The organism is Brachyspira hampsonii 30446 (genome assembly GCF_000316195.1).
GTDB lineage: Bacteria > Spirochaetota > Brachyspiria > Brachyspirales > Brachyspiraceae > Brachyspira > Brachyspira hampsonii_C.
In genome coordinates, this window is the sequence record NZ_JH994111.1 from 115,344 (window position 1) to 173,014 (window position 57,671).

Here is a 57,671-nt window from a genome sequence, read left to right on the forward strand (position 1 = left end):
GCAGTAGTAAAACCCACTAAAACTTTTTCATTTTCTATTTCTATTTCTTTAGCTAAAGTAACCCAACTATAACAATATGAAATTTCCTTATTTGGATATCTTAATATTCTTTCTCCTTTAATATTAGGATTATTAGTTCCATCATAATAGTACAATTTAAAGTCTTTAAAGTTTGCATTGTCTTTCAATAATTGATAAAACATTGTATGCACTTTAGTTGTCAATGGTATATCCCAATGAGTACTATTTCTATACTGATAATATAAATAATAACCGCTATATAGATGTTTTTTTACTTCACCTGAATATGAATATTCTTTATTGTATAAAGTTACATCATTGTCATTTGCATCTTTAGCATTTTTTATTAACAAATATTTCCAATGGCTATCATCTTTATAATTATCTATTATATTCTTGCATTTATCCGATATAGTTTTATTTACTTTATCATTAAATATAGTATTTATAAACTCTTTTAATTTATTTGGATATTTTATCAATAATTTTTTATTATCATTATCTTTATCTTTATTATTTCTAAATATAGATATTGTTGTAGAACGATAAGGTCTAAAATTTTCTATTTCATTTTTATCAATAAATACTAATATAGCCCTATGTATTAAATAATTTCCATTTTCATTATTAAAGCCATTTTTAGTAAAAATATAATTTACTACATTAACTATATTTTCATTACTTATATTGTCTAATAAGAAATCAATATTACCTTGTAAAAATACATTATTCTCACAGGCGTAAATTATTTTTCTAATCTTTTCATCACAGCTTTTTAATATATCTAATTTATTTTGTTCTGATTCAACTATTATTTTCAATATCTCTTGATGATTATCATTATAAGGTTTTAATAATATTTTTCCATTTTCTATAAATGATTTTATAAAACTAATTTGGAATTTTAGTTCATCATCATTGCCAATATGTTCATAGTAAATAAATATAAAATTCCTTATAAATCTCAATATATCTTTATAATCTTTGATTTTTTTAATTATTGAATCTATATTTTCATTTTCTTTATAATTTTCTTCTTTATATATTTTATTTAAAATAATAAAAAAACTAAACAGTAATATTTTATATTTCAAATCATAATTATTTATTTTAAGCAAAATAATATAGTCATCTTTTTTATCAAAAATGTTTATATTTTCTTCAAAAGTAGATATTTTATTATTATAAATATTTCCATCATATATACAAAATATTTCATTAAATAATTCAATGGTTTTACTAGTGGTTAATTTATAAAATATATCCAATATATTAACTATAAATTTTATATTACATTCTAACATACAGTTTTTACTATCATCAATATATTTTGTGTCTGTTTTTATTACAAATAAATTAAAGAAATCTTTTAGATATGATCCTATTTTTTCATTTTTTTTCTTTATATATTCACATTGTTCTGCATATAACATTCTAAATACAAAATCAAAAAAGTTTTTAAAAATACTGTCTATATCATTTTTCTCACTATCTTTTGAAAATTCCCAGAAAAAATCAGACCAAGTTGTATCTATTTTTTCTTTAAATTCTGCTAAAAGATTAACATCTATTTTTCCATCTAAAAAACTTTCAAGCTTTGATTTAAATATTTCAAAATCTGTTAATTGCTTTCCCCTTGAGTTCATTTTTATATATAAATCATCAGGATCCCCTTCTATATATTCACAATAAAATTGTATGCCATTTAATTTGCTGCTTTTAATATTTTTGTTATTTTTAACTCTTTTATGAATATCATCTATTACTTTAAGCATTCCTTTAACAGTTGTATCTTTTTCCCAAAAGTTTAAAAACTTAATATTATCTTTTAATTTGTCTGATAACTTTTCATTTGTTTCTAAATTAATTTCATTTCTTTTTATACTTAATAAAAATGATATAAAGTCCTTTGATGAATTTCTAGTTTCATAAGTAAACTTTTTTAATCGTTCTCTTTCAAAGTTGAAATACCAATAAAATAAAAATAAAGTTGTCAATCTTTGCTGCCCATCTAATAAATAAAAAATGCCGTTATCTTTTACTCCATATATATAGTCTAATATTAATTCTCCTTTATCATTTGATAAAAAATCAACAATAACATCTAAAAAATCATCTCTTATTTTTTCTGCTTCATTAGTATTTCTTCCCTGAGCATAACCTCTTTGTATAATAGGCACAACGACATTATTTTCGTATTTATTTAATAATGATATAAAATTTTCTTTATTATCACTCATAATATTCTCCTTATTTATTTTTTTCATACAGATAATCACTTATTGAATTGATGATATTATCCAAATAATCTTTTTTGTCATTTTTTGTCCATAATAGTATATCCCTAGGATCTTTTGTATAATATTTTAAAAATAGATTCTTTGTAGATATAGGAATATATTTTTTATTATTTTTAATTAAATCTTTAATTTTTTTTAGTTTCATAGGAAAAATAGAGTTACTCAATGTAGTATTATTATTTACATCTATTAATGCCAAATTAGAAATATTATTTTCATCATATAAATAATTATTTTCTTCTGATGTTATAAAGTCCCCACTATTTTCTAATGATTTTTCATAAATAAAAAATAATGCATCTAATATATAATTAAATTTATCTTCTATTTTGAAATTATTAAAAGCTTCATCTAAATTTTTATATTCATCTTTTATTAATTCTTTATTTTGAAGTATATATTGTTTATTTTCTTCTATAAATTTTTCTTTTTCTTTATCAGATAATTTTTGTGATTTTCTTGCATGTATATGCTCCAAAGATGGCTTTATTTTTTTGTATTCGTCAAATGGAAATCTTATATTTTCTTTCAAGCTTTCTATTATATTGAATAATAATAATATTTTTATTATTTGAATATTATTATTATCATATTTCAATTCTAATATATTTTTTTCTAACTGTTCATGATTATTAGCATTAATACTTTTTTTTATATCTTCTTTTATTTTATTATTAAAGTTTTCTTTAGTGTTTAGTTATTTATCTTTCACAACATATGATAATATAGTTTTTAACTCTTTTGAACGAGAGGCTATTAAATAACCGATATCATTATATAAATTATCATCTTCATACCATTCTTTTAAAATATAAAAATATTTTGAAAGCTCTTTCCAATTTTCAGTTAAATTTTTTTTATCTTTAAACTTTTTATAAAAATGTTCAAATATTTCATATTTTGTTTTTACAGTATTATTATTTTCTTTTTCTATACCATATATTAACTCAAATAAAAAATCCATTCTAATGTCAGCATTATCATTATTAGAAATAAAATACCAGAATTTATCGTTTTCTAATTCTATTTCCATATTTTCCCATTGATTGGCAATATTTATTTGTTTTAATTCTTCTACTTTTTTGCTGCTGTCATTATCATCTTTAAAATTTGATTTATGTAAGAATATAGCCTTTATCAATTCACTATCAGTAAGTGGTATTTTTCCTGCATTAAGCCTTTGAAAAACTTCATTTTCGTCATCGCTTCCTATATTATACCATATTATATTTACATTATTTAATAATTTTTCCTTAAAGTCTTCTTTCTCTATTTGATTATTTTCATTTTTATTAAACCAAATATCTATATATTTATAAGCTTCAAAAATATAATAATAGTCTATGTTTTGTTTATAATCATTTTCTGGTGTATTTATATCAATATCATCTAAAAATTCTTTATTTTGTTTTGTTTCGTATTTTAAAGTAAATAGTTTATTATTTTCATTATTATTTAAATATTTTAATATCAAATAAATTGTGGTTAATCTCTGCTGCCCATCTACTAAATTATATTGTTCTTTATTATCATCTTTTTTTACATATTTTACAGCTATAGGGTTAAGACAATACTTCTCATCTCCTTTTTTATTTTCTATAAATTCTTTTATATCTTCCAATAAAGCCTGAACTTCGCCATTTTCACCTCTCCATCTATACCCCCTTTGATAGCTAGGTATAACGAAATTATATTCTATATTATTATATACTATTAACTCGTTTATGCTTCGCATTTCTACAGATTTATTATTTTGCTTAGTTGATTCTGCCATATAATAGTCCTTAAAAATAAATATACACTGTATAGTATAACATATTTTAATGACAAAAACTGTCTTAAAAAAATCAAAAAATAAAAATTTAAAAAATATTTTATTATCATATTGACAAAAATATAATTTAGTATTATAGTACCAATATACTAAATTAGTAATAACAGGAATAAAAAATGATTCCAATATCAGAAGCCTCAGCTATAGCTCTGCACTCTGCAGTATATATATCTATTAAAGAGTTTGCATCTCTTAAAGATATAGCAGAAAGATTTGATGTTTCGCCTAATCATTTATCGAAAGTTCTTCAAGCACTTGTAAAGGTGGGGTATCTTACTTCATCAAAAGGACCTGCAGGCGGATTTAAAATTGCTGAGGGTAAAGAAAATGCTTCTTTTTTGGATATATACGAAACTATAGAGGGTAAAAATTGGCAGAGAAGCTGTTTGTTTCATTCTAAATGCGGTAAATATTGTTCAAGCTGCATAATGGGTGATTTAGTTAATGATATAAACAGAAAGTTCAAAAACTATATGGAAAGCCATACAATCAAAGATCATTATTTATTAGATGATGATTTCAAGATAAATAAAACAGATGATAAAAAATCAAAACAAAAAAAATAAATGGAGGATTAAATGGACAATAAAATGTTTTGTTATCAATGTCAGGAAACAATGAATAATACAGGCTGTGTTACTTCTGGAGTATGCGGTAAAAAACCAGATTTAGCCTATTTAGAAGACTTACTAGTTCATGTAACTAAAGGACTTTCTAATATAACAACTGCTATAAGAAAAGAAGGCGGAAAAGTAGATAAAAAAGTTAATCATGATGTAACATTCAATTTATTTACTACTATAACAAATGCGAACTTTGATAAAGAAGTTTTTTATAAGAGAATAGAATACACAGCAAAACTTTGCAATGAATTAGCAAATCAGGTAAAAGACAAATCACTTATACTTGAAGAATCTCTATGGACACCTAAAAGCAAAGAGGATATGGACGCTAAATCAAAAACAGTAGGCGTATTGGAAGAGAAGAACGAAGATATAAGAAGCCTTAAAGAAACTGTTATATACGGAGTTAAGGGATTAAGTGCTTATATAAGACATGCTAATATGCTTGATTATGAGAATGAAGAGGTTGATGCTTTTATACAGAGAGCTTTAAATGATACATTAAGAGATGATATAAATGCCGATGAACTTTTAGCTTTGGTACTTGAAACAGGTAAAAACGGTGTTGATGGAATGGCACTTCTTGATAAGGCTAACACTTCTACTTACGGTAACCCAGAAATTACAAAAGTTAATATAGGTGTAGGAAAAAATCCTGGAATATTAGTATCTGGTCATGATTTAAAAGATATAGAAATATTGTTAAAACAAACAGAAGGCACAGGAGTAGATGTATATACTCATTCTGAAATGCTTCCTGCTCACTACTACCCAGAATTAAAAAAATATAAACATTTTGTAGGAAATTACGGCGGAGCTTGGTGGGATCAAAGAAAAGATTTTGAAAGTTTCAACGGACCTATACTAATGACTACAAACTGTATAGTAACTCCTTTACCAAGTTATAAAGACAGAGTATATACAACAGGGGCAGCAGGTTTTGAGGGCTTAAAACATATAGAAAGCCATACAGATAAAGAAAGCGATAAAGATTTTACTCCTATAATAGAGCATGCAAAAAAATGTCAGCCTCCTAAAGAAATAGAAAGCGGTTTTATAGTTGGAGGATTTGCCCATAATCAGGTATTATCACTTAAAGATAAAATTGCTGAAGCTGTAAAATCAGGTGCTATAAAAAGATTTATTGTAATGGGCGGATGCGACGGAAGACATAAAGAGAGAGAATACTATACTGAATTTGCTCAAAAACTTCCTAAAGATACTGTAATATTAACTGCAGGCTGTGCTAAATACAGATACAATAAATTAGATTTAGGCGATATTAACGGCATACCTAGAGTATTGGATGCAGGACAATGTAATGACTCTTATTCATTAGCTGTTATTGCTTTGGGACTTAAAGATTTATTCGGTTTAGATGATATTAATGACTTGCCTATAGTTTATAATATAGCTTGGTATGAACAGAAAGCTGTTATAGTTTTACTTTCTCTTCTATATTTAGGCGTAAAAAATATTCATCTTGGACCTACGGTTCCTGGATTCTTATCACCTAATGTAGTTAATATATTAGTTTCAAAATTCGGAATCTCTGGAATAGGAAATGTTGATGAAGATTTGAAAAAATTCAACTTGATAGCATAATACTCCAAATATGAAAAAGAGCTTAACTTTTATAAGTTAGGCTCTTTTTTTATACATAGCTAAATAATCATACTTTTAAAGTATTAATTAATTTACTTTAAAACATATATGATTTTTATTTATTTTTCTTTATATTAAATCAATAAATAAATATAAAAAACAAAGTTATCAATCTATAAAATAATCAAAAAATAATTAAAATACAAATTCTTACAAACTTAAAAATTTTTAAAATAAACATATTATTGTTGACATTCATAGCATTATTATATACTATATTATCATATACAATAGTGTCATCAAATATTCTTTAGGAGTTTATTATTATATTAAATCTAATTCAAATATAACTATAGAAATATATAAAAAATAATTCTTTTTAATAATTCTCTAATAACTAAAATTAATTTTCTATTAAAAAATTATTAATAGGTCTTAAAGATAAATAAAATAAATAGGATATAATATGAAATTAATCAGCAAAAAAATAGTATCAGTTATTTTTATAGGTTTTGCAATAATTGTAACCGGTATTTTAATTTATAATAATAAAACGCTTATTAATAAAAGTTTTGATACAAATCTAAGACCAAAATACCATTTTACACCAAAGTCAAATTGGCTCAATGACCCCAACGGATTATGCTATTATAACGGCTCATTTCATTTATATTATCAGTATAATCCTTTTGCTCCTTGCTGGGGTGCTATACATTGGGGACATGCCACAAGTAAGGATATGTTAAATTGGAAGTATGAAGATATAGCATTAAAATATGATAATGAATATGATAAGGACGGATGTTTTTCTGGAAGTGCAATAGAAAAAGATGGTAAGCTTCATATATTCTATACAGGAGTTCAATATCATAAAATAAAATACAATGAATATAATATACCTATTCAGGAAGACCCTAACGGATTTACTCCTTCTCAAATACATGCTTTTTCAGAAGACGGAGGATATTCATTTAAAAAAATACTCCCGCCTTCAATAATGCCAATAAAAGATAATCAAATGAGAGATCCTAAAGTTTTTAAAACTAAAGAAGGTTTTTACAGAATGGTGCTGGGAGATACTGAAGATTATAAAAAAGGAAGTATTGTATTTTATAAAAGTGAGGATCTTAATAAATGGGAATTTGAAGGAAAATGGACTAGTGATAAATTCGGCTGGGGCTGGGAATGTCCTGATTTTTTTGATTTAAATAATAATGATGTTTTAATATTTTCTCCTATGGGAGCTGGAACTAAAGAATATCCTAATATTGCTATGTATTTAACCGGTCAAATGGATTTTAGTAATTTTAATTTTAATATAGAAAGTAAAGGATTATTAGATGAATCTTTTGAAATGTATGCTCCGCAGACTTTTAATTATTATGATGAAAAAAAACAAAGAGAGAGAAGAATTATGATAGGCTGGATAAGAATGTCAAAGCCTTTTGATAATAATAATAATTTCTGCGGAATGATGACTATACCTAGAGAATGCTTTATAGAAAATGGAATATTCAAAACTTATCCTATAGAAGAATTTAACAGCAAAAGAAAAGGAAGATTAAAAGATTTAAAAAATACTAAAAATCTTTATGATATTGAGTTTAAAATAAAAGATAATTTTAATATGACATTATTTGCTGACAGCAGTAAAAAAGGACTTTATTTAAATTATGATAAAAATAACAGCTTATTAACCATAGACAGAAAAGATGTGAAATTTGAGGGAATATCAGGGGCTGAAAAAATAGAGATAAAAATAGATTTATCATCTGATATTAGAATAATAGCTGATGTATCCGTTATTGAAATATTTATTAATAAAGGAGAAAAATCATGTTCATTTACTGTTTATCCTTTGGGTGAAAATATTTTTATTGAAAATGATAAAGATATGAATATATACAATATATACTAAAATGATTTTTTGAATTTAAAACATTTGAAGAAATTGTTATAGAAAATAGACTTGTTTCAAAACTAAATTTATAAATTTTTAATTTAATATTTTTTTAATTATAGTTGGGGCTTTGCCCCAAACCCCACTTCTTTTGTGACGCTGTCCGCCTTCGGTGTGGCACAAAGAAGCAAAAAGACTGCATATTTATATACTAAAATACTAAATTATGCAACATGTAAAACATCATGTTTATAATTTTAAAATTAAATAATTTTTATAATTAATCTTGTCAAGTAGTTTTGAAACAAGTCTAATACTAATATATTAAAAACAAAATATAGTTATTTAGCCATATACTAAAACATTTTAAATAATTATCTGTTTTCGGCTCTAAATCTAGCTGGGTCTGTAAATGGACGCCTGCCTTGAAACTTTGATAAATAAACTATATTGCTTGCTATATTTATAAAGCCGTTATCTCCGTATTTCATTATAGTTTCTTTTGCCTGCTTATCTTTCATCATATAATATGCCAAAGGTACTTCATCTATAAATAAATGACATAATATTCGTCCGAAAACATCATAAGAAGATACAAGCATACTTACATTTGAAGCATCATTGATTTTCTTTTCAATATATGCTTTAACATTGCTTCCATAATTCTGCTTTAATTCTGGAGCATCAACTCCTATAAATCTATAATAATTATCTTTATATCTTATAGTATCTCCGTCTGATACTTTTATAAAATCCTTATCTAAAGAAACTAAATACTTTGGATTAATATTATTAGTATCTATTTCTCTAAAGTCTTTATTTGTTATAGATAAAAAGATCTTTGTATTATTACTGTCTCTTAGAGTTAAATATTCTTCGCTATTTATATCATTAATATTCAAAACCACATGTATATAATGAATTTTAAAAAATCTAAGTTTATCAATTAACTTATCATCACTAGCATAAACAATAATATTATTTTTAAAAAATAAACTATAAAAAATTAGTTTAAACTTACCAATAAATTTTATACTTGGAAAATATTTGCTTATATATTTTTTATCTTCATCACTTTCAGCATATAACACATAAACTCTATCTCTGTTTTTTATATAATCATAAATAATAGAAGTTTTATTGTTTTCTATCATGCTCATTATTGATTTTAAGTCTATAATTAAATCTTTGCTTTCTTTAATACGAGAAGTTTTTATTATAAATATTAAAACAAATATTATTATTACAGTATAAATAAAAGTCTTTATAATTTTTTCACTTTTTTTATTAGAAGTTCGCATTTAGCTTTTATATCCTCAGAAGATACTATCTCAGTAAGCATGCATAAACTCATAGCTTTATGTTCTATAAGCATATCCATATTATTTAATTTTATACCGCCTATACATACGAAAGGAATATTCAGATTATTGACTACATAATCAAGATAATCAATACCTGTAGCTTCATTAGCATCAGGTTTTGTATTAGTTGAAAAAATAGGACCTATCCCTATATAATCAGCAGAAGTATTAACTGACTCTTCAGCCTGTTTTTGATTAGTAGTAGAAAGTCCTATAATCTTATCAAATCCTACAATTTTTCTCACAACTTCAATAGGCATGTCTTTTTGACCTATATGTACTCCGTCAGCATCAACTGCAATAGCCAAATCAGCATAATCATCTATTATAAATAAAGCATCGTATTCTTTTGTAAGCTCTCTAATTTTTAAGCATTCCTCATATTTTTCACGCATATATTTATTAGGATTATCTTTTTCTCTATACTGTATAATTTTTATTCCGGCTTCTAGCATAGATTTGACAACTTCTATATTATTTCTGCCGTTAGAAAAATCTTCTGCCGTTACGCAGTATATACTGTCTTTAAAATATCTATCTTTTAATATTTCTCTTCTTTTTTTAATATCAGTTAAATTTTTAATATCTTTCATAAAATGATTCCTAAAATTTATTTATTGCATTTTAGTATAACTTTATATTTTTTTCAAATTAAAAAATTATACGCACGCAGAGTAAAATAATAAATATTAATAAATTAACATTCATATTTTTTTAATAAACAACAATAAATTAACCGTGCGTTAAATAAAATTCTAAACCTAATAAAAACTTGGGCGGGTGCTAAAAAATCTAATTTAAGCAGCAGAATAAATAAAAACTAAAATATGAAAGTAAAATAACAAGGAATAAAGGGCGGTAAGTGAAAATTAAATTTTTTGCTTTATTTTTGTTCCCACCCTCTAGGTTTTCTAAACTCACTGTCATTTTTTATATTGTTTTTCTTTTTAGTCCATCTGTTATTTTAACTGCCCACCCAAGATTTTTTTAAATTTAGTGCATATTCACCGCACGCAGAACAAAACTAAAAATATAAATTATTTTGAAATTCAAATTTTATTATATTGAAAATTTTGCTAACCGTGCGTTGAAGAAATTCTAATATAATAAAAAATAGAAATTAATATTTATTTTTATATCAACTTTTTCCGGACTTCGTCAAAGTTTCAAAAAATGCAAAAGATTTAGCTTCGTTGTTTGGAATATGTATTAGCTATAAAATAATGCTTGTATTTTAGGTAAAAAATGCAGTTCTTTTGGTTCTTTTATACCAATAAAAGAACTGGGGGTGTGGGGGCTAGTCCCCACAAATAATAAAAATTAAGAAAATAATTTTTAACAAAATATAGTTGTTTAGGTATATATAAAAACAAGCAGTTTTCACGACAGTTTTTGTCATAGCATTACTTTATAATATTAATAAATAGTTAAATAAAGAGTTAATAGGAACTAGTGATTATGTATAAAACTATAAAAGAAAAAATTAAAGAAGCAAAAGAAATATTATCAAATGAAGCAGAAAATAAAGAAGCATTAAAAACATTATACACATCATATATGCAAATTGAAGATTATAAAAAATCAAAAATATATTTAGAGAAATATTTAAAGCTAGAAAAAAACGATTATAATGCTTGGAAAATATTAGGTAATTACTTAAATAATGCTAATAATTTTAAAGAAGCTAAAAAAGCATATTTAAAGGCTCTTGAAATTAATGATAAAGATATAAGAGTATTTGCTAATTTAGCAAGAACTTATATTGAATTAGATGATAGAGATAATGCCTATAAAACTATACAAAAAGCTATTGAATTAAAAAGCAGTGATGAAAAAATGATAATAGAAATATCAAATATTCTATGTTTGATAAATAAATATGATGAAGCTATTAATCTGCTTGAAAATTTTTATCAAAACTGTTATTCAAAATCTTTAACTGAACAATTAGCATATATTTATGAAAGAGTAGATAGTTATGATAATGCTGTAGAGCTATATAAATTATTAAATGATGAAGAATCACTTTTAAATATATATCTATATTCAACAAATCAATTCAAAGAAGCAGCAAAAATTTGCAGAAAAAATATATATATGGATTATTACGATTACGGATATAAATTAGCTGATATATATTTATTTCTAGGATACAGTAAAAAAGCAATAAAAATACTGAATTTGTCAAAATATAATGATAAACATTTTTATATGCTAGCTTATATGGAAAGATTAGCTAAAATTTATGAGGCTGCTAAAAAATATTCCAAAGCAGCATATATGAGAGAAAAAATGGCTAATATAGACAAAAAAGAAGAAATAAACTGGGCTTATTTATCAAAATACAGATTTTTATCTAATGATTATGACAGAGCAATAGAAGCAGCAAAAGAAGCATTAAAAATAGATAAAGACTATAGAGTTCCTTTATATTATCTTGCTGCAAGTTATAAAAAACAGGGAAAAGATAAAAAGGCTTATAAAATATACAATAAATTAATAAGTAATTTTGAAAACAGAGCGGAAATATTAAAAAACTTTTATTATAAAAATATGTATAAGTACTGTGAAACAGAAGAAGAAAAAGAAGATTTTCATAATACAGATTGGAAATATGAAAGAGTTAGTAAAGAAGAATTATTATACACATTATTAAGCTATAAAGATTTAGAAGAATATCAAAAAATAAAAGAAGTTTTTAATGATTACATATACAGAGAAAAAGATAATAATAAAAAAGATATACATTTTTTTGAAAGTAAAAATATAAAAACATACATGAATGAATTTCATTATAATGATGGTTATATAACTTCTATTGAAATAGGAGAAATATTTGAAGAATTAGAAATGTATGAAGAAGCTTTATTTATATATTTTGATGTTCTAAATAAATATTCTTATGATGAAAAAATAGGCATTTATCATAGACTTTACAGCTGTTATAAAAAATTAAATAAAGATGATTTGGCAAAAGAAATATTGCACATAGCAAAAGACATAGGAATTAATACAAATAATTTTGATGAGTAATAAAGTTATAAATTAATTTTTTAGAAAAAATAGGAGAATAAAATGCTAGATAATAAAAAAAATTACACAATAGAAGAAATAAAAGAATTAATAAATAAAAAAATAAATAATGAAAAACTTGAAGATGATGATGTACTTTACAATAAAGAAGCTCAAGAAATATTAAAGAAGCATTTAAAAAATGATCCTAATAATAAAGAATTATTATTTTTATTAGCTTTGGTACAGTATGATGATTCATATATTGATGATGAATATAAAAAAGTAATAGCAACATTGAAAAAACTTTTAAATCTTAATTATAAAAAAGATAAAGTTTTATACTATTTAGCAGCATCATATTATTATGACAGTGATTATGATAATAAAAAAATACAAAAAAAAATTATTGAATTATTAGAAAATGCTATTGAATTAAATAATAAAGATTCTGAATATTGGTATTTACTTGGAAAAGTACATTTCTTTGTTATAAAAGATTATGATAAAGCTATAGAGTTTCATAAAAAAGCAGCTGAAATAAATTATACAGAAACAATTTGTAACAATAAAGAATATTATTATTATACATTGGGGAAAATAAATTTATATTTAGGAAAAAGCCAAGAGGCTATAGAAAATTTTAAAAAAGCTATAAAAGATTCGATAGATTATTTTAATGATTTCTATGAAGTGTCTAATTATTGGCATTATTTAGGATTAAGCTATGAAAAAAACGGACAGTATGATGAAGCTTTGAAAAGTTATACAATGGCATTAAATATAAATGTAAGAAGCAAGTTAGATGATAATTTTTATAATTGTTTAAAGGCATTAAAATCATTGTATGATTTATATAAAAAACTCGGTAAAAATGATGATGCTTTGTACGCCTTGAAAGAAAGTATAGAAAAAGATATGTCAGCACCATTTATGATTATACCCAATGATGATAAGGATTTTAAAGGAAGCGAAACTTATAATGATATAATTGAGGCATATAATTATATTATTTGGGATTATCGTAAGTCAGCTGCAGCATGCAGAGAAATGCTCGCAGATTTTTATAAAAGATATGGAGAATATGATAAAGCTATAGAATTATATAATCAAATATCTATAGAAAATTATAAAAATATAGCTGAAACATATATAGAAGCTAAAAATTATAAAAATGCAATAGATACATATAAAATGATTATAAAAATGCATCCTGATAATGAATTGAATTATTATATTGATATTGCCAATACTTTTGAAAATGCAGAAAATTATAATGGGGCTATTGATTATTACAATAAAGCTATAGAAATTGACAGCGGAAATTCAGACTATTATGTTAATAATGCTGAAATTTATAAAAAATTAGAAAACTATGAAGAGGCTATTAATTATTATAATAAAGCTATAGAAATTGACAGTGGAAATTCAGACTACTATGTTAATAATGCTGAAATTTATGAAAAATTAGAAAACTATGAAGAAGCTATTAATTATTATAATAAAGCTATAGAAATTTTAAATAAACCATGCAAATATCATGAAAAATTAGCAGAATGTTATGAAAAGCTTGGAAAATACAATAATGCTATAGAAGCATATAAAGAATATTTTAAAATAGCTGATGATGAACTATTCATATATATAAGAGGCAGTAAACTTGATACATTAAAAAATATTGCTTATCTATATAATAAACTTAATGATATAGAAAATAGAAATTTATATTATGAAAAAGCCATAAAAAAATGCAGAGAACTTATAAAAGAATATAGGAAAAACAAAAAAGAATATTTAAAAGAAATAGCAGATATTTATATAAAAATAGGAAATAAAGAAAAAGCATTTGAAATATATAATGACTTAATAAAAAAGTATAATAAAGAAATATCAAGAAATAAAAATGATTATGAGCTTTTGGAAATACAGGCAGATTTATATTTGAAAATTGATGATAAAGAAAGTGCATTAGAAACATACAATAAAGCTATAGAAGTATGCCTTAAAAATATAAAAAGTTTTGAAAATAAAAAAATATTGATTTCAGATAATGATTATAAAAATAAAAGAGATTCTTATATGGAAAGTTTATCATATTTAGCATTTTTCTATCAAAAAATTTCAAAACCAGATAAAAGCATACATATTTATGAAGAGCTTATAAAAATATATAAGGAAAATATGCCAGATAAAGAAGATAATATAATTTATTTAGAATCCATTGCAGAGCTTTATATAAAATTAAATCAAAAAGATAATGCTTTAAAAACATATAAAAGGATTTTAGAAATAGATAAAGATAATAATGAAGCAAAAGAAAACATAAAAGATATAGAATCAGGAAAAGAGGTAGAAACAGCATACATTTTTGAATTATGGAATAGGAAGTATAAACAATAGGAGAAAATATAAATAGTATTTAAATAATAAAAGCCTAATATGTTTTACCATACTAGGCTTTATTATTAAGTTGGTTGTTAATCAATTTATTTCTTTTTATTCTTTTTTGCTTCTTTTGTATTCACTTCAAGTGCAGTATTGTTATCCTTTTTGGTATAAATATATATAAGCATTATAAGAGCTATTATAAACATCACTATAGAATAAATTGCTCCTGCAGTAATTGGTCCCAAAGTCCATTCTGTAATATCGCGTGCGAACTGTTCTATTAAAGTTCTAAAAAGTCCGTAAAGCAAAATCCATACCCAAAGCCTTGTACCAGGTCTTATTTTTTTATTTTTCTCGCTTAAATAAGCTATTAAAAAAGAAACGAATGCAAGAACCAAACCTTCAAGAAAAGCCTCGTATAACTGAGAAGGGTGTCTAGGCTCAGTATAAGGTCTTATAGCTGGAAACATTGCAGCCCATCTCTCATAACCGCCTACTGCATCATATAAAGGAAATTTCATACCTAAAAAAGAATCTGTAACTCGTCCGTAAAGCTCAGCATTCATGAAGTTACCAATCCTTCCGAAAAATAAACAGAAACTAGAAGGGAGTGTGGCATTATCTGCTATGGTATAGAAATCATATTTATATTTTTTGCTAAATATGAATTCAGCAATAAACATACCTATAAGTCCTCCATGAAATGACATTCCTGCAAAACCTGTAAAACTAAATCCGTTATCAAGATTAATACCTATTATTTCCCAAGGAGTTAAAAAGCTCTGAGGAGAATAAAAAAGAAAATAACCTATTCTAGCTCCAACTATAGCACCAACAGCAGCATAAAATACCATGTCATATATACCGCCGTTTTTTTCATTAAGATTTAATTTTATCCACCCTCTTTTTTGAACAAAATACAATATTATGCATGATACTAAAATACCTACTATATACATAAGCCCATACCATCTTACTGCACCTAGTATTGGTATATTAGGAGGAAACACATAAGGTGTGAAAAATTCTGGATAAGTCATATATTTTCCTTAAAAATTTATTAATTATTTTTATAACAAAATAAGATTTTTAATATAAGATAATACATTGAAATTATTAATCTATCAAGTGTTTATATATCAGATAATTTTAATATAGACAATGATCTTTTAGCCTCTAATGATAAAATATCCTCATCATCTTCATTTATAAAAGTGTTCAGTATATCTCTGCTTCTTTCTAAATTAAATGCTGATAAACAAGTTAAGCATTTCCATATAAGAAGTTTATCGTCTTTATATTTGTTTATCAGGTTAATTATATACTTAAGATTTTTTTCACTCTGAAGACTTTTGTTATGAAATACAATATACCCAAAAGCATCTATTGCCTCATAAATTTTACTTAAATCATCGCTTGTTAAAATTTCTATTAATACAGGAAAAATTTCATCATTCATCTTTGCTAAAGTTCTTGCTATTATATCTCTAGGCAAAGGATATGACTTTTTTGATGATACTTTTTTTGGTAATTTTTTATATTGATTATTTCCTATGATTCCAAGATACTCTTTCATTTTTTTGGCAGTATCAATGTCGCCGCATTGCAGAGTTTCACATATTGCTGTCTTAGTATAAAGGCTTTTTTCTTTAGATAATTGCAATAATAATTTATTTTGTACATTATCTTCATATATATAATATTTCAAATTCATAGAAGCAGATGTTCTTATTACAGCATTATCACTATTCAGACAATCGATGATATCTTCTAAAGATTTATATTTAATAGCATCGACATCTTCTTCTAATGCCATTCCTCTATTTGCTAATTTATCTAAATCATATTTTAAATTATGTTTCATATATTAATAATATTATTTTTTTTCATATTATGCAACAATTATTCTTTATTATTGCTAATAAAAATTGTTCGCTAAAAATGTATAGCAAATGACGCTGTCCGCCTTTGGCGAATTTGCTATACGCTCACAATTTTTATATTTGGCTTTCTAGTATTTTAAAAATTATTATTTTTTAATAAATAAGTGATTTTATATCATTATACCATCTATTCATATAGCTTTTTAACTCTTCATAGCTTATCATAGATTTTTCAAATTTTTCAACATGCCAAGGTGATATTATGTCAGCAATATTTTTAACATCATTATTTAAATTATTTTTATCTATATTTTCTTTATTAATATTTTTTATAAATTCATCTATTTTTTTTAATAGTTTTTCTTTGTCTATATTTTCTTTTAAATATTTATTAATTTCTATATTTTTATTATTAGAATTTGAATCGCTATGATTATATATTTTTACATTTTTTATGAATGCTGATTGAATAGTCAAAGTAAAAATATCTGTCATTTCAGAAATCTCTTGTATTATAGCTTCAAAATGATTTTTATAACTTAAAAGTGCTGAAGATGTATTTCTATAAACATTATCATAGCATTTTATTTTTTGATTATCATTAAGCCTTTTATATTTAGCAGATTCAAAAGTTTTTAATTTACTGCTTTTGATATAATCATAATCAGATGCATTTGAATATTTAGAATGTGTCTTATCATCAATATGGCAAAAATCGCATCCTGCAAGCAATATATATTTAGGATTAAGCATATATGCTATTCTTAAAGCAGGCATTATAACGCTGCCTTCCATATAAAAATATATATTATTATTGTTATCATCGTTTATAGGATATAGTATCTTTTCAAAACTTTCATCATGTGAAAAATAGAATATTCTTTTATTTTCTATATGAGTAAGAGGAAAAGGATATGCCGTATGAGTAGTGAATATATTTATATTTTGATTTTCTTTTTTAAGAAGTTCTTTTAAATGTATTGAAGAATAAAAACCTCCGTCTGTTGATATAACAGCATCAGGTTTTATATTATTTTTTATTAAACTATTAAAAGCATGTGATAATACTAGTACAAAATGAGTTTTTGATAGTTCTTTAATATTTTCTATATAGTCATCGGCAGAAGCTCCGGCAGATACTAATAAAATAGGTATTTCTTTTTTTAAGATATTGCAGAATGTCTTTATAGAATATCCTTCATTGAAATGCATATTATAGAGTATATTTCTAGTCCATATAGGAGCAAAATAATAATTAGAAGTTAATGACATTAATTTTTCTTTGATAGAGTTTGCAAGTGACATATTGACATTATCATAATATTCTCTGGTTTCATTGTCTATATTTGAAGCTCTTACATGTCTTATATAAACTATTTTTTTTGAATCATTATCATTCATATAAAAATTAAAAAATGCCAATATAGTTTCTAAATCTTCATTTAGAATGAGTATTATGTTTTTTAATATATTTTCATTTGAAAGTTTTAAATTTGACAAAATGAGTTTAACTATTTCTATGTCTTTTTCTATTATGATTGCTTTATTATTTTCATTTAAAGATAAAAAATATTCTATGTGGAAGAATGAAGCTATAGATAAAAATATTCCTATATGTTCATTATTGTTTGTTATAAATTGTGATATTAATCTTTTAGCTTCTTCCATAGGATTATATAGAGAAGTTAAAGGCTTATTATTATATATAACAGCGAATAAATTGTTTTTTGCCTGTTTTAATTGATATTTATTATTTTGCAGATTATATTCTATTAATTTATTTACAGCTCTGAAATTATATTTATTTTTATTTAAAAGCTCTATATTTTTATTGAATATAGTATTATTCATTTTGTTTCTCTATCAGTTGTTTCTCTATCAGATTATTTTTAGAATATGCCGTACTTCTCTATAAGTTCGTATGTAGCATCTTCATCATTTTTAATTTTATTGTATATAATGAGTTCAGGTCTGTATTCAAAATGTATTGTATCATAATTATGCCATTTACCACCCCATATAAATCCGTACTTTTCAAAAACTTTAACAACTTCTTTAGGAGGATGCCATCTTTTATTATAAGGCACAGCATACCATGCTTTATTATTAACCCTAGTCCAAGCCCAATATATTTGCTTGCCGTTATTTTTCTTAGGCAAAGTATCAAAAGCAACCCCATAACTATGATAGCTTCTGCTTGCACTTTTTGAAATTATTTTCCAAACATATCCGCTCACTATTTTTAAAGAATCAAGGAAATTGGCTACTTCCTGATTAGTCTGTGCTATAAGTTTTACTTCTACGCTTACATTTGAAAGCGGCTCATATACATAGTCATGAACTCTTACTTTATAGCCTAATATACTTTTTGTGCTTATATGTTTTACCATACTTCTTTCACTAGTTCCGTCATAAAGAGTATCTAAGAATTTATTATTGATATATTTAGTATTATTTACCCTTCTTTTGTAGTATTCCTGAAGCTCTTTAGTTCTTTCAGGAGTTTCCTTCTGTACTTCAGGCATTCCGTCTACAGTATAAGAGTAGAAACCGAAAGGTATATAATTATCCTGATTTGTAATATCTTCATCAGTTAGAAGTTTTCCATTAGCCCAATTGAACCATATTCCGTCTAAATAAAATCCTAATTCTCTATTTTTTATAATAGGAGGCGATATTCTATTTGAATATGCTAAATGCAGTGCTATGGTTTCTATTGCTCCGGGTCTTATTATTATATCTTTTCTAATTCTCTTTTTCTCATTTTCAAGCTGAATTTGTTTAATATCAGAACTAGACATTATATCTTTTGTATTATTTATATATATTATCCCTACAGCTGATATAGAGGATACAATTATTGTTATAAGTGCTATTGTAAATACTTTATATTTAGATCCGGCTTTTATTATGAAACTTATTAGGGCCAGTACTATTAATATGGTTGCTATTACTAAAACATATTGTAAAATGGTCATATTTTTTATATTACTCTGTAAAAAATTATTTGTTTACATAATATTAACATATATTAATATTAAATTCAAATTTATTATCGTTAAAAAAAATATATTTAGTAGGAAGTTTTATTAAAAAGAGTTATTTGCGATGGGTAAAAAATTGGGCGATGACGGGTTCGAACCGCCGACCTAGTGCTTGTAAGGCACCCGCTCTCCCAGCTGAGCTAATCGCCCTTTCTTTTGAAATGTTATATTATATTAGCATATCATTAAAAAAAAGTCAAGTATTTTATAAAATTAAAACATATTAAATTTGTATTTTTGCTATTTTGTATGTTTGTATGTAAAACTTTATTAAATATATATTGCTAAAATAATAAAAAATGTTATTATAGTATAATGTAAATATTATAAAAAATAAGTAGAATTTTATTAAAATGAATATAGAATTTTTGCTTTCAGCATCATTTGATAATAGAAGGGTTATTCCTAACCAAGACAGATTATTTAAAGCAATAGTTTCTTCTTTAAATGAAGTTAATATTAATCCTCTTGTAATGATTTCAGAGTTTTCTATAATAGAAGACGGAAATACTCTCATATACTCATTTCACCCATCTGCTGATCCTATATATTTTGAGTTTAAAGCAGGCACTTTGTTTATAACCATTAGCACAGGTTCTTTCGGAGCGGGATATCATAAATTCATAGTTGGAGTATTGGACAGAATAGCAAGAAGACTCGATATAGAGTTTAAAGAAGATTCAGTTCATAAAGATCCAAGCGGTTATTTTAAAAGCAGGAATTTTGAATCTTTAAAGAGATTTTTTGTTAATTCTTTAGCCGATTATGCCAAAATGCTCATAACGCATCATGATAATGGATTTAGTAATTTCATGATATCTATGCCTTATAATTATCCTATAATAGAAAAAGAGTATTTTGCCTTATCCGCTTTGGGATATTGGGGCAAAAATTGGTTTACTGATTTTATAGATGCTGATGAAGAAGACAGATTAATTTTAGCATCTGATTTCTTCCTCTGGGATACTGAAGATATAAATGCTAAATTTTGGTTTAAAAGTTTTCTTAGTATGATTTGGCTTTATTTCCCATTTAGAGAGGCTATTGATAATAAAGAAAAAACTATGTATAAAAAAATTATGTATGCTTTTCAGGAAGCATATAAAAAAGATTCTTCATTAAAATATCCTTGGGACATACTTATTGACATTGCTCATTATTTAGATGATGAGAATTTGGTAAGATTTATAGAAAGCAAAAAAACAGTTAATCAGCAGCAGGCTTTTCAGATAGGATTCAGACTAGAAAAGGCTCGTTTTCCTATAGCGGCGGGCTTTACTATCATTCTTCCTATGCGTATGAATGTATTTAAAAATGATAAATCTTTAATAGAATTCAAAGATATTAATGTATATATAGCTATGCAGGTTTATTCTTTTGCAAATGAAGAGATAGATGTGATAATGGAATATGTATTAAAACAGATAGACATTGCCGGAGAAGATAAAGGAGAAAAACTCGATATTAAATCTCAAAGCGGTAAAATAGAAAGTATAGTATATGAAAAAGAATTAGAAGATAATGATCATATCATTACAGTGGCTTGTGCAGCTAAGAAGTTGGCTTTGCTTGCTTGGTTTACTTATTCTGATGCTGAATATAGAGATATCTGTTTAGAAGCTATAAAGTCAATAGATACAGAAAATTAACATAATATTTTTAAAAATTATGTAAAGTAATCATAATAACTGCCGATAAATTATCACATAGCTGATTAATAAGATTGATTGGCTTTAACTTAAAGGTGGTATTTATGTTTAACTTATACGAAGAGCTTACAAAAATTGAAATACTTTTATCAAAAGAAATAGAAGTATATAAAATAATATTAGAAGATGAAGAAAAAAAAGTTAATTCTATAATCAATACAAGATTACAGGATATACATTTGTACTGTGATCATCAGAATGAAAAAATGACAGAAGCTAATGAGCTTAGAAAAATGAGAGAAAATATAATAGATTTAATAGTATTAAATAAATTCCCTCATTTATCAGAAACAGCTACATTATCTGATATTATTAGAAGAATACCATTGAATAAAACAGCTAAAATATCAGCACTTCGTCTTGAATTAGTTACTCTAATGGCTAGATTAAAACATCTTAATAAATTGGCCCCTAAACTTTTTGATGAAGCTTTAGATTTATTTGCAAATATGAAAGAAGTTCTAAATGAAAGCAAAAAAGTAGGCTATAATAATAAAGGCAAAGAGCATGTTGTTAATAGAAAATTATCAGTATTAGTAAACAAGCAAGTTTAATATAGAATATTTATATCTTAATTAAGCGTATGGCATAGTTTTATGTTATACGTTTTTTTTATATATTTTATTTTCAAATTGTAAAAATTATAGAAACATAATATTGCAAAATTATAAAAACGATATATAGTATTACTCAAAAAAATAATATAAAAATTTAAACGGGAAAAAATTATGAAAAAAGTTAATTTATCTGGAAGACATTTTATTAATTTGGAAGATTTTACAAGCGAAGAATTATCAGCATTGATTGATTATACCTTCGAGTTAAAATCAAAAGTTAGGAATAGAGAAGAAATAGATATAATGAAAAATAGGACTATGGTGATGTATTTTTCAAAACCTAGTTTGAGGACTCGTTTAAGTTTTGAAATAGGGATGAAAAAATTAGGCGGAGATGCTTTTGTATTAAAACAAGATGAGATTATATTAGGACAGAGAGAAAGTATAGAAGATAGTTCTAATGTTATTTCAAGATACTGCGATTTGATTATGATTAGAACTTTTGCTCATAGCGATGTTGAGGATTTTGCTAAATATTCAAAGGTTCCTGTTATAAATGCTTTGACAGATCTTTCGCATCCTTGTCAGGTTATGGCAGATTTATTTACTATGAAAGAGCATTTCGGTAAATTGAAAGGTTTAACATTATCATATATAGGCGACGGAAATAATGTATGCAATAGTCTTTTAACAGGCTGTACATCTTTGGGTGTTAATATAAAAGTAGGAGTTCCTAAGGGTTATGAACCTGATGCTAAAACTACAGAAATAGCCAAAAAAATAGCTGAAGAAAACGGCTGTACAGTTGATATTGTTAATGATGTAAAAGAGGCGGTAAGCGGCAGCGATGTAGTTTATACTGATGTATGGGCTTCTATGGGTCAGGAGAGTGAAAAAGAAAAAAGACTTAATGTATTTAAAGGTTTTACTCTCACTAAAGAATTATTTGCTCTTGCTAATAAAGGTGCTATAGCTTTACATTGTCTGCCTGCTCATAAAGGCGAGGAGATTAGCGAAGAAGTATTCAATATGAATTCTCAGTATATTTATGAAGAGGCAGAAAACAGAATGCATGCACAAATGGCTATAATGAGCAGTATAGTAAAAGAATAATAGAAAATTAATATATACTTGAACAATTTTATTTTTGGTAAAATGATTATCAGCTTTTTTGCTGAGACTTCTTAAAAGTTTTTATAATTGTATATGTTTTGCTGAAAATACAAATATAATAATTTAATAAAAACATTTTATAAATAAAGAAAGGATTTATCATGAAAAAAAAATTAGTATTAGCCTATTCAGGCGGTTTGGACACTACAGTTATAATACCATGGCTTAAAGAAAATTATGATTATGATGTAATAGCTGTTTGTGTGGATGTAGGACAAGGTACAGAAACTGACGGCTTAGAAGAAAGAGCTTTAAAAACAGGTGCTGTAAAATACAGATTAGTAAAATGCGAAGATGAGTTCGTTACAGATTATATTTATCCTATAGTTAAAGCTGAAGCTACTTATGAAGATAAATATTTACTTGGTACTTCTGCTGCAAGACCTTTAATAGCTAAAAAACTTGTTGAAGTTGCTTTAGAAGAAGGTGCTACTGCTATAGCACATGGAGCTACAGGAAAAGGTAATGACCAAGTAAGATTTGAATTAACAGTTAAGGCATTAGCTCCTAATTTTGAAATTATTGCTCCTTGGAGAGAATGGGATATAGCTTCAAGAGAAGAAGAAATTAAATATTTGGAAGATAGAAATATAGAAGTTCCTATGAAAAAAGATGATTCTTATTCAAGAGATAAGAACCTTTGGCATTTATCACATGAGGGATTAGAGCTTGAAGATCCTGCTAATATGCCTAATTATGAAAGACTTCTTAAATTATCAAATACTATAGAGAATGCTCCTAATGAAGGACAATTTGTAGAATTAGAATTTGAAAAAGGAATACCTACTAAAGCAGACGGAAAAACTTTCTCGCCTTCTGGTTTAGTTAAATATTTAAATGAAATAGGCGGAAAGCATGCTGTTGGTATAGTTGATTTATTAGAAAACAGAGTAGTAGGAATAAAATGCCGCGGTGTATATGAAACTCCGGGAGGTACTATTCTTTATGCTGCTCATAGAGAAATAGAACATTTATGTTTAGACAGAGAAACATTATATTTTAAACATATAGTTTCTCATAAATTAACTGACCTTGTATATAGCGGAAGATGGTTTACTCCTTTAAGAGAGGCTTTAAGTGCATTTATTGACAGCACTCAGCAAACTGTAACAGGTAAAGTAAAATTAAAATTATATAAAGGAAATATTATACCTGCAGGAGTAACTTCTCCTTATTCTCTTTATAATCAAAGTTTGGCTAGCTTTACTACAGGTGAATTATATAATCACCATGATGCTCAGGGATTCATTACTCTTTACGGACTTCCTTTGAAAGTTAATGCTTTGATGAAAGAGCAAGTGAAAAAAATGGGGTTAAAATAATTAATTATGAAAGAAAAATTATGGGGGGGACGCTTTTCTAAAGAACTTAACAAAGAAGCTAATGATTTTAATTCTTCATTAGCTTTCGACTGTAAGATGTATAGAGAGGATATACTTGGAAGCATAGCACATGCAAAAATGCTTGGTGAATGCTCTATTATTCCTCTCGATGAAAGCGTAACTATAATAAATGCTCTAAAACAAATTTTAGATGATATTGATAATAATAAACTTCAATTTGATTTTGAATTAGAAGATATTCATACGCAAGTTGAAAGATGGCTTATTGATAGGATAGGTGAAATAGGAAAAAAAGTTCATACAGGAAGAAGCAGAAATGATCAGGTGGCACTTGATTTGAGAATGTATTTAAAAACCAAAGTAGAAAATATTAAATCTTTGATATTAGATTTAATTTCTACATTGGTAAGCATTCAAAAAGAGCATACAAAAACCTATATGAGCGGATATACTCATCTTCAAAGGGCACAGGTTATAACATTTGCTCATTATTTAGGGGCTTATGTTGAGATGTTTAAAAGAGATTTTGACAGATTAGCCGATGCCTACAAAAGAATAGATGTTATGCCTTTAGGTGCAGGAGCTTTGGCTTGTTCTACATACAATATAGACAACAAAAAGACTGCTGAAACTCTAAACTTCAAGAATGTTATGCTTAACTCATTAGATGCTGTATCTGATAGGGATTTTGTTATTGAAGTAGAATCTGTTTTATCAATAATAATGATGCATTTAAGCCGTTTTTCTGAGGAGCTTATATTATATTCTACTTCTGAGTTTAAATTTGTAGAGTTTGATGATGAGTTTACTACAGGCTCTAGCCTTATGCCTCAAAAGAAAAATCCAGATATACTCGAGCTTATTCGAGGAAAAACAGGAAGGGTGTATGGAAACTTATTTTCTATATTAACAGTGATGAAGTCTTTGCCTTTAGCATACAACAAAGATATGCAGGAGGATAAAGAGGGTATATTTGATTCATTAGAGAATGTGAAAAACTGCTTATCTATACTTCCTAATGTATTAAAAACTATGAAAGTTAATAAAGAAAATATGCTTAATTCTGTTAATGAAGGTTTTTTAAATGCTACTGAGGTTGCTGATTATCTTGTAAGAAAGGGTATGCCTTTTAGAGATGCCCATGGTGTTTCTGGGCGTCTTGTTGTATACTCAATTAATAATAACAAAAATCTTTCTACTCTTTCAATAGAAGAATATAAAAAAGAGTCAGATTTATTTGAAGATGATATTTATTCTTGTATAACTCCAGAGGCTCAGGTTTCAAACAAAACAATGATTGGAAGTCCTAGTGAGAGTGCTGTTATGGAAGTAATAAAGATAAATGAAGATTGGCTCAAATCAAATAGTAAATAAAAAATATTTTTTATGATTATAAAAACAAGGGTGCTATTGAAAGCTGGTACTCTTGTTTTTTTATTGCATTTTTGTGGCGTTACTTTCACGCACGGTAAGCAAAGCTAAAAATATAAATTTAATTATAAATTCAATATACTTATTTCAAAACTACTTTACAAACAATTTTATGAGTTTATTATTTTATGCTAAATTCAATAGTTTAAACATAATTTAATTAAATGTTTTATATGTTGTATAAATTATATATTTAAGCTAAAAAATGCAGTTCTTTTGGTTCTTTTATACCAATAAAAGAACTGGGGTTTGGGGCAAAGCCCCAACTATAATTAAAAATATTAAATAAAAATTTATGAATATTAACAAATTTAGTTTTGAAACAAGTCTAATTTAAATTATATATAAAAATGTATTTACCGTGCGTTAAATAGATTTGAAATCTAATTAACACTTGGGCGGGCATGCTTTTTATAATTTAAGTTTTTAATATAAATAAAATTTTTTATTGTATTAAAGCTATAAATTCTAAAGGGCGGGTTTTAAAATAAATCAAAAAAGTAAAATTTTATTTTAGATTATATTAAAAAAATATATTAGCTTTTTTACCGATGCTAAAGCAGACTTCATCAAGCCGCAAAAAAACAAATTTATATTATAACATCGTAAATATTTCTAGTTTCAAGAACTTTTACTCCGACTTCATATTCACGCATATATTTAGCAAGTCTGTATCCGTTTATCAGAATTATTTTTACATCTTTTAATTCTTCTACAACCTTCTTAGCCTGCGGAGTATAATCTGAAGTAGTTATAAAAATTCCTCTGTTTATCCCATTAACATTTTTAAGCCCATGAGCAAACTTTGTAATTTCAGTATCATTAACCTTATTATTTTCTTTATAGCATTTGCATTGTACACCTATAATGTCAAAACCGAATTTATCCATAGTAAGAGTACCGTCAATTCCTCTGTCTCCGCTTCCTCCTGTTCTGTACTTCTTGCCGTAGCCCATTTTTTCAAGCAGTTCCAAACATATATTTTCAAATTTAGTACCTTTATCAACAGAGCTTTCACCCATAGACTGAAGCCTGTCAAGTATATCTTTCTCTACGCTTTCATAATACTCTTCAATGCTTTTTTCTATTTCGTTTCTATTTTCATCTTCTATTTCTTCTATGTCATCGTCTGAATTGCTTTTACTGTTTTCTAAATAAGGAGTTTTTTCTTTCAAAGTTTTGAAATCAAAGTTAGGATTTTCTTCATAGAATTTTTTACCGAAGTCGGTTATTTGATATACTCCTCTTTCTGTATTTTCTATTAATTGAGATTTCTTAAGATAAGTTAATGACCAATCAACTCTATCGTTAAATTTTGAATATCCATTTTCTTTTACTAGTTTTAAATCTTCATCAGAAGGATTTGTATATTCTTTAATTTTATCGTATATTTTACTTCTATGTACGGCTTCATTAATTTCATAAAAAAATTTTAGTACATATTTGAAATATTCTCTTGTTTTTAAAAGTGCCATAACTAAAAACCTCCTATTACTTCATTAAAATGATACTTCAATAATTATTTTTTTACAATGTTTTTTATTTTATTCTAAATCCCGCCCTTTATTCTATGCTGCCTAAACAGATAATTTTATTTTTATTTTCTTTGGAGCCTTATTAGAAATTACAGCACCCGCCCAAGCTTTGTTTAAATTTGCTGTTTTTTTCACCGCACGCATAGTAATATTAAAAATATGAGTTTTGTTATTGATACAATTAAAATTTATTATCAAAATGCATTTACCGTGCGTTAAATAGATTTGAAATCTAATTAACACTTGGGCGGGCATTCTTTTTATGATGTAAGCATCTAATATAAATAAAATTTTTAATTGATATTAAAACTATAAATTTGAAAGGGTGGGATTTAATATTAAAAATATATATTTTTTATGTATATAAAATTCTGACGCTTTAAATATATATGGTATTCAATATTTGTATAAATACAGAAAATAATTTTATTGATGTTTTAATTTAATAATATCAGTTTCATTTTCTTTTTTATATTCTTCTTCTTCATTAGAATTATTTATTATTACAAATTGGCATTTTCTATCTTTGTCATTATATTCAGATGAGTGAATAGCTCCATATCCTATATATCTAAGTCTTTCTTTATCTATACCCTTATCTACCAATTTATCAAATATAGCTTTTGCTCTGTTTTCAGATAGATATATATTATAATTTGAATCTCCGCTGCTGTCACTATGTCCTTCAATAATGAGATTTTTGTTTTTATTCTTATCTAAATATTTATAAATTTCATTTATACCATCATCATATTCATCTTTTAATTGATAAGAATCAAAATCAAATTCTATTATATTTGCAGTAACAAGTATTTCATTATCATCTTGCTTTATGATTTCAGTTTGTTTTATAGGTTTTGTATTTTCTTTTTCGATAACATCGTTATTTGTAAGATTTTCTATTTCTTCTGTTATTTGCTGATTATTTGTATCTTCCTCTTTAACAGAATCAGCCATAATTTTTATGTCATCTTCATCTTTTACAGAATCAGCTATAGTTTTTGTGTCATCTTCCTCTTTAACAGAATCAGTCATAATTTTTATGTCATCTTCTTCTTTTATAGAATCAGCTATAGTTTTTATGTCATCTTCTTGCGTATAGGTTTTTGATGCTGTTTTTACAGTTTGACTATTATCATTATAAAGTACAGCATGCAGATTCTTGCTGAAAGCCAATACCACAACATGCTTATCATTAGTAGAACATGAAACAGTAAAGATTAATAAAAATATTAAAGGTAAAATTTTATTTATCATAATTAACCTCTTAATACAATAATTTATATTTATTACCTTATTGTAAATCTAGCCCCAAGAAGTACCTCATGGGCATCATTAAAACCAAAACCTAATAAATATCTATATCCCAAATCCAAAGCAAACCAATCAAGTATATTATAAACTAAACCAGCATTAATTCCAAATGCAAAAGAGCTTCTAGTAATAATGGTTTTTCCTATATTATCGTAAGCATAATGCATTTGATATAATCTGTTTCCAAAAGATAGTCCAAAGTATATACTCATATTAGGAATTCTATTGTATAGAGCTCTTGTAGTGAGATTATCCAATTCATTGTTTTTTACAAAAAATATATTTATATCATAATATACACTTGCCATTATGCTTTGCATCCAAGTATCTTTTTTACCAATTACTCCCTGAAACATATATTCTATATCAATTCTTAAAGGTACTAATCTAGTTTTTCTAAATAAATCGTATCCTACAGCAAAACCTCCGCCTATATAATTGTTTTTTTCAAGAAAAGGAAGTTTTCCTAACTCTAGTTTATTTGTTTTATTTAGAGCCTCATGTTTAAAATTGATTTTAGGGGCTATATAAACACCTGAGAAAATTGCTGCAGAAAGGTTTTTACTAGAGAAAGCAACAATAAAAAATAATAATATAATTACTAATCGTTTCATATAACAACCCTTTTATTTTAAATAAACAAAATTTTTTCTAAATAAATTATTAGTGTTAGTATTATTAAATAAATAACTGTTCATACCTAAACTATTATTTAAATTATAATTACTGCTAAATTTATATTTACTTTTCTCTCCTAAATAACTTTGAGGAGGATAAGCAGGCATTTGAACATTCTGTACAGGCATTATAATCATAGTTCCTGTTTTGCATGAAGCAAGTGCAATTAATATTAATAATAATAAAGCTATTTTTTTCATAAGCATCATTTCCTCAGATCTGGTATTGGGAATCTAGCTGCTATAGCAAATTCATGTGATAAAACATTATCCAAACCATATAATATTCTGTATCCTAGATCCAAGTTAAGGAAACTAGTAACATATATGTCAACTCCCACAGCACCCCCTATAGCAAATGTAGGACTAGGTACTGTTACAGTAGCTTTTACTCTTCCATTATCTTCAAACCATCTGTCATAAGTATTTGCATTTATTTTTGTTCCCATTAAGAGTCCTAAATATAATGACATTATAGGAGTTCTGCTATATATTTCTTCTGCGGTAATAGTTTTTAATTCACTCTTTTTTATATGATATATATGCATGCTATAGTAAGCGGCAGCTAATATAGAATGCTGAGATTGTTTTACTATATTAGCAGTATGATAATTTCCTGTCATACCATCTTTAAAAGTATATTCTAATTCTAATCTCAAAGGTATGTTTCTTTGATATCTATAGAAATCAAAACCTGCAGAAAAACCCGCTCCAAGATAATTATTCATTATGCTCTGATTTTTATTATTTTTAAAACCAGAATCGTTAAAATTGTATACAATTTTAGGTGCTACATAAAATGCATCTATTAGCGGAAACAAAGATGAACTCATAAAGCAAGTTATTATTGATATTAATAAAATTTTTTTCATACTAAAAACCTTACAAAACATTATCAATTATTAAAAAGATATACCTACAGCCAATCTAGGAAGCGGTATTAATCTAATGCCCGGTGTAAAAGAATAACCTATGTCAAGCAAAGATATATCTATAAACGGACGAACTCCCCAATCGGCACCTGTTTTAGAAAATAAATCTATTCTAAATCCCATTTCTCCAGATATATAAAAGTCATAAACAGTAGTAGTTTTATATCTTGTAGTTCCATCATCTCTTAATTCTTTACCATTAACTATGAATGTAGTCATACCAACTTTAGGAAGCAGGAAGAATCCGCTAGGAGTATCATTTTTATTGAAGTAAAATCTCACTCCTATAGAAGCAGGTATAGCTATTGTACTTCCATTATAAAATTTGCTTAAAGTAGCAGAAGCTATTATATCACCGGCACTATTTCTTACAGGTTCTGAATAATCACTATAGTGAGTATCAAAAGCATAAAAACCTAAAGTGGCATCTATGGATTGTTTAGGCAGATAAGTGTAATTATATGTTAATCTTATTCCAAATTTACCATCATACAATTTACCGCTTGCCCCTTCTTGTGTCTTGAATATTAGTTCAGTAATAAGTGGCATAGTACCCATAGAAAATAATGTGGTACCGAAATCTATTCCTAAAGAATGCTTTAAATAATCCTGAGCATTAATTATAGTACCTGATATAAAAATTAGTATAGATGTAAAAATGATAATTTTCTTTATGTTCATAATTCAAATCCATTAAAATCTTAAACTGAATCCAATTCTAGGAAACAATGCAAATCTTATATTTGAAAGATATTTAGCCCAATCAGGGAAACTGCTCCAAGCAGGTATATTAAATGCTGAAAAACCAGCAGTTAAAGAAGTAACGCCTCCTGTTACTGTATTATATACATTTCCAGTCCAAGGTCTTACATAATATCCTATTTCAAGAATAGCAATATCAATAGTTGGTTTTACTCTCCATTCTTTAGTAGGGAATAACTCTATATTCCAACCCAATTCATAAGAAATATATAAAGCAGCATCATGAACTGTATGTTCAGTTTTTATACCGGTAAGCCCATTCTCTGTAGTTACGGTATAGAAAAATGCATCTATTCCGAAACGAAAAGCATTATAGAATTGTCTTTTAGGACCGTAAAATTTTACTCCGAATGTGGCAGGCATAAATATAAATGATGCATTGAAAACTGTATCTCCGCCTACAACATTAGCATAATTTCCTTGTCCTAATGTTTCTAATAACTTTCCAGCGTTTTCTTTAGTGATAGTTAAATCATAAGAGCTGGAATAAACACCTATTCCTGCTTCCAAAGCTATTTGATTATGAACAAATAATGAATAAGAGATTGCAGGTATGTACCAAGCAGATCCTTTTGCATCGGCATAATCAAAATATTTATTTATATCGCCTAAATCAATGCCTATTAATCCGCTTAGATTTGCAGCATTATTTACAGCAGTATTAAACAGCAGCGGATAAAAAATAGCTCCTCCCGGATTTAAATTAAAGCTTATCATTTGTCTTCCTTTTATCCAACTGTAATCTTCTCCTGTTACTTCTGTTGAAAGAGGAAGCCCTTTAGAATAAGCATAAATATGAAAGCAAAATAAAACAGATAATAATATTAAACATTTTCTCATAATAAAAACCACTTATTTATTTTATAGCCTCTCCTGCAGTAAATCCTCCGCTGGAGTTTTTTAATATATTTTCAATTTCAGCTTTTTTGTCAGCAGTAAGATTAGTACCTTTTAATATTTCATCAGAATTGCTCAAATCTATTTTATCAGCACCTTTATCTATAATTGCACTTATCAAATTTCCAACAACAGCCTCTCCTCCATCATCATCAAGAACATCAAGTACAGCATCCACTGCTTTTTTGGCCTCTTCATTCATTTTTACAACATAAAGTTCGTTTCCTGAAGGAGCAGCCATTATATATCCTCCATTGCTGTCTTTATATACTCCTCCTATACCTAAGATAGGTTCTTCAAAAGTATAACTTCCATTAAGTGTTCCTGAGCTTCCGCTAATGGTAAGTGTATTTCCATCAGCTTTTGCACCAGCCCAATTACCGCTTTGCATTTTTGATAAAATTAAATCTGCTCCGGGTTTAGTAATTTTTACTCCATAATCTTTTGTGCATGAAGTTATTAAAATGACGCTTATAAATGAAATAATAGATAGTATTTTCATGGTATATTTCCATAAATTAATTTATTTTTTATAATACTTTTATAGTATATACCGGTATATAAAATATTGCAATCCTTAATTATGAATTTTTCTATATTTTTTAATATTTTTCTATATTTTTTAAAAAAAATTAATATAATTATTTTACATTTTTTATTTTTATATATTACAAATTCTATAATATATGGCTATTTTTTTAAAATTGTATTTATATTTTATGAGATAAGAGAGATATGGTGCGTATTTTTTTGTTATATTTATAGTATAATAAAATTTTTTATGTCTATATTTATATAAAAGACAATTATTTATAAATTTAGATTTTTATAGGATTATAAAGTATTTTTTATTAATTTTATGTTTATTTCATGCTTTTTTGTTTTTCTTTTTTATCTATTATAGATCTGTTTGCAAGTTCTTCTTTTATGTCATTTATTGTTATATTTTTTTCAACCATTAATACTAGAGTATGGTATAATAAATCAGATATTTCATATATGGTTTCTTTACTTGAATCATTTTTTGCACCTATTATAACCTCTGTGCATTCTTCTCCGACTTTTTTTAATATTTTATCTATTCCGCTATTAAATAAATAAGTTGTGTATGATCCTTCTGTTTGATTAATTTTTCTTCCCTTTATTAGTTCATAAAGTTTATCTATAGAGAAATCTTTGTAATCTTCTTTTGAATATACTTCATTAAAAAAGCAGGATTCAGCACCTGTATGACATGCTGGACCGTCTTTAATAACTTCTACAATTAAAGCATCATTATCGCAATCACTCTTTATAGATTGTATATGCTGATAGTTTCCAGATGTTTCTCCTTTTCTCCAAAGCTCCTGTCTGCTTCTGCTGTAAAAGCAAGTTTTTTCTTCTTTAATGCTTATTTCAAGACTTTCTTTGTTCATATATGCTAGAGTTAAAACTTCTTTTGTATAATAATCTATAACTATTGCAGGTATTAAACCTTTTTCATCAAATTTTAATTTTTCTATTTTGTTTTGATTAATATCGCTCATAAATAATTCCTAAATATTATTAAGTGTAATTATGCTATAAATATAATTTTTTTGCAATATTTATTATGAAATTGATGATATTTAATTATTAATTTTTATTTTTTATAAAGTATATGAATACTAATAGTCATAAATTTTATAATTCGTGATTGATTTTGAAGTATTTATTATAGGCAAAATAATTAAGAAAATTAATTAAAATGAAAAAAATAATAAAAAAACTATTAAATACTATTGATTTTTTTGTATAGTTGCTTTATAATGCTCTAACTTTCATAAAAGCGATTAAAGCGTATAGTATGGTTTTTCTCACTATGATTAAGTTTTAATACTATAATTGCTCAGTTAATAAATACTGTTTCGTGTTTGAAGTTTTATAAAGAAAAATATTAATGTGTCATTCCTTAAAACGGATTGGCTTGTAAAAAAATAAAGAATTAGAGGTTTTGTATTTTATGCCTACAATTAATCAATTAGTAAGAAAAGGTCGCAAGCGTATAATAAATAAAACAAAATCGCCTGCATTAATGAAATGTCCGCAAAGAGAAGGTGTTTGTACTCGTGTAACAACAACTACACCAAAAAAACCTAACTCAGCTATGCGTAAAATTGCCCGTGTAAGAATAACAAATGGTATGGAAGTAACAGCTTATATTCCTGGTATAGACCATACATTGCAAGAACACAACCGTGTACTTATAAGAGGCGGTCGTGTTAAAGACTTACCTGGTTGTCGTTATCACATAGTTCGCGGAAGCCGTGAAGCTACAGGTGTAGAAAAGAGAATGAAAGCTAGAAGTAAATATGGTACTAAAAAACCAAAGGCTTAATGGAGTAAATTAATATGGCTAGAAGAAGAAGAGCACAAACTAGAAAGATAGATGCTGATCCTGTTTATGGAAGCGTTATTATTAGTAAATTTATAAACAAGTTAATGTATGACGGTAAAAAAAGCAAAGCTGAAAATATATTTTATAAAGCTATGGATTTAGTTAAGCAGAAAACAGGAAAAGACGGATTAGAGGCTTTTAATGAAGCTATTGAAAATATTAAGCCTCGTGTAGAAGTAAAATCAAGAAGAGTCGGAGGTTCTACATATCAGGTTCCTGTTGATGTAAGACCAGACAGACAGAATTCTTTAGCTTTTACATGGCTTATAGATGCCTCAAGAAAAAGAGGTGGAAGAAGCATGATAGAGCGTTTGTCAAATGAAATAGCTGATGCTATAGACGGAAAAGGTCAGGCGGTTGCTAAGAGAGATACAGTTCATAGAATGGCTGAAGGTAACAAAGCATTTGCTCACTTCAGGTGGTAGTTTTTAAGGAGAAAGTTTAGTGGCACGTCAAATTTCATTAGAAAACACACGCAATATTGGTATTATGGCTCACATTGATGCTGGTAAAACTACTTTAAGTGAGCGTATTTTGTATTTTACAGGTAAGACCCATAAGATTGGGGAAGTTCATGAAGGTGCAGCTGAAATGGACTGGATGGAACAGGAAAGAGAAAGAGGTATTACAATTACTTCTGCTGCAACAACTTGTTTTTGGAATGGTCATAGAATTAATTTGATAGACACTCCGGGACACGTTGACTTTACTGCTGAGGTAGAAAGATCTTTGAGAGTATTAGATAGTGCAGTAGGCGTTTTCTGTTCAGTAGGAGGTGTTCAGCCTCAGAGTGAAACAGTTTGGAGACAAGCTAGTAATTATAAGATTCCTAGAGCTATTTTTGTTAATAAAATGGATAGGATAGGAGCTAATTTCTATTCTGTTTTAGATCAGACTAGAGAAAGATTAAAAGCTAACAGTCACCCTGTAGTTATACCTATAGGTGCAGAAAGCAGTTTTGAGGGTGTTGTTGACTTAGTAAATATGAAAGAGATAATTTGGGTTTCTGAAGACGGTATGAAAATGGAAGAGAGAGAAATCAGGCCTGAATTAAAAGAAAAAGCAGAAGAATATAGAAATTCATTGTTAGAAGCAATCGTTGAATATGATGACGATGCTATGAATAAGTTCTTTGAAGGTGAGGAAATAGATGTTCCTACTATAAAGAGACTTATAAGAACAGCAACATTGACTGCAGATTTCTTCCCAATGTTCTGCGGTACAGCATTCAAAAACAAAGGTATTCAAGTATTAATTAATGGTGTTGTTGATTATTTACCATCTCCTGTAGATAAACCTGAGGTAGAAGGTACTGATTTAGATGGTAATGTTATAAAAAGAAAAATTTCAGATGATGAGAAATTCAGTGCATTAGCATTCAAAATAATGACAGATCCTCATGTAGGAAAAATAGCGTTCTTGAGAGTTTATTCAGGAATTTTAGAATCAGGTTCTTATGTTCTTAATGCAACAAAAGGCAAAAGAGAGCGTATCGGAAGAATACTTCAGATGCATGCTAATAAAAGAGAAGAAATTGAGCAGGTATATGCTGGTGATATAGCAGCCGCAGTAGGTCTTAAAGATACTACAACAGGTGATACATTATGTCCTGAAAATGCTCCTATAATATTAGAGGCAATCAATTTCCCAGAGCCTGTAATTAATGTTGCTATAGAACCTAAAACAAAAGGCGACAGAGATAAAATGTCAGTAGCTTTATCAAGACTTGCAGAAGAAGATCCAACATTCAGAGTTAGCTTTGATGAAGAAACAGGACAGACAATCATAGCAGGTATGGGTGAGCTTCACTTAGAAATTATCTGTGATAGAATGAAAAGAGAATATAAAGTTGAGGCAAATGTAGGACGCCCTCAAGTATCTTATAGAGAAGGTATTAAGAAAACAGTTGAGGTACAAGGTAAATTTGTTCGTCAGTCAGGCGGTAAAGGTCAGTACGGTGATGTATGGCTAAGAATAGGACCTAATGAACCTAATGCAGGATTCAAATTTAATAATGAAATCGTTGGAGGAGCAGTTCCAAGAGAATATATACCGGCAGTAGAAAAAGGCTGTATAGAATCTATGAATACAGGAGTTCTTGCTAACTATCCTATGCTTGATGTTATAGTATCAGCTTTTGACGGATCATTCCACCCTGTAGACTCATCAGAAATGGCATTCAAAATTGCTGCTTCTATGGGATTTAAAGAAGGATGTAAAAAAGCAGATCCTTATTTGTTAGAGCCTATGATGACAGTAGAAGTTGTAACTCCTGAAGATTATATGGGTGATATAATAGGAGACTTAGCTTCAAGAAGAGGTCAGGTTCATGGATTTACAGATAAATCAGGTTATAAATCAATCAATGCTACTGTGCCTCTTGCAGAGATGTTTGGTTATACTACAAGTATAAGAAACGTGTCTCAAGGAAGAGCAAGTTATACAATGCAGTTCTCACATTATGAGGAAGTACCTAAAAATGTAGCAGAAGAGATAATAGGTGCTAGAATGGGTAATAGTAAGTAACTAATAAAATATTAGTATTAAAATAAAAAACAAATTTCCTAAAGGATAAATAATTGGAGGATTAAAATGGCTAAAGGAACTTACGAAGGTACAAAAACACACGTAAACGTTGGTACTATTGGACACGTAGACCATGGTAAAACAACATTAACATCAGCAATAACAGCAGTATCATCTGCTATGTTCCCAGCAACAGTACAAAAAGTTGCTTATGACTCAGTAGCAAAAGCTTCTGAAAGTCAAGGTAGAAGAGACCCAACAAAAATATTAACAATCGCAACTTCACACGTTGAATATGAATCAGATCACAGACACTACGCACACGTAGACTGTCCAGGTCACGCAGACTACATTAAAAACATGATTACAGGTGCAGCTCAAATGGACGGAGCTATCTTGGTAGTATCAGCAGAAGATGGTGTAATGCCTCAAACAAAAGAACACGTACTTTTATCAAGACAAGTAGGTGTAAATTACATCGTAGTATTCTTAAACAAATGTGATAAATTAGATGACCCAGAAATGGCAGAAATCGTAGAAGCAGAAGTAATAGATGTATTAGACCATTATGGTTTTGACGGTTCTAAAACTCCTATTATTAGAGGTTCTGCTATTAAAGCTATTCAAGCTATTGAAGCAGGTAAAGATCCTAGAACAGATCCAGATTGTAAATGTATAATAGACTTATTAAATGCATTAGATACATATATTCCAGATCCAGTTCGTGAAGTAGATAAAGACTTCTTAATGTCAATAGAAGATGTATACTCAATTCCTGGAAGAGGTACAGTTGTTACAGGAAGAATTGAAAGAGGTAAAATCAAAAAAGGTGATGAAGTAGAAATCGTTGGAATAAGACCTACTAAGAAAACTACTTGTACAGGTGTAGAAATGTTCAAAAAAGAAGTAGAAGGTATAGCAGGTTACAATGTTGGCTGTCTTTTAAGAGGTATTGAGCGTAAAGAAGTAGAAAGAGGACAAGTATTAGCTAAACCTGGTACAATTACACCTCATAAAAAATTTGAAGCAGAAGTTTATATCTTGAAAAAAGAAGAAGGCGGAAGACACAGCGGTTTCGTAAGCGGTTACAGACCACAAATGTACTTCAGAACAACAGATGTAACAGGAGTAATCAACTTACAAGAAGGAACACAAATGATTATGCCTGGTGATAATGCTAACTTAACTATTGAACTTATCACACCAATCGCTATGGAAGAAAAGCAAAGATTTGCTATTCGTGAAGGTGGTAAAACAGTAGGTAACGGTGTTGTAACAAAAATATTAGAATAATTTAGAGCGAAATAAAAGGGTATACCTTTTTAATTAAAGATATACCCTTTAATAAATTAAGAGAAAGCGAGTAATTCAAGCTATGAAAGAACAGAAAATACGAGTTAAACTAAAAGCCTTTGATATTGAGCTTATTGATCAATCAGCTCAGTCTATAGTAGCTAGTGTAAAGAAAACAGGAGCTAGAGTATCAGGACCTATACCATTGCCTACAAGTATTCGTAAGGTAACAGTAATAAGAAGTCCGCATGTAAACATAAAGTCAAGAGAACAATTTGAGATGCGTATATATAAAAGATTGATAGATATCTTTGATGTAACACCTCAGACAACAGAGTCTCTTAAGAAATTGGCGCTTCCAGCTGGGGTTGATGTTCAGCTTAAATAAGCGTTTAATTAAAAAATATTAAAGATAAAGCTTTACTACGTTTTATCTGTAATAGTTTGAAACATTAAAAAGTAGTAAGTAAAATCATTATAGAGGATTCGCCGATGGTAGGAATAATTGGCAAAAAATTGGGTATGACAACAGTTTTCGATGAAACTGGTAATGCTATAGCAGTAACAGTAGTAGAGGCTGGACCATGCACAGTTATGCAGATAAGAGATAATGAGAAAGATGGCTACAGTGCAATTCAATTAGGCTATGGTGCCGTAAAAGAAAAGCATTTGAAAAAGCCACAAATAGGTCAGTTTAAAAAAGCAAATTTAGAGCCTAAGAAATATTTAAAAGAGTTTAGAATGGACAATACTAGTTCTTATACAGTAGGACAAGAGCTTAAAGCAGATATATTTCAAGCAGGCGATTTTATAGATGTTAGTTCTTTGAGTAAGGGTAGAGGTTTTGCCGGTGTAATGAAAAGACATAATTATGACGGCGGTCCTATGAGCCATGGTTCTAACTTTAGAAGAAGAGCAGGTTCTATAGGATGTAACAGTTACCCAGCAAGAGTATGGAAAGGTAAAGGTATGCCTGGACACATGGGTAATACTTTGACTACTATTCAAAACTTAAAAGTGGTTGAAATAAGACCAGATGATAATTTGATTATGATTAAAGGTGCTATACCAGGTGCAGTTAATAGCATAGTTAAATTAACATCAGCAGCTAAAAAACGCAATAAGAAAAAGAACTCAATGAATTAATAGAGTGAAATAATAACAGGATGATAAAATGGAAGTAGTAATACTAAATGAAAATGGAGATAGCGTAGGCAATTTAGAGATTGTTGATGAGATATTTAAATCAGAAGTTAACAATAATCTACTTTACGAAGCAATCAAAAATGAATTAGCTAACAGACGCCAGGGTACTCACTCTACAAAAACAAGAGCAGAAGTTTCAGGAGGTGGTAAAAAACCTTGGAGACAAAAAGGTACAGGAAGAGCTAGAGCAGGTTCTACAAGATCCCCAATTTGGGTAGGCGGTGGTAAAACACATACTCCTAAGCCTCGCGATTATAGCTATAGATTGCCAAAGAAAATGAAACGTAAGGCTCTATTGTCTGTTTTATCTTTAAAATATGGAAACAATGTTCTTAAAGTTTTTGAGGACTTCACTTTTGATGCTCCTAAAACAAAAAGAATGGCTAGTTTTATAAGTAAGGTTAAAGAACCAAATACAAGAAAAGTGGCATTTGTAGTAGGTAAAGATGAATCTTTAGGTGATAATTACAATAAATTATTATTATCTTTAAGAAACATCAAAGATTTAAAGCTTGTAAATGCAGACAGTATGTCTATACATCCTTTATTTTATGCTGATGAGGTATATTTTACTAAAACAGCTTTATCTAAATTAAATGCTAGAATTAAGGGTTAAAAAATATGAGCATGTATTCACTTTTAATTGAACCTATACTTACAGAAAAAAGTAATATGCTAAGAACTGAGCCTAGAGGAACAGAGAAGCGTTATTATGTATTTAAAGTAAGACAGGATGCTAATAAGCAGGAATTGATGAAAGCGGTTGAAAAAATATTCAATGTACATCCGCTCGATTGTAAAATAATAAATGTTAAGCCAAAGAAGAAAAATCGCAGAATGAGCAGACGCGGATACACACGCAGTTATAAGAAAGCGATAATAGTTCTTGACGGCAAAGAATCAATAGATATAGTAAAATAATGAGGGATAACCGATGGCTATTAAGAAATTTAAACCGACAACACCAAGTTTACGCTATCGTACAGTAGTGGACTTTTCGGATATTACGACAAATGAGCCTTGTAAATCATTAGTATGCGGAAAAAAACGTATAAGCGGACGCGGTTCTAATGGTCGTATCACTATGCGTCGTCGCGGAGGCGGACATAAAAAACTATTTAGATTTGTAGATTTTAGAAGAGATAAGCATGATATAGAAGCTAAAGTAGTTTCTATAGAGTATGATCCTAACAGAACTGCTCGTATAGCTTTACTACACTATACAGATGGCGAAAAAAGATACATAATATGGCCATTGGGACTTAATGTAGGTGATAGAGTAGTAAGCGGAGAAAATGCAAAAGTTAAAGTTGGTTGTACTTTACCATTGAAAAAAATTCCATTAGGTACTATAATACATAACATTGAAATAACTCCTGGAAAAGGCGGTCAGCTTGTTAGAGCAGCAGGAGGTGGTGCTCAGATAACAGCTAAATCAGGTGGTTATTGTGTAATAAGACTTCGTTCTGGAGAAGAAAGAAGAATCTTAGAAAATTGTTATGCTACTATAGGTCAAATTGGAAACCTAGATCATTTCAATACTACTGATGGTAAAGCTGGTACTACTAGACATAAAGGCAGAAGACCAAAAGTAAGAGGTGTTGTAATGAACCCAGTAGATCACCCTCATGGTGGTGGTGAAGGTAAAAGCGGACAAGGTAATCCGCATCCTGTTTCACCAACAGGTGTGCCTACTAAGGGATACAAAACTAGAAAGAAACATAAATATTCTGACAGATTAATAATCAAAAGAAGAGGGGGTAAAAAATAATGTCTCGCTCTATTAAAAAAGGACCTTTTGTAGATAAGAATCTTTTTAAGAAAATACAAGCTGGAGATAACAAGCACCAAATAAAAACTTACAGCCGTGCTTCAACAATTATTCCAGAAATGATAGGTTTCACTATAAATGTGCATAATGGTAAAACATTTGTAGCAGTTTATATACAAGAGAACATGATAGGTCATAAACTAGGCGAATTTGCACCAACAAGAAAATTTATATCTCATGCAGGTGCCGCTAAAGTAGGTAAGAAATAAGGATTTAGACTATGGATTATAAAGTAAAGGTACGTTATTTACGCATTGGCCGCAGAAAAGTAGCAAGACTTCTTCCTTTTGTTAAAGGAGAGTATGTTAACCATGCTATATCTAATCTAGCAGCAATGCCACAGATGTCATCAGTAGTTCTAAGAAAGGCTATTAAAAGCGGAATAGCTAATGCTATATTCCAATCAAGAAATATCAATCCGGATACATTATGGGTAAAAACTGCTTATGTAGATAAAGCACCTACTCTAAAAAGAATACGTGCAGCAAGCAGAGGCAGTGCAGATCCAATATTAAAAAGACTTTCACATATTACTATAATTTTAAGTGATGATAAAAAACCTGAAAAGAAAAAATTAAAAGCTAAAAGTGCTAAAACAGAAGAAGCACCTAAAGCAGCGGAGGTATAAACTATGGGTCAAAAGGTTAGTCCAATAGGCTTAAGACTCGGAATTAACAAAACTTGGTCTAGTAAATGGTTTGAAGATAGCAGAACTTATGCAGACAGTTTGCATGAAGATTTATCTATCAGACGCTATATAATGAATTACTATTATAAAACATTAAAAGAAGAACAAAAGAAAATAGGCGGAAAAAAAGAGTCTTTTGACCCTGCTATATCTGATATACAAATAGTTCGTTTCCCAGATAGAATCAATATTTTCATCTCTACTGCAAGAGCAGGTGTTGTAATAGGACCTAAAGGTCAGAGAGTTGAAACTGTAAAAACAGCAGTTCAGAAAATGGTTAAAAAACCGGTTCATTTTTCTATTACAGAAATCAGAGATGCAGAATTAGATGCTACATTAGCAGCTCAGAATGTGGCTCGCCAATTAGAAATGCGTGTTGCTTTCAGAAGAGCTATGAAAAGTGTTATAACTCAGGCTATGAAAAAAGGTGCTAAAGGAATAAAAGTTATGTGTTCTGGTCGTTTAGCAGGAGCTGATATTGCTAGAACAGAACAATACAAAAATGGTTCAGTACCATTACATACATTGAGAGCTAATATAGATTACGGCACTGCAGAAGCACTTACTACATTCGGTATTATCGGAATAAAAGTGTGGATCTATAAGGGAGAAATTCTTGATAAAAAAGAACATAAACAAGATGATGCAGGTAAAGTTATCAGTGCCAAAGGAGATAGATAATGTTACAACCATCAAGAATGAAATATCGTAAACATCATAGAGGAAGAATGAAAGGCAAATCAAAGAGAGGAAGTAATTTAACTTTCGGAGATTACGGCTTAATGGCATTAGAACCTGTATGGCTTACAGATAGACAAATTGAGGCTGCGCGTATTGCTATATCAAGACATGTTAAACGTGTAGGTAAAATGTGGATAAAAGTATTTCCAGATAAACCTTATACTAAAAAACCTGCTGAAACTAGAATGGGTAAAGGTAAAGGTAATGTTGAATATTGGGTAGCTGTAGTTAAACCTGGAAAAGTAATATTTGAAATATCAGGTGTTCCAGAAGAATTAGCTCAATCAGCTTTCAGACTAGCTGGTTTCAAGCTCCCTATAAAAACTAAGTTCATTAAGAGGGAGGCTATATAATGGCTAAGGATAAAAAAGATTATAAGTCATTAGGTTTAGAAGAGCTTAAAGGTGAACTTCTAAAATTAGAAAAAGAATATCAAGAGCATAGATTTGAAAAAGTAGTTGGTGATGCAAGACAAACACATCAGCTTAAAAAAGCTCGTAAAGATATAGCTAGAGTTAAGACATTTATTCGTCAGCATGAACTTGGCATAAAAAAATAGTGAGGTATTACTGTGGAAAGCAAAGCAAAAAAATATAAAAGAGTACTTGAGGGAATTGTAGTTTCTGATAAAATGGATAAAACTATAGTTGTAAAAGTAGAAAGCAAGCAGAAACACCCGCTTTATGGTAAAACTATTAGTAAAAATAAAAGATATAAAGCTCATGATGAAAAAAATGAATGTCATGAAGGCGATTTAGTAAGAGTGATAGAGTGCAGACCTCTTAGTAAAGATAAAAAATTCAGATTAACAAAAATAATCAAGAAAGCAGAGCGTATAGATAAAGATTCTATAGACAGCGATGTAGAAAGCGTATTAAAACGTGAAAAACATGCTCCAGAAGCGGCAGTTTCTTCACAGGTTGAAGGAGAGTAAGAACTATGATACAAGTACCAAGCACTCTTAATGTAGCTGATAATACAGGCGTAAAGAAGTTAAAATGTATTAAGGTATTAGGCGGAAGCAGACGCAGATATGCTACTTTAGGTGATGTAATTATCTGTTCTGTAACAGATATAATACCTACTTGCTCTATAGAAAAAGGTAAAGTAGTAAAAGCTGTAATCGTAAGAGTAAAAAAAGAAGTTAGACGCCCTGACGGTTCATATATTCGTTTCGACGAGAATGCTGCTGTTATAGTAGATGATAAAAAAGAGCCACGCGGTAAACGTATATTCGGACCGGTAGCTCGTGAACTTAGAGACAGAGGCTTTATGAAGATAGTATCACTTGCACCAGAGGTAATATAATTATGATAAAGAAACAAGATTTAAGTAAGACAAAATACAAAGTAAAAAAAGGCGATACTGTTGAGGTAATAGCTGGAGAGCAAAGCGGAGAACGCGGAGAGGTATTGTCTGTAGATAGAACAAGAGGCAGAGTTTTAGTAAAAAACATCAATATGGTTAAAAAAACTATGCCTAAAAGCCAAGAGAATCAAAAAGGCGGTATAGTTGAAAAAGAAGCTTCAATACATATATCCAATGTAATGGTAGTAAACAAAGCTGGAAAAGCTACTAGAGTTGGAAGAAAAGAAGTAGATGGTAAACTAAAAAGATATGCCAAAAAATCGGGCGAAGTTCTTGATAAGTAAGTAGGAGAAATAAATTATGTCAGTATTGAAAGATAGGTATGAAAAAGAAATTAAACAGTCTCTTCTAAAAGATATGAATTTAAGCTCTACTATGGCTATCCCTAAAATAGAGAAAATTATAATCAATATGGGAGTAACTCAGGCTGTAACAGACAAAAAATATGTTGATTCTGCTGTAGAAGAACTAAGCCAAATAGCAGGACAGAGAGCGGTTGTAACAAGAGCTAAGAAGTCTATAGCTAACTTCAAATTAAGACAAGGAATGCCTATAGGCTGCAGAGTAACTTTAAGAGGCGAAAGAATGTATGACTTCTTAGAGAGATTAATATTCATAGCATTACCAAGAGTAAGAGACTTCCAAGGTATTCCTAGAAGAGGTTTCGATGGTAATGGCAACTATAACTTAGGAATAAAAGAACATACTATATTCCCAGAGATAAGTTTTGATAAAACAGATGCCGTAAAAGGCTTAAATATAACAATAGTAACTACTGCAGATAATGACGATATGGCACGCACTTTATTAGAAAGAGTAGGTTTGCCATTCCGTGCAGCACCTAAAAGTCAGGAGAATAAATAATGGCTAGATTGGCACTTAAAGTTAAAGCTACAAAAAAACAAAAATATAAAACAAGACAATATAACAGATGCCCAATATGCGGCAGACCTCGTGCTTATATAAGACAGTACAAGATGTGCAGAATATGTTTTAGAGATTTAGCAAATAAAGGTTTGATACCGGGCGTAACTAAGTCTAGTTGGTAATTTAAGGAGAATTATAAATGAGTGTACATGATCCAATAGCAGATGCTTTAACTATAATAAGAAATGGTTGTAGAGCAAAAAAAGAGTCTGTTGCTATACCTTTTTCTACAAAAATGGAAAATATACTTGCAATTTTAAAGAAAGAAGGTTATATTAATGACTTCAAAAAAGTAGAAGTAAAAGATAAAAATTTCTTCCGCATAGAAATAGATTTGAAATATTATGAGGGAAGTTCAGTAATAGAAGGAATTCAAAGAGTATCAACTCCGGGTTTAAGAGTTTATACATCAGTAGATACTATACCTCAAGTAAAAAATGGTTTCGGTATATCTGTAATATCTACAAGTAAAGGCGTTATGACAGATAAAGAGGCTAGAAAAGAAAAAGTCGGCGGCGAAGTTTTATGCAACGTTTGGTAATAAATTATTAAGAGGGTATTAATAATGAGTAGATTGGCAAATAAACCTATAGCGATACCTCAAGGTGTTGAAGTTAAGATAGACGGACATAAAGTAATCGTAAAAGGTAAAAGAGGGGAGTTGACAAGAGAGTTTTTTGATTATATAATGATTGAAGTCGAAAATAATTCTCTTTGGGTTAAACCTCCTAAAATTGAAAGTACTGACGAGAAAGCTATTAAAGAAAATAGAGCTAAATATTCTGCACAATTAGGTCTAGTGTGGAAGCTGGTTTCTAATATGGTAGAAGGCGTTACTAACGGATATAAAAAAGTTCTTCAATTAGAAGGTACAGGTTATCGTTCTAATGTTCAGGGAGATACTATAACATTGCAATTAGGCTTTTCTAGTGATGTGAAAATGAAAATACCGGAAGGTGTTAAAGTATCAGTAGAAAAAGATACTAAAATAATTATCGAAGGCAATGATAAAGAACAAGTAGGTGAGCTTGCTATGAATATCAAAAAGAAAAGACCTGTTGAACCTTATAAAGGTAAAGGTGTTAGATTTGAAGGCGAGCATGTAAAATATAAAGAAAGTAAAAAGGCTGCTAAGTAAGGGGTTTTTTATGAGTTTAAGAGAAAAAATTAAAGCTCAACGCGAAAGAAGAAAAAGAAGTATTCGTATAAAAATAGAAGGAAGTTCAGAGCGTCCAAGACTTACAGTTCATAAAAGTCTTAAATATGTATCTGCTCAAATAATAGATGATAGTAAAGGTATAACTTTAGCATCAGCATCTTCTCAGGAAAAAGATTTAAAAAGCGGTAAAAATGTAGATATAGCTAAAGAAATAGGTAAAATTTTAGCCGCAAGAGCAAAAGAAAAAAATATAAATGAAGTTGTATTTGACAGAAACGGATATATATATCATGGAAAAATAAAATCCCTAGCTGACGGTGCTCGTGAAGCAGGATTGAAATTTTAAGGAGTATTACCTTGGCACACGATATAAATAACAACGAAGAAAAAAGTATGTATGAAGAGCGTCTAATAACTTTAAACAGAGTAGCTAAAGTTATGAAAGGCGGAAGACGTTTTAGATTTGCTGCTTTAATGGTTTTAGGCGATAAAAATGGTCATGTAGGTTTAGGTTACGGAAAAGCAAACGAAGTACCAGATGCTATAAGAAAAGCTATAGAGCAAGCTAAGAAAAACATGATAGAAGTTAACTTAAAAGGTGAAACTATACCTCATAATACAGTTGGTGTATTTAGAAGCAGCAGAATAATAATGAAACCAGCTTCTAAAGGAACAGGAGTTATTTCAGGCGGTCCTGCACGTGCAGTGTTGGAATTAGCAGGAGTAAAAAATATTCTTTCTAAGTCTTTAGGAAATAACAACTCTATGAACCTAGCTAAAGCTACTTTTGAAGGTTTAAAATCTTTGAAAACAGTAGAGTATATGGCTAATAAAAGAGGTGTAAGTATAGATCAGATTTATGGGAGGGCAGAATAATGGCTAAAGTTGTAATAACATTAGTAAAATCTCCTATAGGTTATGAGAAATCTCAAAGAGACACAGTTGTAGCTTTGGGTTTCAAAAAAGGCAAAAGAGTTGTAGAACATGAAGCAACTCCTCAAATAAACGGAATGATAAATAAAATATCACATCTTCTTAAAGTAGAGTATAAGTGAGGTTCTTAAAAATGGCACAAGAAAATACAAAAATATTAAGAGCTCCTAAGGGATCTAGCAAAAAACGTCATAGAGTAGGACGCGGACAAGGTTCTGGTTGGGGCTGTACTGCAGGCAGAGGTGATAAAGGTGCTCAGTCTCGTGCCGGTTACAGCAGAAGAGCTGGTTTTGAAGGTGGACAAATGCCTTTACATAGAAGAATTCCTAAAAGTGGATTCACTAATGCAGCTTTCAAAAAATGTGTTAATATTATTAATGTAGGCGATTTAGATTCTATTGGCGGTAATGAAATCACAAGAGAAACTTTACTTAAAATGGGTTTCCTATCATCTAAGAGAGATTATATTAAACTTCTTTCTATGGGTGAGGTAAAAAATGCTGTTACTATAACAGTTGATATGGCTAGTAAAAAAGCCATAGAAAAAATAGAGAAATCAGGCGGTAAAGTTATAATACATGAACGTAAAAAATATATTAGAAAAAAAGAAGATAAAAAGTCTTAAGGTAGATTATAATGTTTAAATCGTTTGCTAATATATTTAGAGTACAAGAATTAAGAAGCAGAATTTTATTTACTGTTATTGCTATATTAGTTTATAGAATAGGGAGTCATATTCCTACACCTGGTATAGATCCTGCAGCCCTTTTAGGTTTCTTGTCCTCATCTCAAGGCGGAGGAGGACTTTTGACTATAATGGATTTATTTTCAGGTGGTGCTTTATTTAGATTTTCTATATTAGCACTTGGTATAATGCCTTATATTTCTGCTTCAATTATAATGCAGCTTCTTGGGGTAGTAATACCCGCACTCGAAAGAATGCAAAAAGAAGGTGAAAGCGGTCGTAAAAAGATAAATCAGTATGTTAGATATCTAACTCTTGTTCTTTGTATAGTACAATCTGCAGCTATGGCTAGTTGGATTCAGAGTATAAATGAAGGTGCTATGATATTTATGAATCCTGGAATAGGTTTTATACTTCTCGTAGTTGTAACAGCTACTGCTGGTACCATGTTCTTGATGTGGCTAGGTGACCAAATTACAGAACGCGGCCTTGGTAACGGTATATCTGTTATAATTTTTGCCGGTATTGTCGCTCGTATTCCTGCTGGTGTGTATGATGTTATACAAAAGAGAGAAAGTGAATATTTGAATTCTTTAGTTATAGTTCTTTTCTTTATAATTTTTGCAATAGTTATATTTTGTGTAGTTTATGAAGAAAGCGGACAAAGAAGAATTCCTGTTCAGTATGCTAAAAGAGTTGTAGGCAGAAAAGTATTCGGAGCTCAATCAACTCATATACCTTTCAAGATCAATCCTTCCGGCGTAATTCCTATAATATTTGCTTCAGCTTTAATGGCAATTCCTGCCCAAATAGCTAGCTTAACTAGAGGAGTTCAATGGAGATGGCTTGATGCTTTGCTTAGATTCTTCTCTTATGGAAGCTGGGCATACATAATTCTTTATTGTTTATTGGTTATAATGTTTGCCTATGTTTATACATCAGTACAATTCAATCCTGATGATATAGCAGAGAATCTTAAAAAATCTGGAGGTTTTATACCTGGATACAGGCCGGGTACTCAAACTGCAGAATATCTTAAAACAGTATTAAGCAGAATAACTATAGGCGGTTCAATATTCTTGGCAGCTATAGCAGTATTTCCGGATTTAATGTCTAAGATCCCTATATTTGCTCCTTTCAGAGGTACAAATAATTCTCTTGTTTATTTGATGGGCGGAACATCTGTAATGATTAGTGTTAGTGTTGCTGTTGAGTTATTAAAACAAATAGAGTCCTATTTGCAAATGCATAACTATGACGGTATATTAAAGAAATCTAAGGCGAGAAGGTAATAATATGGCTGATAGAGGAACTATAGAAATAGAAGGTACTGTAGTAGAGCCGCTTCCAAATGCTACTTTTAGAGTAGAGTTAGAAAATGGTCATAAGATATTGGCTCATATATCCGGTAAAATGCGTATGAATTTTATTCGCATACTTCCTGGAGATAAGGTAACTATAGAAATGTCTCCCTATGATTTGACAAAGGGCAGAATAATTTATCGTTATAAGTAATAAATTAAATGGAGATTAGTTACAATGAAAGTAAAAAGTTCTATAAAAAAACGTTGTAATGACTGCCAAATAGTTAAAAGAAAAGGCGTCGTTAGAGTTATATGTAAGAAAAACCCAAGACATAAACAAAAACAGAAGTAATTAATTTAAGGAGATAATTAATATGGCACGTTTAATGGGTGTTGAAATAAGAAACAATAAAAGAATAGAGATAGCCCTTACTGATATATACGGTATAGGTCGCACTCTTGCTCATGTTATTTGTGATAAAGCTAATATAGATTACTCTATTAAAGCTAAAGATTTAACAGATGCACAAATTACTGCTTTAAGAGATGCTATAGAAGCCACTACTAAGGTAGAAGGTGATTTACGAACAGAACTTTATAATAATATAAAGCGTTTGAAAGATATTCACTCATACCGCGGAATGCGTCATATTAAGAGGCTTCCTGTACATGGTCAGCGCACTCGCACTAACTCTCGTAATGCTAGAGGCGGCGGTGCAAGAAAAGCTATTGCTGGTAAGAAAAAAGCACCAGGTAAAAAATAATTAATGGGGGAGAATAGTGGCTACTCAAAAAGGTAAAAAAACTCTAAAAGATAAAAAAATTAAAAAAGATAGAAAAGTTGAAGCTTTTGGTATAGTACATATAAAGGCTAGTTTTAATAATACAATAGTTACTATAACAGATAGAAATGGAGACACTTTATCATGGGCTAGTGCTGGTTTAGATGGAGATTACAAAAGCAGTAAAAAATCTACTCCTTTCGCAGCTCAGGTTGCTAGTGAAAAAGCATCTAAAAAAGCTTATGAAATGGGTGTTAGAGAAGTAGAAGTTTATGTTAAAGGTCCTGGAATGGGAAGAGAAAGTTCTATAAGAGCTGTTGAAGCATCAGGACTTAAAGTTAAACTTATTAAGGACGTTACTCCAATGCCTCATAACGGCTGCCGTCCTAGAAAAAGAAGAAGAATATAATATTTGTATTTAAGTAGTATTAATAGGAGATAAATAATTATGGCAAGATATAGAGATGCTAGTTGTAGATTATGTCGCCGTGAAAAAATGAAACTTATGTTGAAAGGCGATAGATGTCTTACTGCTAAATGTGCTATAACAAAAAAGAGAGATGTACCAGGTCCTGCTAACCGTAAAATGAAACAGTTATCAGAATATGGTATTCAGATGAGAGAAAAACAAAAAGTTAAACGTATTTACGGCGTTTTAGAAAAACAGTTTAGAAATTATTATCATGAAGCTATTCGTGTGGCTGGTGTATCCGGTGAAAACTTACTTAGATTATTAGAACTTCGTTTGGATAATGTTGTTTACAGACTTGGTTTCGCTAAAAGCAGAAGTCAGGCTAGACAATTTATAGCTCATGGTTTTGTATCAGTTAATGGTAAGGGAATGACTATTCCTTCTTATTGCGTTAAAGTAGGTGATAGAATTGCTTTTACTGATAGAGGTAATGCAATAGCTGAAGTAAAAACTATAATAGAAGGGTTAAAAAGCGAATATGTTCCTGCATGGTTAACTTTAGATCTTTCTAGTAAAACAGGCGAAATAGTTACTTTGCCTATAAGGGAGCATATAGAGTATCCTATTAATGAACAGCTCATCATTGAGTATTATTCTAAGTAATGGAACTCTTTTATAAGGGGTATTTTAAGAATGGCATTAAAAGAAATATTAGAATCTATTAGACATCCTCATAGAGTTACTTTTGAGAAAAAAGATTTAACTCCTACTTATGGTAAATTTATAGCTCAGCCTTTTGAGAGAGGATATGCGGTAACTGTTGGTAATGCTTTAAGAAGAGTACTATTATCTTCTATACCTGGTTATGCTATTACTACTATCAAAATAGATGGTGTTAGCAATGAATTTGAAAATGTTCCTGGAATGAAAGAAGATACAATCGTTATGATTATGCATCTTAAAAATGTTGTTGTTTCTCTTCCTACTCATTTGGATACTAAAACTATTCATATGAAAAAAGAAGGTCCTTGTGTTATTACTGCTAAAGATTTAGTGGCTGATGATACTGAAGCTCAAGTGCATAATCCTGATTATTATATAGCAACAATTGCTGAGGGATATACTTTTGAGATGGATATTCAAATCGAAGGCGGATATAGTTATGTGCCTGCTGAAATGAATATTGAGTTATTAGAAGATATTAATGCTATAGCTATAGATGCTATTTATTCTCCTATTGTAAGTGTAAAATATAATGTTGACCCTATAAGAGTAGGTCAGCGTATAGATTATGGAAAACTTACTCTTGAGATAGAAACTAAAGGAAATATAGCTCCTGATAAGGCTTTATCCCAAGCTGCTAAAATTTTAAGAGATAATTTAAAGCATTTTATGGATCCTGAAGAGGCTAATGGAGATGATGAAAAAATAGAGGAAACTCCTAAAGATTCTGTGCTTGATTCTCTTAAGGGTAAGCATATTGAAGAGGTGGAATTCTCTGTTAGAACTGCTAATTTCTTAATGGCTTCTGATCTTAAAACTTTAGATAAAGTTGCTGTAAAAACTGATGCTGATTTGTTGAGACTTATAGGTGCTAATGAAATGATTATTGAAGAAATCAAAGAAAAACTAGCAGAGTATAATGCTCATCTTGGTATGAGAGGATAAGAGAATAATATAAAAGTTAATAAACTTTCAAGGATAGTAAAATGAGACATAGAGTTACAGTAAAAAAATTTAATAGAACAAGTGCACATAAAAAAGCTATGCTTTCTAATATGCTTACTTCTCTTTTAAAATATGAAAAAATAGAAACTACTAAAGAAAAAGGAAGAGCTATTAAGCAATTAGCCGATAAAATAATATATAGAGCTAAGGTTGATAATGTTCATAATAGAAGAACTGTAGCAAAGTATATTAAAGATGAAACAGTACTTGCTAAACTTTTTAAAGATATAGCTCCTAGATATGCTGCTAAAAACGGCGGTTATGTAAGAAAAATTTTATCATATAAGAGATTCGGAGATGCAGCTGACATGTGTGTTGTTATGCTTTGTGAATCTGATGGCACTTCTGTTAAAACTGAAAACAAATAATAAATAAAAAATAAATTAAATCGAGTTTATAAATCTAATATAAGCAAATTAAGATAAATATTATCATATAGTTATAGCGAATATTCGCTATAACTTGTTATGATTATGCTTTATCGGAGGAATTATCATGCCTTTTCCAACTAAAAAACGTGTAAAACTATCTAATGAAAACGAAGAAATGGAAGCATCTGCAGCTCAGCCAAAAAAAGTTGTTAGAAAAAAAGTTGTAAAGCAAGTTGTTTCTGAAGCTAATGAAGAAAATACGAATAATATCGAAACTGTACAGGAAAAATGTGAATTGGCTAAGGATATAGAGGATAATAATAATAATGAGGTAAAAGAATTAAAAAGACCTCATGATATACTTTATATTAGCAAATTAAGTGTTTTAACTTTTGAAGAGTTATTAGAATTTGCTGAAAGTTATGGCATAAAAAAAGATACTGGAAATAATATCAGAAGACAGGAACTTATGCATGCTATATTAAAGGCTCAGATTGCTTTGGAAGGAAAAATAGTTGCTGAAGGTACTTTGGAAACTTTGCAAGATGGTTTTGGTTTCTTGCGTTCAAAAAATAGTAATTATTTAGTAGGTCCTGATGATATATATATTTCTCCTGCTCAGATAAGACTTTTTGGACTTAGAACAGGTGATTTAATTACAGGAGAGGTTAGACCTCCTAAAGATAATGCTGGCGAGAAATTCTTTGCTTTACTTAGAATAGAATCTGTTAATGGAGAAGAACCTAATAATTTATATAAAAGACCTCATTTTGATAAATTAACTCCAATTTTTCCTAATGAGCGTATAAATTTAGAATTTGCTCCTAATAAAATATCTACCCGTATTATTAATCTTGTTTCCCCTATAGGTAAAGGTCAAAGAGGATTAATAGTAGCACCTCCTAAAGCCGGTAAAACTATGATGCTTCAGGAAATTGCTAATGCTATATGCAAAAATTATCCTGATATTAAACTTTTCATTCTTCTTATAGACGAGCGTCCTGAAGAAGTTACTGATATGAGAAGACAAGTACCTGAAGCTGAGGTTATAGCATCTACTTTTGATGAAACTCCTGATAAACATTGTCAGGTTTCTGAAATGGTGCTTGAAAAGGCTAAAAGGTTAGTTGAAAACAAACATGATGTTGTTATAATACTTGATTCTATTACAAGACTTTCAAGAGCTTATAACTTGGTAGTTCCTGCAAGCGGTAAAGTTCTAACTGGAGGAGTAGATTCTAATGCACTTCATAAGCCAAAAAGATTCTTTGGTGCTGCTCGTAATATAGAAGAAGGCGGTTCTCTTACTATAATTGCTTCTGCTTTAGTTGATACAGGAAGTAAGATGGACGATTATATCTATGAAGAGTTCAAAGGTACTGGTAATATGGAGCTTCATTTAGACAGAAAACTTGCTAATAGAAGACTTTTCCCTGCTATTGATATTGATTCTTCTTCTACTAGGAGAGAGGATTTACTTCTTACTGAAGAGGAAAAAAATAAAATGTGGGCATTAAGAAAATACATGCAGTCTCAGGGTATAGATGAAGATCAGTTAATAGAAACTGTTATTGATAAAATGAATTCTACTAAAGATAATGCTGAGTTCTTAAAATTATTAAATTCATAAATATTTTTTAGGATTTTATCAATATGTCAAAAAACTCTGAAGAAGAAAGAAGATTATTTGAATTCTATTTAGAGCATGGATATTTTCCTGATGAGTTTAATAATAAAAAAGAAAATATAAAAAAAGAATTTAATAATGATAAAATTAAAAAAGAAAATATAAATGATTTAAAAAAAGAATCAGCATACACTAAAGAAGATGAGGAAATGTTTTTAAATGCAATTAAAAACCTCGATTGCACTAATCATTCTAAAAAGTCTATTTATGATAGAAAAGTCAATACAAAATTCAAGCCTAATATAAAAAATGCAGTTCCAAAAGAAAGGCTTGATTTACATGGACTTACAAGTGAAAGGGCATTAATAGAAATTAAGCATTTTATTTATGAATGCAAAAAAAATAAGATAAGCCCTATTCTTATAATACATGGTAAAGGTTTTGGAAGTGAAAATAGAATACCTGTTTTAAAAAATTTAGTTGAATATTATTTAGTAACAGAAGGAAAGAGTCATATAAAATATTTTTCCGATGCTCCTATAAATCTTGGAGGAAGCGGTGCTAAAATAATTTATTTGGATATATAATATTTTTCTTTTTCAATTTACTTTAAATCCCACCCTATATATTTATTATTGAACTTAGAATATTTGATTAATTTTTCTTTTTAACTCATTTTTAAATTATAATACCCACCCAAATTTTATTTAGATTTTTTATTATCTTAACGCACGCAGAGCAAAGTTATAAATATATATTTATTAATAATTACAAACTAAAATTATATATAAAGTTTTATCAACCGTGCGTTAAATAGATTTAAAATCTAAAAGCAACTTGGGCGGGTGCTTTATTTTCTAATGGAATTGAAAATATAAATTAAGTTTTATATTCAGATAAAAATTATAAAGGATAGAGGGCGGGGGATGTAAATAAATTTTAATATTTATTATATACCACAAGACTAAATTCTTTTTTGATAGGCAGAATTAATTTTGAATGAGTTTTATGGTTTTCATCATATATTTTTAAATGAGTATGAGGTTCTAAATTCTGATTAAAAAGTCTCAAATCGCATAATGCAAGCCCAAATCCTGCACTTTCTGTATTATCCAATTGTTCCATAAAAAATTTTTCTACTAAATTATTTTTATAATATTCTTTAAATGTTAATCTTTTAGAGTCTATTCTTGTTCTGCTAATCATTGTAAGAGGAGCATCATTTATTATTTCAAATTCTATGTTATTTTTATTGAATTTAACTACTAATGTTATAGTAAGTTTATTATTGCACAATAATAATTTTGAATATTTATTCTCATCAATTTCAATATTATTATCAATGTCTTTAATGAGCTGCTTCTCTAATTTTATGAATTCTTTTAATTGTTTCATAGTTTCTTCATCTTTCAATATATTTGAATATTCACTCATTATATCATAATCATAAAAATATTCTTTATTTTCTATTTTTTTTATAAAATCAGGAAATTTTTCTATTAAAGTATTGATAGTAATAATATGAAGATATCTAGCTTTTATTGCATTTGAAATAAGCTCCATTATAATATAATGTGCATCATTTGTATATTTTGTTATATTATATTTTTTTAAAATTTCTTCCAAAATGAAATTTATTTTTTGTTTAGAATTACTATCAAGCCAGGTAATATTAAATTTAACAGGCTCTTTTTTATGATTTTTTATATATTTTTTTATTTCTTCTATATCGGTTTTAGAATCTATCATGATTTTATAATCTCTTTTGCTATACGATCAAGTACATTTTTTTCACCTAAAGTTTCTCTTACTCTAAGTAAATTATTGCTTACTTTCTTATAGTATTCTTTATCGGTTAAATATTTTATAATATGACTTGTAATAGCATTTGGATTGCAGTCATTTTGTAAAAGTTCAGGAGCAGCTTCCTCATTAAGAAGTACATTAGGCATTCCGACATATTTTATGTTTGTCAATAATTTTCCAAGCATGAAAGTTATAAATGATATTTTATAGCATATAACCATAGGTTTTCCATAGCAGGCAGCTAAAAGACTAGCAGTACCGCTTGACATTATTAAGGCATCAGAATAAGAATAAACATAATCTTTATCATCACCGCATAATAAAGAATATGAAACATTTTCTAATAAATTTTTATAATTATCTAGAATTTTTTCTATAGGTTCTTTATATTCAGGATATGCTATAGGTATGACAAATCTTATATTTGAAGAAAGCATATCATTAAGCATCTTCATAGATTTTATGAATACAGGTGCTAACTTTTTTATTTCCTGATTTCTGCTTCCAAATAGAACCCCAACGGTATATTCTTTTTTAGGCATATTTAATTCAGGCACCTTTCTATTATAATCCAAATCAGCAAAAGGGTGTCCGCTATACATTACATCGCAGCCGAATTTTTTATATACTTCATAATCAAATAGGAAAGGAGTAATGATTTTTTTAGCAGAAAGAAGCCTTTTAGCATTCCAAGCTCCCCATATACCTACATGCGGCGGAAAATAATATATATAATTTATATTATTAGCTTTACAATATTTTGCTAACAATAGATTTACCCCTTGATTATCAACAAGAAGCATAATGTCAACTTTATTGTTTTTTAAATACTCTTTTAATCGGTTAAAAGCACCAAGATTTTTAAAAGCCACTTTAGGATTTGCCCCTTCAAATATTCCTATAGTTGATAAAGTAGACATATCCGATAATATATTAACATTAGCTTTTTGCATCTCAACGCCGCCGAACCCATCTAATATAATATTAGGATCCAACTCTTTTATTTTTCTTGCTAATAAGGCCCCTTGAATGTCGCCAGATACTTCACCTGTAGCTATAAATATTCTCATAACTTATTTTTTATTTTATACAGTTTTTTTAGGAGTTATTCCTCTTCTAGCTTTGGATATAAACTCTACAATATCTCTAGCTATAGGATTTAATGAAGTGTCATTTAAATATGTATCTAAAAACTCTTGTTTTGTTTTATTCCAATTAAACCACATATCATAAGCTGCTTCAGCCTGAGATATCTGCTCAGATGTAAAGCCAGCCCTTCTCATACCAACTAAATTAAGCTTATAAATAATAGCTTCTCCCGCATGGGCAGTTAATGCAAATGGGAGTATATCTCTTCCAACAGCTGACATACCGCTAATCATAGCATACTGTCCAATAGCACAAAACTGATGTATTACACAGTTTCCTGATATAAAAGCACCTTTTTCCACTCTGACATGTCCTGCCACTAAAGCTCCATTACATATTATAACATTATCATTTATCTCACAGTCATGAGCAACATGTCCTGTAGCCATTATATAGCAGTTATTTTTTATAATAG

Annotated in this window: 66 protein-coding genes and 1 tRNA gene (2 of these 67 cut by a window edge); 45 read left to right on the plus strand and 22 right to left on the minus strand. The window is 28.5% G+C overall.

The window, feature by feature from the left end; translation table 11 throughout:
- The 3 genes from A966_RS13150 to A966_RS05325 all read right to left on the minus strand — a co-directional run.
- Positions 1-2,261, minus strand: the 5' portion of a protein-coding gene (locus A966_RS13150) for a DUF262 domain-containing protein (RefSeq protein WP_176719970.1). The gene continues 229 nt to the left of window position 1, outside the view; 2,261 of the gene's 2,490 nt are visible here — the first part of the coding sequence; it begins with the start codon at positions 2,259-2,261; the stop codon falls past the left edge of the window.
- Between the two features lie 10 nt (positions 2,262-2,271).
- Complete coding sequence (locus A966_RS05320; RefSeq protein WP_008723321.1) at positions 2,272-2,919, minus strand: hypothetical protein; 648 nt, start codon at positions 2,917-2,919, stop codon at positions 2,272-2,274.
- A 99-nt stretch (positions 2,920-3,018) separates the two neighbouring features.
- On the minus strand, positions 3,019-4,095 hold the full coding sequence (locus A966_RS05325) for a DUF262 domain-containing protein (RefSeq protein ID WP_141709344.1): 1,077 nt from the start codon (positions 4,093-4,095) through the stop codon (positions 3,019-3,021).
- Between the two features lie 176 nt (positions 4,096-4,271).
- Between A966_RS05325 and A966_RS05330 the strand changes: the two genes are divergently transcribed.
- The 3 genes from A966_RS05330 to A966_RS05340 all read left to right on the plus strand — a co-directional run bounded on the left by A966_RS05330 (position 4,272) and on the right by A966_RS05340 (position 8,301).
- Positions 4,272-4,721, plus strand: coding sequence for an RrF2 family transcriptional regulator (locus A966_RS05330; RefSeq protein ID WP_008723324.1), 450 nt, complete (start codon positions 4,272-4,274; stop codon positions 4,719-4,721).
- Positions 4,722-4,733: 12 nt separating this feature from the next.
- Positions 4,734-6,383 carry a hydroxylamine reductase gene (hcp, locus tag A966_RS05335; RefSeq protein WP_039955566.1) on the plus strand — a complete coding sequence of 550 codons (1,650 nt, stop codon included), beginning with the start codon at positions 4,734-4,736 and terminating at the stop codon, positions 6,381-6,383.
- A 466-nt stretch (positions 6,384-6,849) separates the two neighbouring features.
- Positions 6,850-8,301 carry a glycoside hydrolase family 32 protein gene (locus A966_RS05340; RefSeq protein WP_008723327.1) on the plus strand — a complete coding sequence of 484 codons (1,452 nt, stop codon included), beginning with the start codon at positions 6,850-6,852 and terminating at the stop codon, positions 8,299-8,301.
- 356 nt (positions 8,302-8,657) lie between these two features.
- On the opposite strand, the gene A966_RS05345 is transcribed toward A966_RS05340, so the two are convergent.
- Together A966_RS05345 and thiE are read right to left on the minus strand one after the other, a co-directional pair.
- Positions 8,658-9,584: a thermonuclease family protein gene (locus A966_RS05345; protein ID WP_008723329.1), complete on the minus strand. Its 927-nt coding sequence runs from the start codon at positions 9,582-9,584 to the stop codon at positions 8,658-8,660.
- Positions 9,548-10,240, minus strand: a complete 693-nt coding sequence (gene thiE / locus A966_RS05350; RefSeq protein ID WP_008723331.1) for a thiamine phosphate synthase — start codon at positions 10,238-10,240, stop codon at positions 9,548-9,550. Before thiE ends, A966_RS05345 begins: the two co-directional genes overlap by 37 nt.
- An 865-nt stretch (positions 10,241-11,105) precedes the next feature.
- Here thiE and A966_RS05355 point away from each other — a divergent pair.
- Together A966_RS05355 and A966_RS05360 are read left to right on the plus strand one after the other, a co-directional pair.
- A complete protein-coding gene (locus tag A966_RS05355) occupies positions 11,106-12,680 on the plus strand; it encodes a tetratricopeptide repeat protein (protein ID WP_008723333.1) in 1,575 nt (524 codons plus the stop codon).
- Positions 12,681-12,722: 42 nt separating this feature from the next.
- Positions 12,723-15,059, plus strand: coding sequence for a tetratricopeptide repeat protein (locus A966_RS05360; protein WP_008723334.1), 2,337 nt, complete (start codon positions 12,723-12,725; stop codon positions 15,057-15,059).
- Positions 15,060-15,145: 86 nt separating this feature from the next.
- On the opposite strand, the gene lgt is transcribed toward A966_RS05360, so the two are convergent.
- The 5 genes from lgt to A966_RS05385 form a co-directional block, all read right to left on the minus strand.
- On the minus strand, positions 15,146-16,087 hold the full coding sequence (lgt, locus tag A966_RS05365; protein ID WP_008723336.1) for a prolipoprotein diacylglyceryl transferase: 942 nt from the start codon (positions 16,085-16,087) through the stop codon (positions 15,146-15,148).
- A gap of 92 nt (positions 16,088-16,179) precedes the next feature.
- A complete protein-coding gene (locus A966_RS05370) occupies positions 16,180-16,911 on the minus strand; it encodes a hypothetical protein (protein ID WP_008723338.1) in 732 nt (243 codons plus the stop codon).
- Positions 16,912-17,083: 172 nt separating this feature from the next.
- Positions 17,084-18,781 (minus strand): motility associated factor glycosyltransferase family protein, encoded by a 1,698-nt coding sequence (locus A966_RS05375; protein WP_008723339.1) that lies wholly within the window; start codon positions 18,779-18,781, stop codon positions 17,084-17,086.
- A 38-nt stretch (positions 18,782-18,819) separates the two neighbouring features.
- The gene (locus A966_RS05380; RefSeq protein ID WP_008723340.1) at positions 18,820-19,908 is read right to left on the minus strand and encodes a M15 family metallopeptidase; all 1,089 of its coding nucleotides are present in this window, start codon (positions 19,906-19,908) and stop codon (positions 18,820-18,822) included.
- Positions 19,909-20,051: 143 nt separating this feature from the next.
- Positions 20,052-20,124, minus strand: a tRNA-Val gene (locus tag A966_RS05385).
- Between the two features lie 203 nt (positions 20,125-20,327).
- Here A966_RS05385 and A966_RS05390 point away from each other — a divergent pair.
- The 5 genes from A966_RS05390 (at position 20,328) to argH (ending at position 26,130) form a co-directional block, all read left to right on the plus strand.
- The gene (locus tag A966_RS05390; RefSeq protein WP_008723342.1) at positions 20,328-21,623 is read left to right on the plus strand and encodes a hypothetical protein; all 1,296 of its coding nucleotides are present in this window, start codon (positions 20,328-20,330) and stop codon (positions 21,621-21,623) included.
- Positions 21,624-21,727: 104 nt separating this feature from the next.
- Positions 21,728-22,237, plus strand: a complete 510-nt coding sequence (gene flgN / locus A966_RS05395) for a flagellar export chaperone FlgN (protein ID WP_008723344.1) — start codon at positions 21,728-21,730, stop codon at positions 22,235-22,237.
- Positions 22,238-22,411: 174 nt separating this feature from the next.
- Positions 22,412-23,353 carry an ornithine carbamoyltransferase gene (argF, locus tag A966_RS05400; RefSeq protein WP_008723346.1) on the plus strand — a complete coding sequence of 314 codons (942 nt, stop codon included), beginning with the start codon at positions 22,412-22,414 and terminating at the stop codon, positions 23,351-23,353.
- A 161-nt stretch (positions 23,354-23,514) separates the two neighbouring features.
- Positions 23,515-24,735 carry an argininosuccinate synthase gene (locus tag A966_RS05405; protein WP_008723347.1) on the plus strand — a complete coding sequence of 407 codons (1,221 nt, stop codon included), beginning with the start codon at positions 23,515-23,517 and terminating at the stop codon, positions 24,733-24,735.
- 6 nt (positions 24,736-24,741) lie between these two features.
- Positions 24,742-26,130 (plus strand): argininosuccinate lyase, encoded by a 1,389-nt coding sequence (gene argH / locus A966_RS05410; RefSeq protein ID WP_008723348.1) that lies wholly within the window; start codon positions 24,742-24,744, stop codon positions 26,128-26,130.
- A gap of 647 nt (positions 26,131-26,777) precedes the next feature.
- Here the strand turns inward: argH and A966_RS05415 are convergent.
- The 9 genes from A966_RS05415 to hisIE all read right to left on the minus strand — a co-directional run bounded on the left by A966_RS05415 (position 26,778) and on the right by hisIE (position 33,830).
- Positions 26,778-27,662: a restriction endonuclease gene (locus A966_RS05415; protein ID WP_008723349.1), complete on the minus strand. Its 885-nt coding sequence runs from the start codon at positions 27,660-27,662 to the stop codon at positions 26,778-26,780.
- Between the two features lie 486 nt (positions 27,663-28,148).
- Positions 28,149-28,979, minus strand: coding sequence for an OmpA family protein (locus A966_RS05420; RefSeq protein WP_008723350.1), 831 nt, complete (start codon positions 28,977-28,979; stop codon positions 28,149-28,151).
- 32 nt (positions 28,980-29,011) lie between these two features.
- Positions 29,012-29,650 (minus strand): outer membrane protein, encoded by a 639-nt coding sequence (locus A966_RS05425; protein WP_008723351.1) that lies wholly within the window; start codon positions 29,648-29,650, stop codon positions 29,012-29,014.
- 12 nt (positions 29,651-29,662) lie between these two features.
- The gene (locus A966_RS05430; RefSeq protein WP_039955689.1) at positions 29,663-29,914 is read right to left on the minus strand and encodes a hypothetical protein; all 252 of its coding nucleotides are present in this window, start codon (positions 29,912-29,914) and stop codon (positions 29,663-29,665) included.
- A gap of 5 nt (positions 29,915-29,919) precedes the next feature.
- Positions 29,920-30,585 carry a hypothetical protein gene (locus A966_RS05435; RefSeq protein ID WP_008723354.1) on the minus strand — a complete coding sequence of 222 codons (666 nt, stop codon included), beginning with the start codon at positions 30,583-30,585 and terminating at the stop codon, positions 29,920-29,922.
- Positions 30,586-30,615: 30 nt separating this feature from the next.
- On the minus strand, positions 30,616-31,326 hold the full coding sequence (locus A966_RS05440) for a hypothetical protein (protein ID WP_008723356.1): 711 nt from the start codon (positions 31,324-31,326) through the stop codon (positions 30,616-30,618).
- A 12-nt stretch (positions 31,327-31,338) separates the two neighbouring features.
- Positions 31,339-32,247: a hypothetical protein gene (locus tag A966_RS05445; protein ID WP_008723358.1), complete on the minus strand. Its 909-nt coding sequence runs from the start codon at positions 32,245-32,247 to the stop codon at positions 31,339-31,341.
- A 16-nt stretch (positions 32,248-32,263) separates the two neighbouring features.
- Positions 32,264-32,806, minus strand: coding sequence for a hypothetical protein (locus A966_RS05450; RefSeq protein ID WP_008723359.1), 543 nt, complete (start codon positions 32,804-32,806; stop codon positions 32,264-32,266).
- Between the two features lie 361 nt (positions 32,807-33,167).
- The gene (gene hisIE / locus A966_RS05455; protein WP_008723361.1) at positions 33,168-33,830 is read right to left on the minus strand and encodes a bifunctional phosphoribosyl-AMP cyclohydrolase/phosphoribosyl-ATP diphosphatase HisIE; all 663 of its coding nucleotides are present in this window, start codon (positions 33,828-33,830) and stop codon (positions 33,168-33,170) included.
- A gap of 455 nt (positions 33,831-34,285) precedes the next feature.
- Between hisIE and rpsL the strand changes: the two genes are divergently transcribed.
- The 35 genes from rpsL (at position 34,286) to A966_RS05630 (ending at position 54,888) form a co-directional block, all read left to right on the plus strand.
- Positions 34,286-34,660: a 30S ribosomal protein S12 gene (gene rpsL, locus A966_RS05460; RefSeq protein WP_008723364.1), complete on the plus strand. Its 375-nt coding sequence runs from the start codon at positions 34,286-34,288 to the stop codon at positions 34,658-34,660.
- 14 nt (positions 34,661-34,674) lie between these two features.
- The gene (gene rpsG, locus A966_RS05465) at positions 34,675-35,145 is read left to right on the plus strand and encodes a 30S ribosomal protein S7 (protein WP_008723367.1); all 471 of its coding nucleotides are present in this window, start codon (positions 34,675-34,677) and stop codon (positions 35,143-35,145) included.
- A gap of 19 nt (positions 35,146-35,164) precedes the next feature.
- On the plus strand, positions 35,165-37,246 hold the full coding sequence (gene fusA / locus A966_RS05470) for an elongation factor G (protein ID WP_008723368.1): 2,082 nt from the start codon (positions 35,165-35,167) through the stop codon (positions 37,244-37,246).
- 66 nt (positions 37,247-37,312) lie between these two features.
- Positions 37,313-38,539, plus strand: coding sequence for an elongation factor Tu (tuf, locus tag A966_RS05475; RefSeq protein ID WP_008723369.1), 1,227 nt, complete (start codon positions 37,313-37,315; stop codon positions 38,537-38,539).
- Between the two features lie 82 nt (positions 38,540-38,621).
- Complete coding sequence (gene rpsJ / locus A966_RS05480; RefSeq protein ID WP_008723370.1) at positions 38,622-38,927, plus strand: 30S ribosomal protein S10; 306 nt, start codon at positions 38,622-38,624, stop codon at positions 38,925-38,927.
- A 104-nt stretch (positions 38,928-39,031) separates the two neighbouring features.
- A complete protein-coding gene (gene rplC / locus A966_RS05485; RefSeq protein WP_008723371.1) occupies positions 39,032-39,685 on the plus strand; it encodes a 50S ribosomal protein L3 in 654 nt (217 codons plus the stop codon).
- Positions 39,686-39,713: 28 nt separating this feature from the next.
- Complete coding sequence (gene rplD / locus A966_RS05490) at positions 39,714-40,361, plus strand: 50S ribosomal protein L4 (RefSeq protein WP_008723372.1); 648 nt, start codon at positions 39,714-39,716, stop codon at positions 40,359-40,361.
- 11 nt (positions 40,362-40,372) lie between these two features.
- On the plus strand, positions 40,373-40,666 hold the full coding sequence (gene rplW / locus A966_RS05495) for a 50S ribosomal protein L23 (RefSeq protein WP_176720004.1): 294 nt from the start codon (positions 40,373-40,375) through the stop codon (positions 40,664-40,666).
- Between the two features lie 13 nt (positions 40,667-40,679).
- Positions 40,680-41,516: a 50S ribosomal protein L2 gene (gene rplB, locus A966_RS05500; protein ID WP_008723375.1), complete on the plus strand. Its 837-nt coding sequence runs from the start codon at positions 40,680-40,682 to the stop codon at positions 41,514-41,516.
- Positions 41,516-41,785, plus strand: coding sequence for a 30S ribosomal protein S19 (gene rpsS, locus A966_RS05505; RefSeq protein WP_008723378.1), 270 nt, complete (start codon positions 41,516-41,518; stop codon positions 41,783-41,785). The genes rplB and rpsS overlap by 1 nt, the downstream gene beginning before the upstream one ends.
- Positions 41,786-41,796: 11 nt before the next feature.
- The gene (rplV, locus tag A966_RS05510; protein ID WP_008723380.1) at positions 41,797-42,204 is read left to right on the plus strand and encodes a 50S ribosomal protein L22; all 408 of its coding nucleotides are present in this window, start codon (positions 41,797-41,799) and stop codon (positions 42,202-42,204) included.
- A 3-nt stretch (positions 42,205-42,207) separates the two neighbouring features.
- On the plus strand, positions 42,208-42,945 hold the full coding sequence (gene rpsC, locus A966_RS05515) for a 30S ribosomal protein S3 (RefSeq protein WP_008723382.1): 738 nt from the start codon (positions 42,208-42,210) through the stop codon (positions 42,943-42,945).
- Positions 42,945-43,358 (plus strand): 50S ribosomal protein L16, encoded by a 414-nt coding sequence (gene rplP, locus A966_RS05520; RefSeq protein WP_008723384.1) that lies wholly within the window; start codon positions 42,945-42,947, stop codon positions 43,356-43,358. Before rpsC ends, rplP begins: the two co-directional genes overlap by 1 nt.
- Positions 43,358-43,564, plus strand: a complete 207-nt coding sequence (gene rpmC, locus A966_RS05525) for a 50S ribosomal protein L29 (RefSeq protein WP_008723386.1) — start codon at positions 43,358-43,360, stop codon at positions 43,562-43,564. The genes rplP and rpmC overlap by 1 nt, the downstream gene beginning before the upstream one ends.
- A 12-nt stretch (positions 43,565-43,576) precedes the next feature.
- A complete protein-coding gene (gene rpsQ, locus A966_RS13775) occupies positions 43,577-43,939 on the plus strand; it encodes a 30S ribosomal protein S17 (protein WP_008723388.1) in 363 nt (120 codons plus the stop codon).
- A 5-nt stretch (positions 43,940-43,944) separates the two neighbouring features.
- Entirely contained in the window at positions 43,945-44,313 is a 369-nt protein-coding gene (gene rplN, locus A966_RS05535; protein ID WP_008723391.1) for a 50S ribosomal protein L14, read from the plus strand.
- A 2-nt stretch (positions 44,314-44,315) separates the two neighbouring features.
- The gene (gene rplX, locus A966_RS05540; RefSeq protein ID WP_008723393.1) at positions 44,316-44,657 is read left to right on the plus strand and encodes a 50S ribosomal protein L24; all 342 of its coding nucleotides are present in this window, start codon (positions 44,316-44,318) and stop codon (positions 44,655-44,657) included.
- A 16-nt stretch (positions 44,658-44,673) separates the two neighbouring features.
- Positions 44,674-45,237, plus strand: coding sequence for a 50S ribosomal protein L5 (gene rplE, locus A966_RS05545; RefSeq protein ID WP_008723394.1), 564 nt, complete (start codon positions 44,674-44,676; stop codon positions 45,235-45,237).
- A complete protein-coding gene (locus A966_RS05550; protein ID WP_008723403.1) occupies positions 45,237-45,422 on the plus strand; it encodes a type Z 30S ribosomal protein S14 in 186 nt (61 codons plus the stop codon). The genes rplE and A966_RS05550 overlap by 1 nt, the downstream gene beginning before the upstream one ends.
- 17 nt (positions 45,423-45,439) lie before the next feature.
- A complete protein-coding gene (rpsH, locus tag A966_RS05555; RefSeq protein ID WP_008723405.1) occupies positions 45,440-45,841 on the plus strand; it encodes a 30S ribosomal protein S8 in 402 nt (133 codons plus the stop codon).
- 24 nt (positions 45,842-45,865) lie between these two features.
- On the plus strand, positions 45,866-46,438 hold the full coding sequence (rplF, locus tag A966_RS05560) for a 50S ribosomal protein L6 (protein ID WP_008723406.1): 573 nt from the start codon (positions 45,866-45,868) through the stop codon (positions 46,436-46,438).
- Between the two features lie 10 nt (positions 46,439-46,448).
- Positions 46,449-46,805, plus strand: coding sequence for a 50S ribosomal protein L18 (gene rplR, locus A966_RS05565; RefSeq protein ID WP_008723408.1), 357 nt, complete (start codon positions 46,449-46,451; stop codon positions 46,803-46,805).
- An 11-nt stretch (positions 46,806-46,816) separates the two neighbouring features.
- Positions 46,817-47,335: a 30S ribosomal protein S5 gene (gene rpsE / locus A966_RS05570; RefSeq protein WP_008723410.1), complete on the plus strand. Its 519-nt coding sequence runs from the start codon at positions 46,817-46,819 to the stop codon at positions 47,333-47,335.
- Positions 47,335-47,514, plus strand: a complete 180-nt coding sequence (rpmD, locus tag A966_RS05575; RefSeq protein ID WP_008723411.1) for a 50S ribosomal protein L30 — start codon at positions 47,335-47,337, stop codon at positions 47,512-47,514. Before rpsE ends, rpmD begins: the two co-directional genes overlap by 1 nt.
- A gap of 11 nt (positions 47,515-47,525) precedes the next feature.
- The gene (rplO, locus tag A966_RS05580; RefSeq protein ID WP_008723412.1) at positions 47,526-48,017 is read left to right on the plus strand and encodes a 50S ribosomal protein L15; all 492 of its coding nucleotides are present in this window, start codon (positions 47,526-47,528) and stop codon (positions 48,015-48,017) included.
- 11 nt (positions 48,018-48,028) lie between these two features.
- The gene (gene secY / locus A966_RS05585; RefSeq protein WP_008723413.1) at positions 48,029-49,369 is read left to right on the plus strand and encodes a preprotein translocase subunit SecY; all 1,341 of its coding nucleotides are present in this window, start codon (positions 48,029-48,031) and stop codon (positions 49,367-49,369) included.
- A 4-nt stretch (positions 49,370-49,373) separates the two neighbouring features.
- On the plus strand, positions 49,374-49,592 hold the full coding sequence (infA, locus tag A966_RS05590; protein WP_008723414.1) for a translation initiation factor IF-1: 219 nt from the start codon (positions 49,374-49,376) through the stop codon (positions 49,590-49,592).
- A 24-nt stretch (positions 49,593-49,616) separates the two neighbouring features.
- Positions 49,617-49,733, plus strand: a complete 117-nt coding sequence (gene rpmJ, locus A966_RS05595) for a 50S ribosomal protein L36 (protein WP_008723415.1) — start codon at positions 49,617-49,619, stop codon at positions 49,731-49,733.
- A 22-nt stretch (positions 49,734-49,755) separates the two neighbouring features.
- Positions 49,756-50,145, plus strand: a complete 390-nt coding sequence (gene rpsM / locus A966_RS05600) for a 30S ribosomal protein S13 (RefSeq protein ID WP_008723417.1) — start codon at positions 49,756-49,758, stop codon at positions 50,143-50,145.
- A 16-nt stretch (positions 50,146-50,161) separates the two neighbouring features.
- On the plus strand, positions 50,162-50,572 hold the full coding sequence (rpsK, locus tag A966_RS05605; protein ID WP_008723418.1) for a 30S ribosomal protein S11: 411 nt from the start codon (positions 50,162-50,164) through the stop codon (positions 50,570-50,572).
- A gap of 39 nt (positions 50,573-50,611) precedes the next feature.
- On the plus strand, positions 50,612-51,238 hold the full coding sequence (gene rpsD, locus A966_RS05610; protein ID WP_008723421.1) for a 30S ribosomal protein S4: 627 nt from the start codon (positions 50,612-50,614) through the stop codon (positions 51,236-51,238).
- A 30-nt stretch (positions 51,239-51,268) separates the two neighbouring features.
- Positions 51,269-52,243 (plus strand): DNA-directed RNA polymerase subunit alpha, encoded by a 975-nt coding sequence (locus A966_RS05615; protein WP_008723424.1) that lies wholly within the window; start codon positions 51,269-51,271, stop codon positions 52,241-52,243.
- 41 nt (positions 52,244-52,284) lie between these two features.
- Complete coding sequence (gene rplQ / locus A966_RS05620) at positions 52,285-52,671, plus strand: 50S ribosomal protein L17 (protein ID WP_008723428.1); 387 nt, start codon at positions 52,285-52,287, stop codon at positions 52,669-52,671.
- Positions 52,672-52,798: 127 nt separating this feature from the next.
- Positions 52,799-54,304 (plus strand): transcription termination factor Rho, encoded by a 1,506-nt coding sequence (gene rho / locus A966_RS05625; protein ID WP_008723431.1) that lies wholly within the window; start codon positions 52,799-52,801, stop codon positions 54,302-54,304.
- 23 nt (positions 54,305-54,327) lie between these two features.
- A complete protein-coding gene (locus tag A966_RS05630; protein ID WP_008723433.1) occupies positions 54,328-54,888 on the plus strand; it encodes a Smr/MutS family protein in 561 nt (186 codons plus the stop codon).
- 352 nt (positions 54,889-55,240) lie between these two features.
- On the opposite strand, the gene A966_RS05635 is transcribed toward A966_RS05630, so the two are convergent.
- The 3 genes in view from A966_RS05635 to lpxA are tightly spaced (at most 15 nt apart) and all read right to left on the minus strand, a layout consistent with a single transcriptional unit that may run on beyond the window.
- The gene (locus A966_RS05635) at positions 55,241-56,050 is read right to left on the minus strand and encodes a hypothetical protein (protein WP_008723435.1); all 810 of its coding nucleotides are present in this window, start codon (positions 56,048-56,050) and stop codon (positions 55,241-55,243) included.
- A complete protein-coding gene (gene lpxB / locus A966_RS05640) occupies positions 56,047-57,177 on the minus strand; it encodes a lipid-A-disaccharide synthase (RefSeq protein ID WP_008723436.1) in 1,131 nt (376 codons plus the stop codon). Before lpxB ends, A966_RS05635 begins: the two co-directional genes overlap by 4 nt.
- Before the next feature lie 15 nt (positions 57,178-57,192).
- Positions 57,193-57,671, minus strand: partial view of an acyl-ACP--UDP-N-acetylglucosamine O-acyltransferase gene (lpxA, locus tag A966_RS05645; RefSeq protein ID WP_008723437.1) — the 3' portion only. 316 nt of this gene lie beyond the right edge of the window; 479 of the gene's 795 nt are visible here — the last part of the coding sequence; its start codon lies beyond the right edge, outside the window; the stop codon is at positions 57,193-57,195.

What these genes read in the sequence shown, in the direction of transcription:
- A966_RS05325 (WP_141709344.1), bottom strand. Translation starts at nt 4,095, where the DNA reads ATGGCAGAATCAACTAAGCAAAATAATAAATCTGTAGAAATGCGAAGC.
- A966_RS05330 (WP_008723324.1), top strand. Translation starts at nt 4,272, where the DNA reads ATGATTCCAATATCAGAAGCCTCAGCTATAGCTCTGCACTCTGCAGTA.
- hcp (WP_039955566.1), top strand. Translation starts at nt 4,734, where the DNA reads ATGGACAATAAAATGTTTTGTTATCAATGTCAGGAAACAATGAATAAT.
- A966_RS05340 (WP_008723327.1), top strand. Translation starts at nt 6,850, where the DNA reads ATGAAATTAATCAGCAAAAAAATAGTATCAGTTATTTTTATAGGTTTT.
- A966_RS05345 (WP_008723329.1), bottom strand. Translation starts at nt 9,584, where the DNA reads ATGCGAACTTCTAATAAAAAAAGTGAAAAAATTATAAAGACTTTTATT.
- thiE (WP_008723331.1), bottom strand. Translation starts at nt 10,240, where the DNA reads ATGAAAGATATTAAAAATTTAACTGATATTAAAAAAAGAAGAGAAATA.
- A966_RS05355 (WP_008723333.1), top strand. Translation starts at nt 11,106, where the DNA reads ATGTATAAAACTATAAAAGAAAAAATTAAAGAAGCAAAAGAAATATTA.
- A966_RS05360 (WP_008723334.1), top strand. Translation starts at nt 12,723, where the DNA reads ATGCTAGATAATAAAAAAAATTACACAATAGAAGAAATAAAAGAATTA.
- lgt (WP_008723336.1), bottom strand. Translation starts at nt 16,087, where the DNA reads ATGACTTATCCAGAATTTTTCACACCTTATGTGTTTCCTCCTAATATA.
- A966_RS05370 (WP_008723338.1), bottom strand. Translation starts at nt 16,911, where the DNA reads ATGAAACATAATTTAAAATATGATTTAGATAAATTAGCAAATAGAGGA.
- A966_RS05375 (WP_008723339.1), bottom strand. Translation starts at nt 18,781, where the DNA reads ATGAATAATACTATATTCAATAAAAATATAGAGCTTTTAAATAAAAAT.
- A966_RS05380 (WP_008723340.1), bottom strand. Translation starts at nt 19,908, where the DNA reads ATGACCATTTTACAATATGTTTTAGTAATAGCAACCATATTAATAGTA.
- A966_RS05390 (WP_008723342.1), top strand. Translation starts at nt 20,328, where the DNA reads ATGAATATAGAATTTTTGCTTTCAGCATCATTTGATAATAGAAGGGTT.
- flgN (WP_008723344.1), top strand. Translation starts at nt 21,728, where the DNA reads ATGTTTAACTTATACGAAGAGCTTACAAAAATTGAAATACTTTTATCA.
- argF (WP_008723346.1), top strand. Translation starts at nt 22,412, where the DNA reads ATGAAAAAAGTTAATTTATCTGGAAGACATTTTATTAATTTGGAAGAT.
- A966_RS05405 (WP_008723347.1), top strand. Translation starts at nt 23,515, where the DNA reads ATGAAAAAAAAATTAGTATTAGCCTATTCAGGCGGTTTGGACACTACA.
- argH (WP_008723348.1), top strand. Translation starts at nt 24,742, where the DNA reads ATGAAAGAAAAATTATGGGGGGGACGCTTTTCTAAAGAACTTAACAAA.
- A966_RS05415 (WP_008723349.1), bottom strand. Translation starts at nt 27,662, where the DNA reads ATGGCACTTTTAAAAACAAGAGAATATTTCAAATATGTACTAAAATTT.
- A966_RS05420 (WP_008723350.1), bottom strand. Translation starts at nt 28,979, where the DNA reads ATGATAAATAAAATTTTACCTTTAATATTTTTATTAATCTTTACTGTT.
- A966_RS05425 (WP_008723351.1), bottom strand. Translation starts at nt 29,650, where the DNA reads ATGAAACGATTAGTAATTATATTATTATTTTTTATTGTTGCTTTCTCT.
- A966_RS05430 (WP_039955689.1), bottom strand. Translation starts at nt 29,914, where the DNA reads ATGAAAAAAATAGCTTTATTATTATTAATATTAATTGCACTTGCTTCA.
- A966_RS05435 (WP_008723354.1), bottom strand. Translation starts at nt 30,585, where the DNA reads ATGAAAAAAATTTTATTAATATCAATAATAACTTGCTTTATGAGTTCA.
- A966_RS05440 (WP_008723356.1), bottom strand. Translation starts at nt 31,326, where the DNA reads ATGAACATAAAGAAAATTATCATTTTTACATCTATACTAATTTTTATA.
- A966_RS05445 (WP_008723358.1), bottom strand. Translation starts at nt 32,247, where the DNA reads ATGAGAAAATGTTTAATATTATTATCTGTTTTATTTTGCTTTCATATT.
- A966_RS05450 (WP_008723359.1), bottom strand. Translation starts at nt 32,806, where the DNA reads ATGAAAATACTATCTATTATTTCATTTATAAGCGTCATTTTAATAACT.
- hisIE (WP_008723361.1), bottom strand. Translation starts at nt 33,830, where the DNA reads ATGAGCGATATTAATCAAAACAAAATAGAAAAATTAAAATTTGATGAA.
- rpsL (WP_008723364.1), top strand. Translation starts at nt 34,286, where the DNA reads ATGCCTACAATTAATCAATTAGTAAGAAAAGGTCGCAAGCGTATAATA.
- rpsG (WP_008723367.1), top strand. Translation starts at nt 34,675, where the DNA reads ATGGCTAGAAGAAGAAGAGCACAAACTAGAAAGATAGATGCTGATCCT.
- tuf (WP_008723369.1), top strand. Translation starts at nt 37,313, where the DNA reads ATGGCTAAAGGAACTTACGAAGGTACAAAAACACACGTAAACGTTGGT.
- rpsJ (WP_008723370.1), top strand. Translation starts at nt 38,622, where the DNA reads ATGAAAGAACAGAAAATACGAGTTAAACTAAAAGCCTTTGATATTGAG.
- rplC (WP_008723371.1), top strand. Translation starts at nt 39,032, where the DNA reads ATGGTAGGAATAATTGGCAAAAAATTGGGTATGACAACAGTTTTCGAT.
- rplD (WP_008723372.1), top strand. Translation starts at nt 39,714, where the DNA reads ATGGAAGTAGTAATACTAAATGAAAATGGAGATAGCGTAGGCAATTTA.
- rplW (WP_176720004.1), top strand. Translation starts at nt 40,373, where the DNA reads ATGTATTCACTTTTAATTGAACCTATACTTACAGAAAAAAGTAATATG.
- rplB (WP_008723375.1), top strand. Translation starts at nt 40,680, where the DNA reads ATGGCTATTAAGAAATTTAAACCGACAACACCAAGTTTACGCTATCGT.
- rpsS (WP_008723378.1), top strand. Translation starts at nt 41,516, where the DNA reads ATGTCTCGCTCTATTAAAAAAGGACCTTTTGTAGATAAGAATCTTTTT.
- rplV (WP_008723380.1), top strand. Translation starts at nt 41,797, where the DNA reads ATGGATTATAAAGTAAAGGTACGTTATTTACGCATTGGCCGCAGAAAA.
- rpsC (WP_008723382.1), top strand. Translation starts at nt 42,208, where the DNA reads ATGGGTCAAAAGGTTAGTCCAATAGGCTTAAGACTCGGAATTAACAAA.
- rplP (WP_008723384.1), top strand. Translation starts at nt 42,945, where the DNA reads ATGTTACAACCATCAAGAATGAAATATCGTAAACATCATAGAGGAAGA.
- rpmC (WP_008723386.1), top strand. Translation starts at nt 43,358, where the DNA reads ATGGCTAAGGATAAAAAAGATTATAAGTCATTAGGTTTAGAAGAGCTT.
- rplN (WP_008723391.1), top strand. Translation starts at nt 43,945, where the DNA reads ATGATACAAGTACCAAGCACTCTTAATGTAGCTGATAATACAGGCGTA.
- rplX (WP_008723393.1), top strand. Translation starts at nt 44,316, where the DNA reads ATGATAAAGAAACAAGATTTAAGTAAGACAAAATACAAAGTAAAAAAA.
- rplE (WP_008723394.1), top strand. Translation starts at nt 44,674, where the DNA reads ATGTCAGTATTGAAAGATAGGTATGAAAAAGAAATTAAACAGTCTCTT.
- A966_RS05550 (WP_008723403.1), top strand. Translation starts at nt 45,237, where the DNA reads ATGGCTAGATTGGCACTTAAAGTTAAAGCTACAAAAAAACAAAAATAT.
- rpsH (WP_008723405.1), top strand. Translation starts at nt 45,440, where the DNA reads ATGAGTGTACATGATCCAATAGCAGATGCTTTAACTATAATAAGAAAT.
- rplF (WP_008723406.1), top strand. Translation starts at nt 45,866, where the DNA reads ATGAGTAGATTGGCAAATAAACCTATAGCGATACCTCAAGGTGTTGAA.
- rplR (WP_008723408.1), top strand. Translation starts at nt 46,449, where the DNA reads ATGAGTTTAAGAGAAAAAATTAAAGCTCAACGCGAAAGAAGAAAAAGA.
- rpmD (WP_008723411.1), top strand. Translation starts at nt 47,335, where the DNA reads ATGGCTAAAGTTGTAATAACATTAGTAAAATCTCCTATAGGTTATGAG.
- rplO (WP_008723412.1), top strand. Translation starts at nt 47,526, where the DNA reads ATGGCACAAGAAAATACAAAAATATTAAGAGCTCCTAAGGGATCTAGC.
- secY (WP_008723413.1), top strand. Translation starts at nt 48,029, where the DNA reads ATGTTTAAATCGTTTGCTAATATATTTAGAGTACAAGAATTAAGAAGC.
- infA (WP_008723414.1), top strand. Translation starts at nt 49,374, where the DNA reads ATGGCTGATAGAGGAACTATAGAAATAGAAGGTACTGTAGTAGAGCCG.
- rpmJ (WP_008723415.1), top strand. Translation starts at nt 49,617, where the DNA reads ATGAAAGTAAAAAGTTCTATAAAAAAACGTTGTAATGACTGCCAAATA.
- rpsM (WP_008723417.1), top strand. Translation starts at nt 49,756, where the DNA reads ATGGCACGTTTAATGGGTGTTGAAATAAGAAACAATAAAAGAATAGAG.
- rpsD (WP_008723421.1), top strand. Translation starts at nt 50,612, where the DNA reads ATGGCAAGATATAGAGATGCTAGTTGTAGATTATGTCGCCGTGAAAAA.
- A966_RS05615 (WP_008723424.1), top strand. Translation starts at nt 51,269, where the DNA reads ATGGCATTAAAAGAAATATTAGAATCTATTAGACATCCTCATAGAGTT.
- rplQ (WP_008723428.1), top strand. Translation starts at nt 52,285, where the DNA reads ATGAGACATAGAGTTACAGTAAAAAAATTTAATAGAACAAGTGCACAT.
- rho (WP_008723431.1), top strand. Translation starts at nt 52,799, where the DNA reads ATGCCTTTTCCAACTAAAAAACGTGTAAAACTATCTAATGAAAACGAA.
- A966_RS05630 (WP_008723433.1), top strand. Translation starts at nt 54,328, where the DNA reads ATGTCAAAAAACTCTGAAGAAGAAAGAAGATTATTTGAATTCTATTTA.
- A966_RS05635 (WP_008723435.1), bottom strand. Translation starts at nt 56,050, where the DNA reads ATGATAGATTCTAAAACCGATATAGAAGAAATAAAAAAATATATAAAA.
- lpxB (WP_008723436.1), bottom strand. Translation starts at nt 57,177, where the DNA reads ATGAGAATATTTATAGCTACAGGTGAAGTATCTGGCGACATTCAAGGG.